Below are 56704 nucleotides of genomic sequence, written 5' to 3' on the forward strand. Positions count from 1 at the left end.
GTTACCTCAGTTTTCCCCACGCCGGTCGGGCCGGCAAACAGGAAGGAACCGACAGGCTTGTGCTCATGCCCCAGTCCTGCGCGGGCCATCTTGATCGCTTCGGTTAAGGCCTCAATGGCTTTATCCTGACCAAAGACCAGCATTTTCAGGCGATTGCCAAGGGTGCGCAGCGTGTCGCGGTCGCTCTGAGAAACGCTCTTCTCAGGGATACGCGCGATGCGGGCCACCACGGACTCAATATCCGCCACGTTAACGGTTTTCTTACGCTTGCTGGCCGGCATCAGGCGCGCACGGGCCCCTGCCTCATCAATCACGTCAATCGCCTTATCCGGCAGATGACGGTCGTTGATGTATTTCACCGCCAGCTCCACCGCCGCACGCACCGCTTTCGCGGTGTAACGCACGTCGTGGTGCGCTTCGTACTTCGGCTTCAGGCCGTTGATGATCTGCACCGTTTCCTCGACGGACGGTTCGGTCACGTCGATTTTCTGGAAGCGGCGCGCCAGCGCGCGATCTTTCTCAAAGATGTTGCTGAACTCCTGGTAGGTGGTGGAGCCAATCACGCGGATCTTGCCGCTGGAGAGCAGCGGTTTGATCAGGTTAGCCGCATCCACCTGGCCGCCGGAGGCCGCACCCGCGCCGATGATGGTGTGGATCTCATCGATAAACAGGATGCTGTTGGTATCCTGCTCCAGCTGTTTTAACAGTGCCTTGAAGCGTTTTTCAAAATCACCGCGGTATTTGGTGCCCGCCAGCAGCGAGCCGATATCCAGCGAGTAGATGGTGCAGTCGGCAATCACTTCCGGCACGTCGCCCTGCACAATGCGCCAGGCAAGGCCTTCGGCAATCGCGGTTTTACCCACGCCAGATTCCCCGACCAGCAGCGGGTTGTTCTTGCGGCGACGGCACAGCACCTGGATCGCGCGCTCCAGCTCTTTATCGCGACCAATCAGCGGGTCGATACCGCCAACGCGAGCAAGCTGGTTAAGGTTGGTGGTGAAGTTTTCCATACGATCCTCCCCGCCTGCTTGCTCTTCATTGTTATTGACCTGATTGCTGGAATCCGATGCCTGGTTAGGCTCGTCTTTGCGCGTTCCGTGAGAGATAAAGTTAACCACGTCGAGGCGGCTGACTTCGTGTTTGCGCAGCAGATAGGCAGCCTGTGACTCCTGCTCGCTGAAGATGGCGACTAAGACGTTTGCGCCAGTCACTTCACTACGTCCGGAAGACTGGACGTGGAATACCGCGCGCTGCAACACGCGCTGGAAGCTGAGCGTCGGCTGCGTGTCGCGCTCTTCTTCACTGGCCGGCAGCACCGGTGTGGTTTGTTCGATGAAGGCTTCGAGTTCCTGACGTAGCGCCACCAGATCCACGGAGCAGGCTTCCAGCGCTTCGCGGGCAGATGGGTTGCTAAGCAGTGCGAGCAGTAAATGCTCGACGGTCATAAACTCATGTCGGTGCTCACGCGCTCTGGCGAAAGCCATGTTTAAACTGAGTTCCAGTTCTTGATTGAGCATAGGCACCTCCCCCAATTTTATGCCTTATCAGGCCTTTTCCAGCGTACACAGCAACGGATGCTCGTTCTCCCTCGCATAGTCGTTCACCATCGCCACTTTGGTTTCCGCCACTTCGGCTGTGAAGATGCCGCAGATAGCTTTGCCACGATAATGAACGGTAAGCATCAGTTGCGTTGCACGTTCTACATCATAAGAAAAGAACTTTTGTAGCACGTCAATAACAAATTCCATCGGCGTGTAATCATCGTTCATTAACATAACTTTATACATAGATGGCGGTTTTAGCGCGTCACGCACTTTGTCTTCCGCCAGCTGGTCAAAATCCAGCCAGTCGTTGGTCTTACCCATTTTGCATAACCACTTTGAATCTACCTCAGATGTTAGATAACAATCATCTATTACTGTCATCCGCGATGTCTGTCACAAACTGTTGCAATAGCGTTAACTGCTTCAAACTTTGGTTGATTATTGTCCCATCTCCAGCGCCAAACGCTTGACGACGTCTTTCGTTTCTCTAAATTGTACAAGCGTGAGATGGCGAGGTTTTGAACAGCCCCCACTCCACCACCGGTTCATTCCATCTTAACTTATAAGATTTACGAAGGATGTCGAAGCATGGAAATGGGTACTGTTAAGTGGTTCAACAACGCCAAAGGGTTTGGCTTCATCTGCCCCGAAGGCGGCGGCGAGGATATCTTCGCTCACTATTCCACCATTCAGATGGATGGTTACAGAACGCTCAAAGCCGGGCAGTCCGTCCGGTTCGATGTCCACCAGGGACCAAAAGGCAATCATGCAAGCCTTATCGTCCCCATTGAAGCAGAGACGGTTGCATAGCTCTCTGTTTTATTGTGTACATCCCGCAGTCAAAATGCCAGCCCGATCGGCTGGCATTTTTATTTTCGGGTTATTCCCGAGCCAGCGCATCCACCGGATCCAGCCGCGCCGCGTTGCGGGCGGGCAACCAGCCAAACAAAATGCCGGTAAAGGTTGAACACAAGAATGCGGTAATAATGGCCACCGGCGAGAAGCCAATCTCCCAGCCGGGTAAAAAGAGCTGGAGCGCGAAGGCGATCATCATCGAGAGCGCAATCCCCATCGCACCGCCGACCAGACACACCAGCACGGCTTCAATCAAAAACTGCTGCAGCACGTCGCTGGCTCTGGCCCCGACCGCCATGCGGATGCCAATCTCCCGGGTACGCTCGGTTACCGACACCAGCATGATGTTCATCACCCCGATACCGCCGACGACCAGCGAAATCACCGCCACCAGCGTGAGGAACAGCTGAAGAGTACGTGTGGTCTTTTCCGCCGTTTTCAAGAGGCCGTCCATATTCCAGGTGAAGAAATCTTTCTTCCCGTGGCGCAGGGTGAGCAGCCGCTCAAGCTGCTGTTCGGCCATGGCGCTGTCGTAGCCCTCCTTCACGCGCACGGTGATGGAGTTGAGCCAGGATTGCCCCATAATCCGCCCGGAGATGGTGGTATAGGGAAGCCAGACGCGCAGGATCTTGCTGCTGCCAAACATCGACTGCTTCTCTTCCGCCACGCCGATGACCGTGGCAGGCATGTTGCCGACCAGGATCACTTCGCCCACCACGTTAGCTTTATTGGGGAAAAGCTGCCTGCGCGAGTTTGCGTCCAGCACCACCACCTGCGCCCTGCCCGCCAGCTGTTCGGCGTTGAAGGTGGCACCTTCGCTGAAGGTCATACCGTAGACGTTGAAATAATCCCCGCTGACGCCGTTCGCGCTGGCCGCCACGTCAACATTGCCCACGCGCAGGCGCAGGTTTTGCGACACCGCAGGCGTGGCGGAGTTGACCCACGGCTGCTTCTGAATGGCCGCCAGATCGTCGTATTTCAGCGCCTGCTGATACTGCGGCTCGTCGTCACCAAAGTCTTTGCCGGGATAGACGTCAATGGTGTTGGTCCCGATTGCGCGGATATCGGCCAGCACCAGCTGCTTGGCCGCATCGCCCACCACCACAATCGACACCACCGAGGCGATACCGATGATAATGCCGAGCATGGTCAGCAGCGTACGCATTTTATTGGCCGCCATCGCCAGCCAGGCCATGGTCAATGCTTCACGAAAGCCGCTGGAAAATTGCCCCCATCCGGTTGATGCCGGAAGCACTTCTTTCGGCGCCGCAGCCCTGGACTCACGCGGCGGCGGGTTGCCGACCAGCTCGCCGTCGTGGATCTCAATGATTCGCTCCGCCTGCGCCGCCACCTGCGGATCGTGGGTCACGATAATGACCGTATGCCCCTGATCGCGAAGCTGGTGCAGGATCGCCATCACCTCTTCGCCGGAATGGCTGTCGAGCGCGCCGGTTGGCTCATCCGCGAGGATCACCTGCCCACCGTTCATCAGGGCTCGGGCAATACTCACGCGCTGCTGCTGGCCGCCGGACAACTGCGAGGGCTGATACTCCACCCGCTCCGCCAGCCCCAGGCGCGTCAGCAGCATCTGCGCGCGCTCGAGGCGTTTTTTCCGCTCGACGCCCGCATAGACCGCCGGTACTTCTACGTTCTGCGCGGCATTGAGGTGAGAAAGCAGATGGTAACGCTGGAAGATAAAGCCGAAGTGCTCCCGACGCAGCTTCGCCAGCGCGTCGCCGTCCAGCGTTGAGACGTCCGTCCCGGCCACGCGGTACGTGCCGCTGGTCGGTTTATCCAGGCAGCCGAGAATGTTCATCAGCGTCGATTTACCGGAGCCCGATGCCCCGACAATCGCCACCATCTCGCCCGCCTCCACGCGCAGGGAGATGCCTTTTAGCACCTCCACCGGGCCATCGCCCGACGGATAGCTGCGGCGAATGTCTTTCAGCTCAAGCAATGCCGTCATTTCGCGGCTCCGGGCAGGCTTTCGCTGATGACAACCTCCTCACCCTCTTCCAGCCCTTTCACCACCACCACGTCGGTGTCGTTGCGCGCGCCAATCACCACTTCGCGCTCGCGCGTTTCGCCGTTGCGCAGCACTTTCACTTTATAGCGGCTATCACCGGCGGACTCACCCAGCGCGGAGAGGGGAATGGTCAGCACGTTCTTCACGCCGGTCAGCTGGATATGCACCTGCGCGGTCATGTCGAGACGCAGCACGCCCTGCGGGTTCGGCACTTCAAAACGGGCATAGTAGAAGATGGCGTCGTTAACCTTTTCCGGCGTCGGGAGAATGTCTTTCAGCACGCCTTCGTAGCGCGTCTGCGGATCGCCCAGCACCGTAAACCAGGCATTCTGCCCCGGTCTGAGATGGATAACGTCCGCCTCCGAGACCTGAGCTTTGACCAGCATGGTGCTCATGTCCGCCAGCGTCAGAATGTTGGGCGCCTGCTGCGCGGCAATCACCGTCTGCCCCTGCAGCGTGGTAATTTGCGTCACTTCCCCGGCCATCGGCGCAACGATTTTGGTGTAGTCGAGGTTGGTTTTCGCCGTATCCAGCGAGGCCTGGTTGCGTTTGATTTGCGCGTCAATCGTGCCAATCTGCGCCTGCTTCACCGCCAGTTCCGTGGTGGCCGTATCTAAATCCTGCTTCGAGATCGCCTGGGTTTTGGCCAGCGCCTGCTGACGGGTCAGCGTCACCTGGGCCAGGTTACGCTCTGCCTGCGCCTGCGCACGCTGCGCGCGCAGCTCCATCAGCGTGGCTTCCACCTCGCGGATCTGGTTCTCGGCCTGTTCAGGATCGATCACGCCGAGCAGCTGGCCTTTTTTTACCTTATCGCCAATCTCAACCGACAGCGTTTTCAGCTGACCGCTGACCTGCGCGCCGACGTCAACCTTGCGCAGGGCATCAAGCTTGCCCGTCGCGAGGACGTTTTGATGCAGTTCGCCAGGACGAACAATCAGCGTCTGATACTGCGGCACCGGCGCGTTCAGCACCTGCCATAGCCAGTACCCACCGGCTAACACCACGACCGCCAGCAGCAGAAACAGCGTTCTGCGTTTTCCCTTGAGGTTCATAAATATTCCAAATAAATGTTCTGGCAATGATAAATGCTGATTCTATCTAAACGACTCCTCAACGAAACCCCTGTTCTCCGAAATCGTCACAATTTGTTTACGAGACGTTGAAAGTCCGCCTGCTGAAATGGAGATCTTCATCAAGAAGCAGGATCTAACATGTCTTCCATCGTCGATACACCTTTTTCAAACCTGCCACAGCCTGCATCGGGTTGGCAGCTCTTCAGTCATCTGGCTTCCGGTAAGCTCACGCCAGGGCTGGCGTGGCAAAACCCCGCCTATCGACGTAAATTCATGCTACGTTCGCTGGCGACGCCTGTAAGTACCGCTCGCCTGTTGACGAGCCTTGCAAAACAGCCGAGCCTGATGCAAATGCTGCAGGTGCAGCCAGGACTGCCGTGCCGTCTGCATCGCCCCTGGCTGACGGTGAATATGGATCGCCAGCAGGCCCTTGAGTCCCTTAACTGGCACTATCAAACGATGAGCCGCCATATGCCGGCATCGCTGCTCTCGGGCTATCTGTCGAAAAAGGGCTTCACGCTGCTCACCTTAACCGGTAAAGATGAAGAGCAATTTACCGTCCGCCTGTGCGCCGATGCGTTTCTGGATAAAGAAGGGGAAGCCACCCTCGCCTTCTGCGACCACCAGAATACGGTGCTGGCCGAGATGACCTTCACCCTGTGCCAGCTTGAGGGAAAATCGACGCTGTTTATCGGCGGCCTGCAGGGCGCAAAAGCCCACGTTCCCCATGAGCTGATCCAGGGTGCGACGAAGGCCTGCCATGGTCTGTTCCCAAAACGTCTGCTGGTCGAAGCCGCCATGACCCTCGGCACCGCCTTCCCGGTAGAACAGATTGTCGCCGTCAGTAATGACACCCATATTTATCGCAGCTGGCGCTACCGCAAGAAAAAAGAGGGGAAACTGTTGGCCGATTACGACAGTTTCTGGATCTCCATCGGCGGCGAAAAGCAGGATAGCGGCAACTTCATGCTGCCACTCGTCATGCCGCGTAAACCGATGGAAGAGATTGCGAGCAAAAAACGCTCCGAATATCGCCGCCGCTACGCGCTGCTGGACAGCCTGATTCAGCAGGTGAACCAGGCGACTCAACGTTAATCCGCTCTCCCGCGTGCCAGCCACAGCACGCGGGAAAACATCTTCCGCAGCAGGGTCGGCACCGCCTCCACGCCCCGTCTCCCCGCTTCCGTCGCCACTTCAATGGCTAAATCCGGTTTTGAAGAACGATGAATAGCTTTGGCGATCACGCGCCGCATGTTCATCGGGACATCGACCGGCACCATGGCAATTCGGTGGAATACGTCGTCGAACCCCTGACGATACATAAAGTGCTCCATGTCCATCGCGGGCAGCATGGTTAAATGGTCGCGCTCTTCCTCGCGCTCGTTATTCAGCAGGCTACGCACGGTCGAGGCATATTTTTTGCCCGCCTCATCACCGTCGACCAGAACGTGCCACTCGATCCCCATCCGGCGGGCAAATTTTATCAGCGGCTTGAGTCCCGACTGGGCGAATTCAATCACCTTAATGCCTTCCGCATCAAAATGGTGGCCGCACTGGCGCGCCAGTTCGTTGATGACCCAGGTTTCCGTCTCTCCTTCCACCAGCAGCCAGCAGCGGGCAAAGAGCGACGACGCGCGGTTAAAGCGAATATGAAACGCGATGCGCCGCCCGTCTTCCGCGTTCAATCCACCCGGACCTAACCGGTAGGCGGAGACGCGGGAAGATTCACGCACCAGACGACAGACGTGCTCGACCGGCGTCAGCGATAATAATTCGCCGGAATTGGTGGTCGTAACGCGCTGGAGCGGCAGCAGATTCAGCAGATGCCATGCCACGGAGAGCATGATGGGATGCAGGCGCGTTTCCGGGTCTTCCACCAGCAGCAGCGGCCGGGCGTCCCGGTCAAGACGCACGGTGCCTTTGGCCTGCAGAAGCGTTGAAAACAGACCCAGCAAAATCACCCGATGGGTACGACCGCCGGGCCGGTCGATCATCCGGTTAATGATATCGAGGTAGCGCCAGCTGCGCTGTTCGTCATGAGAGCGGCGGCGCATCAGGCGATGGCGCGACTCCGACGTTCCCTGCTCGGAAAAATAGTGCTCCAGCAGCTGTACCATTGCGGACAACCCCTGACGAATTTGACCGTCGGTCAGATTCTGCGGACGCGACACCAGCTCTCTCGCCAGAAAATCCAGCTCGCGGGCGGTGACTTCCACTTCCGGCATATTCGGTACGGTACCGTTACGGATGCGCCGCATAAAACGCGCGTCGCGCAGGCGCAGCACCGGCGTCAGGCGGATCAGGTGGCGGGCCAGATCGTCGATATTGTCCAGCGGGATCGGGCCGGCCTTCTCATCAAGAAAATCACGCAGGGTCAGCACGCCCTCGTTTTCCGCCATCTCCCCTTCCAGCCGGTAGAATATCCGGTGGAAACCATCATCGCACGGCACCCAGCAGGGTGACAGCGGGCGGAAGCGACGCACGCGATGACGTCCGGGCTCGGATTCGCGGAACGTCAGGATGATATGCAGGTGCTTCTCGCGCCCCGTCACGTCGCCGGGGGGGAACCAGAAATCGTCGCGAACGAAGTGATACAGATCGTCTTCGGGCGAAAGCAGTAACGTCAGCGCATCCAGCAGGCTGGACTTACCCCAGGCGTTCTCGCCGATCAGGACGTTGTTCTGTTCCAGCTGCAGCGACAGGCGGTTAATACCGCGAAACCCGACAATTTCCACACGTTCGAGAAGCATAAATCCCCCGCGCAATGTTCACTTTTTCCTTTAAGTTATCAGCAGTATAGCGGGAGGCGCCCTGTCACGACAGCACAACATTCACCCTGACGAGAATTGGTCTATGCTCTATTTACCGCTGATTTGAACAAGGATTGACATCACATTGCCTTAAATCAAATTAATCGAATTTATTTAAGTGGCGAAGGGGTGTTATTGGTTTCTAAAATACGGACTCTTTGAGTCGTCATCCCTTTATGGCGATATATCCCGTGCGCGGGAAAGCGTGCGGAAAATTATTTGAGGTGGTTATGTTTAGAAAATTGGCAGCAGAATGCTTTGGTACATTCTGGCTGGTATTTGGTGGCTGCGGTAGCGCCGTTCTGGCAGCAGCATTCCCGGAATTAGGTATCGGTTTTGTCGGCGTCGCGCTGGCATTTGGTTTAACCGTATTAACCATGGCCTTTGCCGTGGGGCATATTTCCGGCGGTCATTTTAACCCGGCAGTGACATTAGGTTTATGGGCCGGCGGTCGTTTTCCGGCGAAAGAGGTAATTGGTTATATTGTCGCTCAGGTGGTGGGCGGTATTATCGCAGCGGGCGTTCTGTACGTCATTGCCAGCGGTAAAGCTGGCTTCGACGCGGCGGCCAGCGGCTTCGCCTCTAACGGCTTCGGCGAGCATTCTCCGGGCGGTTATTCCATGCTGTCTGCCATCGTGATTGAAATTGTGCTGACCGCAGGTTTCCTGCTGGTGATCCACGGCGCAACCGACAAACACGCGCCAGCCGGTTTCGCACCGATCGCCATTGGTCTGGCACTGACGCTTATCCACCTGATCTCCATTCCGGTCACCAACACCTCCGTTAACCCGGCACGCAGCACCGCCGTCGCCATCTTCCAGGGCGGCTGGGCGCTTGAGCAGCTCTGGCTGTTCTGGGTGATGCCGATTATCGGCGGTATCCTGGGTGGCGTGCTATACCGCACCCTGCTGGAAAAACGCGATTAATTGCGCGCGGTGTCGGGTGGCGCTAACGCTTACCCGACCCACGTGAGTGTGCACTTGTAGGCCGGGTAAGGCGCAGCCGCCACCCGGCTTTTTTATTGCCGCTTTACTGAACAGTCTTTATTGGGTAGTGTCTCTGGCGCTCAACAGATACTCAAAAGGACCGGCTGTTCATGTTTTCAGGACTCCTCATTATTCTGCTGCCCCTGATTGTGGGCTATCTCATCCCGCTGCACAGAGAATCCGCATTACGGCTTATCAACCGTTTTCTCAGCTGGATTGTTTACGTCATTCTTTTCTTTATGGGGATCAGCCTGGCCTTCCTGGATAATCTGGCGACGAATCTGCTTTCCATCCTGCATTATTCTGTGGTCACCGTGGTGGTTATTTTGCTGTGTAATATCGCCGCATTATTCTGGCTTGAGCGCACCGTTCCGTGGAAAAACCATCATCATCAGGAAAAACTGCCTTCCCGAATTGCGATGGCGCTGGAATCATTAAAACTGTGCGGCGTCGTGGTGCTCGGTTTTCTTCTTGGGCTGACCGGCTGGGCATTTTTACAGCACGCGACAGAGGCCAGTGAATATACGCTAATTTTCCTGCTGTTCCTGATCGGTATCCAGCTGCGAAATAATGGCATGACGCTGAAGCAAATTGTTTTAAACCGTCGGGGAATGATGGTTGCGGTCATTGTGGTCGCCAGTTCCATGGTAGCGGGCGTCATTAACGCCTTTATTCTCGACCTGCCGCTGAAAACCGGCCTCGCGATGGCGTCAGGCTTTGGCTGGTATTCCCTCTCCGGTATCCTGCTGACCGAATCCTTTGGCCCGGTCATCGGCAGTGCCGCCTTCTTTAACGATCTGGCGCGCGAGCTGCTCGCCATTATGCTGATCCCGGGGCTGGTTCGCCGCAGCCGCTCTACCGCGCTGGGCCTGTGCGGCGCGACGTCGATGGACTTTACCCTGCCAGTGTTACAACGCTCTGGCGGGCTGGAGATGGTGCCCGCCGCCATCGTTCACGGCTTTATTTTAAGCCTGCTGGTTCCGGTTCTGATGGCCGTCTTCTCGGCCTGATACCTCTTTGGCGGTAGGGCGCCTGCCGCCAAAATTGCGCTAAATCAATCTCCCTCTATTTTGTAGCAGAAAGCCCTTTTCTCCGTTCTGGCACAGGCATAACCTTAAACATGTATATCAAATATAACTTTAACAGGTGTGATTATGTTTTGTGTGCAATGTGAACAAACCATCCGTACCCCCGCAGGCAATGGCTGCTCTTACGCACAGGGTATGTGCGGCAAAACCGCAGAAACATCTGACCTGCAGGACCTGCTGATTGCCGCCCTGCAAGGCCTTTCCGCATGGGCGTTTAAAGCCCGCGAATATGGCATCATCGACCACTACGTCGACAGCTTCGCCCCGCGCGCCTTCTTCTCCACGCTGACCAACGTTAACTTCGACTCTCCGCGCATTGTTGGCTATGCCCGCGAAGCCATTGCCCTGCGTGAAGCGCTGAAGGCGCAGTGCCTGAAGGCGGATGCTAACGCCCGCGTGGAAAACCCGATGTCTGAACTCCAGCTGGTAAGCGACGATCTCGGCGATCTGCAGCGTCAGGCGGCCGAATTCACCCCAAACAAAGACAAAGCAGCGATTGGCGAGAACATTCTCGGCCTGCGCTTGCTGTGCCTGTACGGCCTGAAAGGCGCTGCGGCCTATATGGAACACGCGCACGTGCTCGGTCAGTACGATAACGACATCTACGCCCAGTACCATAAAATCATGGCGTGGCTGGGCACCTGGCCTGCCGATATGAACGCGCTGCTGGAATGCTCAATGGAAATCGGCCAGATGAACTTCCGCGTGATGAGCATTCTGGATGCGGGTGAAACCGGCACCTACGGCCACCCGACGCCGACGCAGGTCAACGTCAAAGCGACCGAGGGCAAATGCATCCTGATCTCCGGTCATGACCTGAAAGATCTCTACAACCTGCTGAAGCAAACCGAAGGCACCGGCGTTAACGTCTATACCCACGGTGAAATGCTGCCAGCGCACGGCTATCCGGAGCTGCGTAAATTCAAGCACCTGATCGGTAACTACGGCAGCGGCTGGCAGAACCAGCAGGTGGAATTTGCCCGCTTCCCTGGTCCTATCGTGATGACCTCTAACTGCATCATCGACCCGACCGTGGGCGCGTATGACGACCGCATCTGGACCCGCAGCATCGTCGGCTGGCCGGGCGTGAGCCATCTTGAAGGTGACGATTTCGGACCGGTGATAGCGCAAGCGCAGCAGATGGCAGGCTTCCCGTACAGCGAGATCCCGCATCTGATCACCGTCGGCTTCGGGCGTGAAACCCTGCTCGGCGCCGCCGATTCGCTGATTGACCTCGTCAGCCGCGAAAAGCTGCGCCACATCTTCCTCGTCGGCGGCTGCGACGGCGCGCGCGGCGAGCGTAACTACTTTACCGATTTCGCCACCCGCGTGCCGGAAGACTGCCTGATCCTGACCCTGGCGTGCGGTAAATACCGTTTCAACAAGCTGGACTTCGGCAACATCGAAGGCCTGCCGCGCCTGATCGATGCGGGCCAGTGTAACGATGCTTACTCGGCCATTATTCTGGCGGTCACGCTGGCGGAAAAACTGGGCTGCGGCGTCAACGATCTGCCGCTCTCGCTGGTGCTCTCCTGGTTTGAGCAGAAAGCGATTGTCATCCTGCTGACCCTGCTCTCTCTGGGCGTGACCAACATCGTGACCGGCCCGACAGCGCCTGGCTTCCTGACGCCGGACCTGCTGGCCGTGCTGAACGAGAAATTCGGCCTGCGTTCCGTGACCAACGTTGAAGACGATATGAAGCAGCTGTTGAGCGCGTAAGGAGTAATTTATGACCATGCCAACCTCACAATGCCCGTGGCGGATGCAGGTGCATCACATCCATCAGGAGACGCCGGATGTGTGGACGCTGTCGCTGCTGTGCCACGACTACTATCCGTACCGAGCAGGTCAGTATGCGCTGGTTAGCGTTCGCCATTCGGCGGACACCCTGCGCGCCTACACCCTCTCCTCCACGCCGGGCGTCAGCGAATACATCACGCTCACCGTCCGCCGCATTGATGACGGTGCCGGCTCTCAGTGGCTGACCCGTGACGTGAAGCGCGGGGATTATATCTGGCTCTCCGACGCGCAGGGTGAATTCACCTGTGACGACAAAGCGGACGATAAATTCCTGCTGCTGGCGGCGGGCTGTGGCGTAACGCCGATTATGTCGATGCGCCGCTGGCTGGCAAAAAACCGCCCGCAGGCCGACGTGCAGGCGATCTTCAGCGTGCGCTCCCCGGACGATGTCATTTTTGCCGAGGAGTGGCGTGATTATCCGGTGACGCTGGTGGCTGAGCACAACGCAACGCACGGTTTTGTGCCCGGTCGCCTGAGCCGCGAGCTGCTGCAAAGCGTGCCGGATATCGCGAACCGCACCGTGATGACCTGCGGCCCGGCGCCGTACATGGCTATCGTGGAAGAAGAAGTGAAAGCGCTAGGCGTGACCCGTTTCTTCAAAGAGCAGTTCTTCACGCCGGTGGCGGAAGCGGCAACCAGCGGGATTCAGTTCACCAAACTGCAGCCTGCGCAGACCTTCTTTGGCCGCGTGGGCACGACGCTGCTGGAGGCGCTGGAAAGCAACAACGTACCGGTGGCGGCGGCCTGCCGTGCCGGGGTGTGCGGCTGCTGTAAAACAAAGGTGGTTTCCGGGGAGTACACCGTCACCAGCACCATGACGCTGTCCGACGCGGAAATTGCCGAGGGTTACGTGCTGGCGTGCTCGTGCCATCCGCAGGGCGATCTGGTCCTCGCATAAACAATAAACGCTCGTTCGTAGGCCCGGTAAGCGTCAGCGCCACCGGGCTTTTTTGCCGGGTGGCACTGCGTTTACCCGGCCTACGTTGTGCCTACTGCCTGTTCGGCATTCGACCCTAACCACCGACGCTTACCCGGCTGAAGTGCTTTCTAAGCTGCCTGTACGGCAGTGAACTAGTCGGCCTTCTTTTGGCGGCAAGCTACAGATTTCTAAGCTGCCTGTACGGCAGTGAACGCTCGTCACCAGGGTTAACTGATTTGTCGGAATTTTCTAAGCTGCCTGTACGGCAGTGAACAGGATGCGCGCCAGCGCATCAGCCAGAGGCACTTTCTAAGCTGCCTGTACGGCAGTGAACATAAACCCTCCAGTGTGGTCATTAGTTTACGATTTCTAAGCTGCCTGTACGGCAGTGAACTTTATCAAGCCGATGTATAAACGCCTGTTCCTTTTCTAAGCTGCCTGTATGGCAGTGAACTCCTGGTTTAGCTGGTCGTTGAGAATCTCCATTTTCTAAGCTGCCTGTACGGCAGTGAACAACTTTCAGTCGCCGCCCCTTGTGCTCCTCCTTTTCTAAGCTGCCTGTACGGCAGTGAACTGATGACCATACTGCACAGGCAGCCTGATAACTTTCTAAGCTGCCTGTACGGCAGTGAACGAGGTCGCTGCGTGGATTTATGGACATATGGGATTTCTAAGCTGCCTGTACGGTAGTGAACAGGCTTATTCGTGAATTGCCATCAATGTTTAGTTTCTAAGCTGCCTGTACGGCAGTGAACTCTGGCCGCAGGTAGCCCGGCGCGCCTGCGCGCTTTCTAAGCTGCCTGTACGGCAGTGAACTCGCTGTGATCGGCGGCGGTGTGAATTCGTTCATTTCTAAGCTGCCTGTACGGCAGTGAACAAAAAGGACTATATTCAGTTCCATGCTGTTATTTTCTAAGCTGCCTGTACGGCAGTGAACTCTATTACACAGTAGACCGTGCTGGTCATCATTTTCTAAGCTGCCTGTACGGCAGTGAACTTCAAATCCCTCCGGTTGTTGTTCCAGGTATCTTTCTAAGCTGCCTGTACGGCAGTGAACGTGAGTCATTCCCTGCTCTTCGCCCTATTGGCTTTCTAAGCTGCCTGTACGGCAGTGAACACGTGGGCGGTTTCGTTTATGGGTACCAGAATTTTCTAAGCTGCCTGTACGGCAGTGAACACGAAAGCCACCGCGGGTTGCGCGACGTGGGCTTTCTAAGCTGCCTGTACGGCAGTGAACAGCAACCCGCGGTAGCGCCGCCGGAGGCATCTTTTCTAAGCTGCCTGTACGGCAGTGAACACTGAGCACTACCAAAACTGCTCTCCTTATTTTTTCTAAGCTGCCTGTACGGCAGTGAACATAAAATTCGCTATTTCGGCTGTGGTGAATATTTTCTAAGCTGCCTGTACGGCAGTGAACAACGAAGAACAATCATAAAACTCGCCGCGCTGTTTCTAAGCTGCCTGTACGGCAGTGAACTGTCGGCGACACTGGACGGCGAGAAGGGCCGGTTTCTAAGCTGCCTGTACGGCAGTGAACTTTATATGCTCCTGAAACGCCAAAGGCGGCGATTTCTAAGCTGCCTGTACGGCAGTGAACTTGATGCGTCGTTCTGGTTCTTCAGGTACTCCATTTCTAAGCTGCCTGTACGGCAGTGAACTTACAGTCCTGCTGGAAATTTGGATATTCCGTTTTCTAAGCTGCCTGTACGGCAGTGAACTGGAACAATCTACACCTATCTTCTTGTGATATAAAGAAATCCCCCTAAAATTCTCCGTAAACCCTTTTTTCCCCACCAACAATTCACCGTTGTGAAATCAACAACTTAAAACTCACCAATAAAAAAGGGTCCGTAGACCCCTTCCCTCGGAACAGATTCCAACCCCTACCGCCACGCAGGTGCTTTCCCCAGCGCAAACCGCCCTGCCCCTAAAAACGCCACTGCCAGCGAGCCGATAAAGAAGTACACCAGGCTTTCAATCGCCCATGCGCCGACCTTGTCGAGCGCGAATGTCTCATCCAATCCCACCATCAGCCACGCCACGATCATCGTAAACGCCAGCACCAGCGCGGCCGGGCGCGTAAAGAGCCCGACAATAATCAGGAGCGGCGCCACCACCTCGCCAATCAACACGCCGTAGGCAATAAACCCCGGCAGCCCTTTCTCCACCAGCATACCGCTGATAAAGCCCACCCCGCCAAACAGCTTATGCAACCCATGAAAGAGCATCAGCCCGCCGACGACAAGTCGTAACAAGAGTTTGCCGAGATCGTCGCACGATAGCTTTTCATTAACAGCAATTAACAATGATTTAACCATTTGAAATGATTCCTGTTTTCACTGAGGTATCATCAGATTATGCCGAAGCGTTGCGCGTGAAAAGCACCTTTTAATTGGGGGGATTTGACGGGCAATACGGAGACTTTCTTCTAAGCTTGTAAGCGTTATCACAAAAAGGAGACGGACAACCATGAAACAAACCGTGGCTGCATATATAGCGAAAACGCTCGAACAGGCTGGCGTAAAACGTATCTGGGGCGTCACCGGCGATTCCCTCAACGGACTCAGCGACAGCCTCAACAAGATGAAGACCATTGAATGGATGCCGACCCGCCATGAAGAGGTTGCCGCGTTTGCCGCAGGCGCTGAAGCACAGCTTACGGGTGAGCTGGCCGTCTGCGCCGGATCCTGCGGGCCGGGTAACCTGCACCTGATCAACGACCTTTTCGACTGCCACCGCAATCACGTGCCGGTGCTGGCGATTGCCGCCCACATCCCCTCTTCCGAAATCGGCAGCGGCTATTTTCAGGAGACGCATCCGCAGGAGCTGTTCCGTGAATGCAGCCACTATTGCGAACTGGTTTCATCCCCGGAGCAGATCCCGCAGGTTCTGGCGATCGCCATGCGCAAGGCCGTGCTGAATCGCGGCGTGTCCGTGGTCGTTATCCCGGGCGACGTGGCGCTCAAGGCCGCGCCGGAAGGAGCCAGCACCCACTGGTATCACGCGCCGCAGCCGGTGGTGACCCCAGCCGAGGAGGAGCTGAAAAAGCTGGCGCAGCTGCTGCGTTACGCCAGCAATATCGCCCTGATGTGCGGCAGCGGCTGTGCGGGCGCGCATAAAGAGCTGCTGGAATTTGCCGGAAAGCTGAAAGCCCCGATCGTCCACGCCCTGCGCGGCAAAGAGCACGTCGAATACGATAACCCCTACGATGTAGGCATGACCGGGCTGATCGGTTTTTCTTCCGGCTTCCACACCATGATGAACGCCGACACGCTGATCCTGCTCGGCACCCAGTTCCCGTACCGCGCGTTTTACCCGACGGATGCCAAAATCATTCAGATTGATATCAACCCGGCCAGCATCGGCGCGCACAGCAAGGTCGATATGGCGCTGGTGGGCGACATCAAATCCACCCTTGCCGCCCTGCTGCCGCTGCTGGAAGAGAAAACCGATCGCAAGTTCCTCGATAAAGCGCTAAGCGACTATCGCGATGCCCGCAAGGGTCTGGACGACCTCGCCAAACCGAGCGACAAAGCCATTCACCCGCAGTATCTGGCGCAGCAGATCAGCCATTACGCGGACGACGATGCCATTTTCACCTGCGACGTCGGCACGCCAACCGTCTGGGCGGCACGCTACCTGAAAATGAACGGCAAGCGCCGACTGCTCGGCTCGTTCAACCACGGCTCGATGGCTAACGCCATGCCGCAGGCGCTGGGCGCAAAAGCAACGGCGCCGGAGCGTCAGGTGGTGGCGATGTGCGGCGACGGCGGGTTCAGCATGCTGATGGGTGATTTCCTGTCGGTGGTGCAGATGAAGCTTCCGCTGAAAATCGTGGTCTTTAACAACAGCGTGCTGGGCTTCGTGGCGATGGAGATGAAGGCAGGCGGTTACCTGACGGACGGCACCGAGCTGCACGACACCAACTTTGCCCGCATCGCAGAGGCCTGCGGCATCACCGGCATCCGCGTGGAGAAAGCGTCCGAGGTGGATGAAGCCCTGCAGCGCGCCTTCTCCATCGACGGCCCGGTACTGGTCGATGTGGTGGTCGCCAAAGAGGAGCTGGCGATCCCGCCACAGATCAAGCTGGAGCAGGCCAAGGGCTTTAGCCTGTACATGCTGCGCGCGATCATCAGCGGTCGCGGTGACGAGGTGATCGAACTGGCAAAAACCAACTGGCTCAGGTAAAACATCTGGCATCGCCTTTTTAAATATAAGGACATGCCATGATTGATTTACGCAGTGATACCGTTACCCGCCCGAGTCGCGCCATGCTCGAAGAGATGATGGCCGCCCCGGTCGGGGACGACGTCTACGGCGATGACCCGACGGTCAACGAACTTCAGCGCTATGCCGCAGAGCTGAGCGGAAAAGAGGCCGCCCTGTTCCTGCCCACCGGCACGCAGGCCAACCTGGTGGCGCTGCTCAGCCACTGCGAGCGCGGTGAAGAGTATATTGTCGGCCAGGGCGCGCATAACTATCTCTACGAAGCGGGCGGTGCCGCGGTGCTCGGCAGCATTCAGCCGCAGCCGATCGACGCCGCGCCGGACGGCACCCTGCCCCTTGATAAAGTCGCGGCGAAAATCAAAGCCGATGATATTCATTTTGCCCGCACCCGTCTGCTCAGCCTCGAAAACACCCACAACGGCAAGGTCCTGCCGCGCGAATACCTGAAGGCGGCGTGGGAGTTTACCCGCGAGCGCGGGCTCGGTCTGCACGTGGATGGCGCGCGCATCTTCAACGCCGTGGTGGAATACGGCTGCGCGCTGAAAGAGATTACGCAATATTGCGACTCGTTCACCATCTGCCTCTCTAAAGGGCTGGGCACCCCAGTGGGTTCCCTGCTGGTGGGCAATGCGGACTACATCAAGCGCGCCAACCGCTGGCGTAAAATGACCGGCGGCGGCATGCGCCAGGCGGGTATTCTGGCGGCTGCCGGGCTGTATGCCCTGAAAAACAACGTGGCGCGCCTGAAGGACGATCACGACAACGCCGCGTGGATGGCGGCGCAGCTGCGTGAAATTGGCGCCGACGTGATGCGCCACGACACCAACATGCTGTTCGTCCGCGTGGGCGATGACCACGCCGCTGCGCTTGGCGAGTTCATGAAAGCACGTGGCGTGCTGATCAACGCCTCACCTGTGGTGCGTCTGGTCATGCATCTCGACGTCAACCGCGAGCAGCTGGCCGACGTGGTAAAACACTGGCAGGCGTTTTTACAGCGATAAGGAGCATCACGTGCCGCAACGCATTCTGGTGCTCGGCGCCAGCGGGTATATCGGTCAGCATCTCACCGCGGCGTTAAGCCAGCAGGGGCACCAGGTGCTGGCTGCGGCACGCAATACCGAACGCCTGCAAAAACTCGGTTTGCCGGGCGTTACCTGTCACAACGTTGACCTCAACTGGCCAAAGGCGCTTCCCGCGCTGCTGGAAGGGGTCGACACGCTTTACTACCTGGTGCACAGCATGGGCGAAGGCGGAGATTTTATCGCCCACGAGCGTCAGGTAGCGATGAACGTCCGCGATGCCCTGCTGCAAAGCCCGGTGAAGCAGGTTATTTTTCTCAGTTCACTTCAGGCACCTGAACGCGAGCAGTCCGATCACCTGCGCGCCCGCCAGCTGACGGCGGACATCCTGCGGGGGGCCAATATCCCCGTCACCGAACTGCGCGCCGGAATCATCGTCGGCGCGGGGTCTGCCGCCTTCGAAGTGATGCGCGATATGGTCTACAACCTGCCGGTGCTCACGCCGCCGCGCTGGGTCCGTTCGCGCACCACGCCGATTGCGCTGGAGAACCTCCTGCATTATCTGGTGGCCCTGCTGGATCACCCGGCGGAGAAACATCGCGTGCTGGAAGCGGCAGGCCCGGAAGTGTTGAGCTATCAGGCGCAGTTCGAACATTTCATGCGCGTCAGCGGCCGCCGCCGCTGGCTGATCCCCATTCCCTTCCCGACGCGCTGGATTTCGGTGTGGTTTTTGAATGTCATCACCTCGGTGCCGCCGACGACCGCCAAAGCGCTGATCCAGGGGCTGAAGCACGATCTGCTGGCCGACGATCGCGCGCTGCGCGCCTTAATTCCTCAGGATCTGATCCGCTTTGACGATGCCGTGCGCAATACGCTCAAGGAAGAAGAACAGCTGGTGAACTCCAGCGACTGGGGCTACGACGCCCAGGCCTTTGCCCGCTGGCGGCCAGAGTATGGTTATTACCCGAAACAGGCGGGCTGCACGGTGAAAACCTCCGCGAGCCTGGCCGCGCTCTGGGAGGTGGTGAACCAGATTGGCGGCAAAGAACGGTATTTCTTCGGTAATCTCCTCTGGCAAACGCGCGGGGCGATGGACCTGCTGGTGGGCCACCGGCTGGCGAAAGGCCGCCCGGCACGCCCGTATCTTGAGGTGGGCGACGCAGTCGACAGCTGGAAGGTGATCGTCGTCGAACCGGAAAAACAGCTGGCGCTGTTGTTCGGCATGAAAGCCCCGGGGCTGGGCCGACTCTGCTTTACCCTGAAAGACAAAGGCGATCATCGTGAACTGGACGTGCGCGCCTGGTGGCACCCGCACGGAATGCCGGGTCTGTTCTACTGGCTGTTGATGATCCCTGCCCACCTGTTTATCTTCCGGGGAATGGCGAAACGCATTGCGCAACGGGCAGAACAAAAGACGGAAAAGATCTAAATAAAACTCTCTTTCTTTCACCTTTCCCATTGCATAGCGCCGTAATTCACGAAAGAATGCGCACGAAATTCTTTTCAACACAGTGGATAGCTATGAAGGTACTGGTTACCGGGGCGACCAGCGGCTTAGGCCGAAATGCGGTCGAATTTCTGCGCAACAAGGGCATCAGCGTCAGGGCTACCGGTCGCAACGAAGCGATGGGTAAGCTGCTGCAAAAAATGGGCGCAGAGTTCGTCCATGCCGACCTGACGGAGCTGGTCTCCTCGCAGGCGAAGGTGATGCTCGCCGGTATCGACACGCTATGGCACTGCTCCAGTTTTACCTCCCCGTGGGGGACCCAGGAAGCCTTCGATCTCGCCAACGTGCGGGCCACCCGTCGTCTGGGGGAATGGGCCGTTGCCTGGGGCGTGCGTAACTTTATTCATATCTCGTCACCGTCACTCTATTTCGACTATCACCACCATCGTGACGTGCAGGAAGATTTCCGCCCTTCTCGCTTTGCCTGCGAGTTTGCCCGCAGCAAGGCGGCCAGCGAAGAGGTCATCGACCTGCTGGCGCAGTCAAACCCGCACACCCGCTTTACGGTCCTGCGTCCGCAGAGCCTGTTCGGGCCGCACGATAAGGTATTTATTCCGCGTCTGGCGCAGATGATGCACCATTACGGCAGCGTGCTGCTGCCGCGCGGTGGCGATGCCCTTGTGGATATGACCTACTACGAAAACGCCGTTCACGCCATGTGGCTGGCCAGCCAGCCGGACTGCGATAAGCTGATCTCCGGTCGCGCCTACAACATCACTAACGGCGAACCCTGCACGCTGCGCAGCATTGTGCAGCGGCTGATCGACGAGCTGCAGATCAACTGCCGTATCCGTTCCGTGCCCTACCCAATGCTGGATATGATCGCCCGCAGCATGGAGCGCTTTGGCAGTAAAACAGCCAAAGAGCCTGCGCTGACGCATTACGGCGTCTCTAAACTCAACTTTGACTTCACGCTGGATATTTCGCGGGCGGAGAATGAGCTGGGGTATAAACCGGTTGTGACGCTGGATGAAGGGATTATGCGCACGGCGGCGTGGCTGCGGGATCACGGGAAGCTGCATCGCTAGCCTTTTTGCCCGGTGGCGGCTTCGCCTTACCGGGCCTACAACGGCTCCGTACTGTCCCCTCGCCCCTTAGCCTCATGTACGAAAACGGCAACCCGAAGGTTGCCGTTTGCTTTTACAGAGCCGTCCAGGCATCAGCCCACGCCAGGCCAGCGCCGGGTTCGTAGTATGCCGGGGCATTGTTACACCAGCCGCTGTACGGGAACGGTTTGCACTGGAACAGTTTACCGTGGTTGTTCACGATATCACCTGCGTTGTACTTGCTGTTCGCGCTCCACGCGGCGTAAGAGCCGGAAGTGCCTTCGTCCTTAGACTCGGCTTTCGCTTTCACATTCAGCAGGTAGGACGTGGTGCTGGTCAGTTCACCATCGCTGACGGTCAGGCCGATTTCGTACTGCTGAGCCGTTGCAGACTCTGGCGCCTTGAAGGTCACCACCGCTTTGTCCTGACCGGTCACGGTCTGGCCATCCTGGGAACGCCAGGTGTAGGTCAACTTGTTACCGTCGGCGTCAGTGGAGCCTTCCGCGCTCAGGGAAACCTGCGCACCCGCTTCAACCGCCCCGATTGGGCCCGCAATCTGCGCCACAGGGGCGTGATTCACGGTAGCCGGTTCAACAGGGGTGGTATCTTCCGCTGGCGTCGTATCCGCTGGCGGCGTGGTGTCTGCCGGGGTTTTGTCTTCTCCTGGGGTCACGGCTGAGCCGTCGTCGTTAATGATGTTCACGTTATAGAACTTCTTAACGCAGTTGGTGTAGTCACCCTCTTTGAACGCGCTGAACGGCGTCTGGTACCCCACCAGCTGGCAGGAGTAGGTCTTACCGTCCGGCGTATCCGGGCTCCACCCCCAGTCCTGCTCCCAGTAGATCTTCAGCGCGCCGGCGCCGCCTTCATCGAACTGCTTCATGTTGGCGCAGCCCAGCACTTCATTCGCCGGAACAGGCACTTTCAGGTAGTTCGCGAACTCTTTGTAGTACTTGATGCGGTTTTCAGACTGGGCAATCTCGGTTGGGCCGCCGCACTCTACGCCACCGTTGATGATCTGGGTGGTCACGCCGAAGCCCGGAACCAGTCCGTTGGCTTTATCGTGATCGTTTGGCTGCCAGGTGCCGTCGATAACCTGCAGCATGCTTGGTTTTGGCGGCTGCGGATAGGCGAAGAAGAAGATCGCACTTGCCAGGTTCAGCCAGGTATCCGCCACCAGCTCAGGCTTGTCGAGCAGGGTGCGGACGGTGCCAAACATCGCTTCAGAGAACGGACCGTAGTTGTAGTTGTAAGACAGCTGCTTCGCGCCGCGGCCAAAGTAGCTTACGAAGTCGCCGTCTTTGTCCTTACCGCATGGCCAGGTCTGTCCCTGCCAGATGTCAGGGTTACATTCGCCGTTATAGCCGCCTTTCTGGCCTTCGGTCCACCCCATTTCACGGACGTGAACCAGGGCCTGACGCCACTCGGCTTCCGGACGCCAGCTCTCATGGCCGCCGGTTTCCTGCGCAAAGTGGGCGAACATGGTCGCCAGCTCTTTGCGGCAGATGGCGTCGCTGTCGCGACCATCGTTATAGGTCTTACACAGTGCCGGGAATTTACCAACAGCCTTCAGGAAGTTACTGTAGGTATAAGACTGAGCGCGCAGCGGGAAGAGATATTCCCAGTCGCTGGCCTTCACGATCCCTTCAACGCGCTTGACGTTGTCAGGGTTCGAGGCACGACCTGGCTCAATCTGCTCAACGAGGCTATTGTCCAGGGTCGCAATGGTATCCTTCACCGAAACCATCAGCGGGAAATTGGTCAGCTCTTTTTCCTTTTTCGCCAGATCGCTGGCTTTCATGGTGTACGGCTCACTGCTGGCCGCCTGCAGTGATGCAGCCTGGGCCATAAAGGGTGCAATACATGCCCCCGCCACGAGAACGCTCAGTAATGTCCTTTTCGTCATTTCAAATAATCCTGTATTTAAGCAACTAGGGTGAGTACATTCCCGGCTTATGTATTACTCCCTTAATAAATAAGCCAGAGAGTGTGGTTCTTTTTCATTTTCTGAAGAACACCGAAAGGAATTCTTCAAAAAATAAAAATAACGCTACGGTTATTTACCCGATTTTATTTGCTGATACTTCGCCCACACTTTATGGGCATAACGCATGCGCTGCGGATAATTTTCTTTTTTCAATCCGGCGTTATACGCGCCCACCGCTTCCCAGTTATAGCCATACACGTTTATCATCCCGGACAGGATGGAGGCGCCGACCATAATGGAGGTACAGGGCTCATTAATAAGCTGATTTTCATCAATACCCTGACGTTCTAACTCACTGAAGTGTGAGCTGTTAATCTGCATCAACCCGACGTCACGCGTGCCGTCGTGGTTCCAGCCTACCGCGTGGGGATTCATTCCGGATTCGACTTTGGCAATTGCATACAATAACCACGGATCGACATGATAATAATGTCCGGCGTTATCCCAACAGTTCGCGAATACGCTTTGACTAAACAGCAGTAAAAATATAATCACGCGTTTCATGAGCACCTGCTTTTTAAATACTGAACCTCTTTCCGCTCATCATTAGCGATAATGCTGAAGTGTTGGTCACACCCGAAGTGGGGTGTGACCAACTATTGCGGGTTGATATCATTCCCGCAATCCACGGTTCAGAAGGTTATTTGCAGTCTGTTGAAGGACCTTCTTTCACCCATACATCGCTGTTAGCCGGGTTGTCACCGCGGGTCCACCATTTGGCACGGTAAACGTTGCCCTGGTAGGTTGTGGTTTCGCCGCCGTTATAAACCAGGTCAGAACGCCAGTTCATCTTCACGTTGCTGACCAGCTCCCAGGCATCCACACCGAAGCCAGGCTGGTTGCCTTGCGTCCAGTACTTCGCTTTCCACACCAGATGGTCGAAGCTCACGGTATCGCCACTGTTGTAGATTTTGCTGGCATCCCACGCGGCATATTTGCTGGCGTTAGCATCGACAGGCGCATCGCAGCTACCGGTTGCAGACCCTTCGTCAGATGGCGGGGTCACGTCATCAGACGGAGGCGTAACTTCATCAGAGGGTGGCGTTACGTCATCAGACGGAGGTGTAACCTCATCAGACGGTGGTGTAACGTCAGCCGGTTTCGGATTCACGGTAACCTGCACGTTAGACTGCACGCTGGTTTTGCCGTCGCCTACAACTACGCTCAGCGTATAGGTAGACGTGGTGGCAACGTCTGGTGCAGTAATCGTCACGTTCGCGGTATCGGTACCGGTTGCATGCATATCCGCTGGCACGCTCCAGGAGAAGGTCATCGCATCACCGTCTGGATCCACAGCCTGCGCGTGCAGAGCATAGGTTTCTCCTGCCTGCAGCGTCACTGCCTCCATTGCGTTCACGACTGGCGCCTGGTTAGCTTTTGGCGCTTTATTCACAACCTGCACATCAATGGCGTTGCTCAGGCCTTTAGCATCCGTAACCGTCAGGCGGAACACCATGGTCTGATCGCTGGTCGCTGCCGCAACGTTGAAGGTGGCTTTCGCTTTGGTGCTGTTGGAGAGAGTTACAGATGGGCCAGAAACCTGGGTCCATTTGTAGGTAATCGCATCGCCGTCTGGATCGCTGGAAGCAGAACCATCAAGCGTGACGGTTGCCGGGCCAGAGACGTTCTGATCCGCAGAAGACGCGATTGGCGCATGGTTGGTGACCACCGGATCGACCGGGGTAGAACCGCCCAGCAGACTTTCGTTCATCGCGTTCAGGATGTCGCCGGTATCAGAGTCAATAGACCAGGCAAAGAGTCCGCCCAGGTTTTTCGACAGCACATACTTGCCTTTAGCGGCGGTAGAGCGTGCATCTTCATAGGTGATCAGGTCGCCGGTAGACTTATTGAAGACATATGGCGCTTCAGCATTCGCGTCGTAACCATATTCCCAGCCAGGCTTGCCTTTGTACTCGTTAACGATCTGACGGTAGTCGACCACGCCAGGTTCCCAGGTACCTTTCACCATACCGGTTGCGGTACCCGTGAATGGATTGTCACCGGTGTAGCCATGCACGCCAGTCCAGCCGCGGCCATACATGCCCGCACCCACCACGATCTTGCCTGGCTGTACGCCCTGAGCAAGCAGCGCGTCCACGCCGTTCTCGGTGGTGTAGTTTGTGTCCGGGCGCCATGACGGCGCGCGCAGTGCGGCCTGGTGGCCCAGCTCGGTGTTGCTCCAGCCGCCGTAGAAGTCATAGCTCATCAGGAAGATGTGGTCGAGGTACTGCTGAGCAGCGGTGTAATCCACGTCTTCAATCTTATCGCGGCCCGCACCGATGGCGCTGGTCAGTTCATAGGTACGGCCAGTCTGTGCAGACAGCTCGTTCAGCATGGTGCGCAGGTCATGCATCAGGGCGGTATACGTCGCTTTATCCTGCTGCGGGTTACCCAGGTGTTCGCTCACGCCGCCGCCGCCAGGGAATTCCCAGTCGATATCCACACCGTCAAAGAACTTCCAGGTCTGCAGGAAATCTTTCACAGAGGAGACGAAGCGGGCACGGATTGCCGGGTCGCCCATGTGGAAGAACGGATCGGACAGCGTCCAGCCACCGATGGATGGCAGCACTTTCAGGTCCGGATGCGCTTTTTTCAGCGCCATCAGCTGGCCAAAGTTACCTTTGTACGGGTCGTCCCAGTTGGAGACGCCAGACTGCGGTTTTTGCAGCGCAGCCCACGGATCGTGAATGGCGACGGTATAGTCCGGACGACCCGCGCAGTCGCGCTGCAGTACGGAGAAGCTGTTACCGCCTTCAACGGTTTTCAGGCCATCGTTGATGCCGTCGCCGCCACAGATTGGAATGAAGCCATAGAGGATGTGGTTAAGGTTCGCTGCCGGGATTTTATCAACCGGGAAGTTACGATCGTAAACGCCCCATTCAGGGAAATACGCCGCAACCACTTTATCAGTATGTTTGGCGAACGTTTTGTTGTTCTCCTGCAGCGGCGCGTTCAGCGGCAGCAGATGGCTGCCGTCGGTGTCCGCCACGATGATCAGCTTGCTGGCGCTTTTGGTACAGCCGCTGGCATTACAGACTTCCACCTGCTCCTGATAACGTCCGCCCTTTTTCACTTTAAAGGTGGCTGAGCCGCTTGCACCAGCTGCGCCGGTCCACACGGTTTTACCATCCAGCAGCACTTTTGCAGACGTTGGCGCGTCGCCGCTCCACACGTTCCACTCGACTTTCACATCCACGCCGTCGTTATGTACCTTGACGAGGCTGTTGTAATCCTGCGCGGCCTGATCCACCTCGACCAGCGCAAATTTGTCATTGCCGGAGCCGATGGTCGGTGCACCTGGCGCAGCAGCGAATGCAGAACCGGTTGCCGCTGCAATAAAGAGCGCCAGATATTTAGGCTTAATAAATTTCATTTTTCTTTCCTGATAAATTTATTCGTAAACGAAATTGATCCATGTCTTCCTTTAGAACATGGAATGATATTCACATAGTGCGTTTTTAAATACGCAGACAGCCGTTATCCAAACCTTAAAGACGCGTTGTATTCCTCCATTAAAAGATACAAGCTAAAAATCCGTGTAGCTTATGCCTTTTACGATACACTGAGGATAAAAGGTCGTCCTTCTCTTTCCTCGTCGAAAATATTGATAAAAAAACTTGACCCGGTTATTTAATAGGTATTCACAAATAGCTGGCAGGTATAGAGCGCTATTCCAGCAAAAGCCAGATAAGGTCCGAAAGCGATGGTTAGGTTATTTTTATTCGATTTATTTAATAGCAAATAGCCCACTATGCCACTTAATGCGGCAATTAATTCAATCGCAGGCAGTGACTGCCAGCCGCACCAGGCGCCCAGCGCCGCCAGCAGCTTGAAATCGCCGTAGCCCAGCCCTTCCCGACGGGTAAGCAGACGAAACGCCCAGTACACCAGCCAGAGCGAAAGATAGCCTGCCACCGCGCCCAGCAGCGCATCACGCAGGGGCAGCCCGTGGCTGAAGGCGTGGAACAGCAGCCCGGCCCAGAGCAGCGGCTGCGTCAGGCAGTCGGGCAGCAGCTGGTGCTGTCCGTCAATCATCGCCAGCGGCAGCAGAAAGGCCACCAGCACCCACAGCGAGAAAAGGGATGCTAAGTCCGGTATCCACCGGGCGGTGAGGCCAAAGAACACCGCCGTCAACAGCTCGAGTAAAAATAACCGCAGCGGAATCGGCGACTTGCAGCAACGACAGCGTCCCCGCAGCGCCAGCCAGCTCAACAGCGGGATGTTCTCCCATGCGCGCAGTGCATGCTGGCAGACGGGACAGTGTGACGCCGGGAAAAGCAGGTTGCTGCGGCTCTCCTCCTCTAGCACCATCCCCGGCACGCGATCCACCACAACGCCGAGAAAACTCCCCAGGATCGCGCCGAATACGCCGCTCATCTCGGCAAACCCGACGGGATAACTCTCCCGGACGAGTATCAGCCCGTTCATGCCACTTTTTTCCAGGTCAGCTGGATTTCGGCCTTCACGTCGCTCAGGTGATCCACGGGCGTGAGGTTCATTTTCTCCAGCCTGACGCCTGACGCGAGGTTCATCTCTCGCAGCCAGTTTTTTAATTCATACACGTTGACCCGGTTCACGACAAAGGCCAGAGTCTGACCGTCCTGACGAATATCGGTCAGCGTCAGGTTAATTTCATGCGCGCTATTCTCCACCACGCTGCGTGGATTATCGGTTTTCACCTGTAGCACCGGCAGATGATTTTTATCAATTTCTGTTTTCATCCAGTTTACCGTTTCAATTTGTCGCGCCAGCGTCGCCTGGCTATTTTTTATCATGTTATCCAGGGGAATTATCCCTGCGTAATAGATGACGGCGCTGCATAAAGCTCCCGCCGCTATTTTTAAAATGAATTTTTCTCTGGTGCTGTATTGTTGATAACGAGATGTAAACTGTGCAATTCGCGCTTTCATTTATATTTCCCTGTAATCATGGCCGTATACGGCGCGTCCTTTGAAATAGGCTGTAACGTAAAATCAAAATTCGTGCTGGCCTGATGAATGAATTCCTGTAATGCCTGCTCGTTTTGCGCACTCACGCTTAATGTCAGGGTTCCCTGCGTGTCGTCATATTCAAACAGCGTAATTTCCATCGACGGAACGGACTGACGTATCTTTTCCAGTTCGTCCATCTGCAAAAAAATGCCTTTAGGCTGCTTCTTGATGTTCTGTCCAAAATGGTACTTAAGGTTGGTCTGGTGGCGCATACTCGGAAAATGGTGTTGATAAAGCTCGACCATCTCCTGCTGCACCTGATTTTCCCGATCTGCCAGCATCCACGCCAGGGTGATGCGGGGGCCGAGCAGCAGGCCCAGAGAGAGAAGCCCCATCACCGCGATGGCGGCCTTCATCCCTTTCGCCGCCCTCGCGCTGGTCGCTTTCGCGCTGAACGCACCGTGCAGCACGTTGACGCGGCACGCCCGCCACTGCGGCTGGATCAGCACCAGCGGATGTTCTGCCGCCAGCTGTTCGTCAACCTCAATGCCCGGCGGGATGTCCCCGTAGCAGCGGACCTCGCCCTCTCCGGCTTTTTGCATCAGCAGCGGCAACAGGCCAACCTCAACGTTACAGGCGATATGCGGCGACAAGCGCAACCAGTAGTTCTCTTCCCGCGCAACCAGCGTGCTTCCACCCGCCGTGACCGGCAGCAGCCAGGCGTCAGGCAGGACCTGAATGACCTTCAGGCCCGCCTCGTGAAAGCGGGTCAGCCACTGCTGCAGGCGGGCGGAATCTATCGCCACGGCGTCCACCTCGGCGCCTTTTTTGTTCAGCACCGTCCAGTGGAGATCGTCCACCTCACCAATCAGAGTCTCCTCCGCCATCCACGAGAAGGCGGTCGCCTGCGACGCCATTTTCTTCGGCAGCGTAAAGTGGCGGAAGATCATCTCACTGGCGGGCAGCAGCAGACACACGCGCGCAGCCAGAGGATGGTCGGCAAGGGTATGCAGCGCCTGCAGGGTGTCCAGGGTTGTAACCTGTTCGCTTCCCGACTCACACCACATGATTTTCCCGTCCTCACGGCTGTCGGGACGAACAAAAAGGACCTGTTTCATAGCGTTCTACTTTTCTTATTCAATCATTCGGTAACGACGTTGCCACGTCACAATTTCACCGGCTTCGTTATTCACCTGAAGCTGGCTCACCACGCGAAGCGTTAACTCATCGGTATTGCCGGTGTAGTTGACGCGAAAATACCGGCTGTTGATGGAGAGCAGCCCGGCCACCTGCGGCAACTCTTCCTTCAACTGCGGGAAGGCCTGTTCCAGCGCTTTGCTGAAGACGTCCATACTTTCCCAGCCGGTTTCCGGCCGCGACTCAATCAGGCGTACGGCATCGTCCGCGGTGAGTTTTCCCGGGAACAGGGCTGCCAGTAAGGGCGCCTGCTCCGGCGTCAGAGTATTGACATCCACCTTGCTGGCCGAGTCCGGCAGCGCGCATAAGAGCTTGCTCACTTTCGGGTACGCTGCCGCAGGAAACGCCGGCAGCAGCTTGATCTCGGCAAGGGTGCGCATCATCTGATTCGCAGGCTGACGCGCCGGCACTACGCCAGACCAGGCGTCCATCTCCGCGCCCTCTTTCACCGTCGTGGCGTCGCCGTCGAGATAATCCACCAGTTGCTGATAAATTTCTTCCGCCGCCGTCTGGCTGATGCCGCCGTCCGTCAGGATCTGCTCGACAATCTTCTCTTTTCGCGGTTTTTCCGGCACGGTTGACGCATTTTGCTCCTGAGCCACTTTGTCTGCGGCCAGCAGGTTATTGACGTTGAAGCAGTCCTGCGCGTCGTCGACCTGGCTGACCACCGTATAGTCTTCACCCTGCGTCTCCAGCGGCAGGTGCCAGTCGCCCTCCGGGTCGAGCGGTTTGCTCTCGCCGCTGGCGTCGTTCTGCAACCGGTCTTTCACCACTTTTTCCTGCGCCTGCATTGCCCAGCGCAGCTGCTGCTGGCTCACCTGATAGTGGGTTTTCTGCAAATTACGGCAGAACTGCTGGCTGATTTTGGCCGCCAGGGCCGACATCATGACCAGCAGGATCAGCACAACCAGCAGGGCAACACCGCGTTGCTGATGGACCCGGCTCATGGCTTCACGTCCGGCGCAGGCGCATTTTGCGGGGCAGGCACGTTTTCTGCCGCCGGTGCCACCGCTTCTGGTATCTCTCCCGGCGTGGTAAACACCCAGCGCCAGGTGTCGCCATTTTCCATGGTCAGCGTAAGCTCCACGCCGTCTGGCAGATGGGCAGAGTCACCCCAGCTTTTTTGCCAGCCCTGGTGATAAAACCGCCACTGCATCGCTTTCACCTCGCTGACGATAGGCACTTCATCGGGTTTGACGTCCGCCGGGCTGTCAATCACCGGCCAGACGTCGCGATACAGACGCCCTTCTTCCAGCCGCCAGCGCACGCGCTCCAGCTGGACCGTGCCACTCACGTCGTTCAGCGTGGTAAATTCCACGGCATCGCCATCCTGTAAAAACAGATCCGGCGCGTTGCGCGGCGCCCGCGCCTGCAGCTGGAAAAAATCGCGCTCCATCAGGCTCCAGGCACGCTGAAGCTGATTAAGCTTCGCCGCGCGGGTATCGGTTGCCGAACTGGTGCGCATCGCGCCGTCGAGAATTTGCCAGGCCAGGGTGCTGATGACCGCAAAAATGGTAAGCGCAATCATGATCTCCAGCAGGGTAAAACCGCGCTGGCGTCGGCTCGTCTTCACTTGCTCTCTTCTCCCGGCCCAATGATCTGAAGCGAAATGACCGGCTGGCTTTTATCGCCTTCGGCGTAAACGCGGATGGCATTGGCCCAACCGCTATTGGCGGTTTTCACCCGCTGCTTATGCCAGTACCAGCTGCGCCCCCCCATGATTTCCGTCCCCTGCTCCTCGGCATCGGGAAAATCGGTTTTGCTGAGCTGGGCTTCAGCCAGCTGATTTTCTACAACCCAGCTGGCCTGCAGCGTTTCGGCCAGCCCGTGGGTGAAGCGCACGTTCAGGGAGACGGAATTCATCAGCGCCAGCGCGGCGGTGGAGAAAATGACCAGCGCCACCATCACCTCCAGGAGCGTCATCCCGTTCTGCTTAACCTTGCCTTTAGTCATCGTTCTCTACCGAAACCGGGGCCGCGCCCTGCGACACCACGCGGAAGTGATGCTGTTTGTCGTAACTTTGCAGCGTCAGCGTAAAACGGCCAATCTCACCGTCCGGCAGAAAGAGGATCTGGGGGTCGGCCTCGACGTTAGCCGCCAGACGCTGAGGCGAGAGCGACACGTGCATCTCTTCCGGGAAATCGCCCTTCGTGGTAATACGGCCGGCGGATAACGGCACCCAGTGACGTTCGCCGTTTTTATCGTCGAGCGTGACCAGCTGATATTTATCGGTAGCGATCACCAGCCCGACAATATTTCCGTCCATGACCGCGCGGTCTGAACCATAATCAACGAGGGCTTTTAATTGCTGACCAAATATATCCGCACCGCTGCGTGAGGGTATTGTTGAGACAACCATCATGGCGCAACTGGCAAATATCACCAGCGCCAGAATAATTTCCAGCAACGTAAAGCCGCGTTGATTCTTCATTATTTCTCTTTCTTATCCAGAGACCAGTTCGTAATATCGTCTGCGGTGTTGGCTTCGCCATCAGGACCGGCAGAGAAGACGTCTACGGCGCCGTGTTCACCCGGGCTGACGAGCAGATAATCGTTGCCCCACGGATCCTGCGGCAGGCGGCGAATATAGCCGTCAGCGCGGTAGCCGTTGGGAATAGGCGCGATCTCAGGCTTGGTCACCAGCGCCTGCAGACCCTGCTCGGTCGTTGGGTAGCGGTGGTTATCGAGCTTATACATATCCAGCGAGCCTTCGAGCGCAACAATATCGCTGGTCGCCTTTTGCGCGTCCGCTTTTTCTTTGTTACCCATTAAATTGGGCACTACCATACTCGCTAAAACGCCGAGAATAACGATCACCACCATTAATTCGAGCAAGGTGAACCCCGCCTGGCGAGCCAGACGTTTTGTTTTTATAGCCATGATTTAACCTACCATATTATTAAGTTGCAGAAGCGGCTGTAATATTGACAGCACGATGAATAAAACAATCGTCGCCATGGAGACCACCAGCGCCGGTTCAAATACCGAGAGCGTTAACGTAATACGATGCTGTAGCGCCGACTCCTGGTTTTCCGCCGCGCGGTCCATTAAGTTGCCTAACTCGCCGCTCTCTTCGCCGGAGGCAATCATGTACAGCATGGTGGGCGGGAATAATTTCGCCTGCTCCAGCGCGGCATAGAGCGAGGCCCCCTGACGCACGGTATCCGCCGCCTGCTCCAGCACCTGCCGGGCGTAGAGGTTTTCGATACCGTCCATCGCGATATACATCCCTTCAAGCAGCGGCACGCTGCTCGCCTGCAGGATGCTGAGCGTGCGGATATAGCGGGCGCTGTTGATCGCGCACACCAGCTTTTTAATCGGCGAGCCGTTCACCAGCCAGCTGTGCCAGCGAAAACGGTTTTTGGCGTTTCTGAGCCAGGTCTTAAAACCAACAAACCCGCCGCCGAGGATCCCCACGATGTAGATCCCGTACGCCTGCAGGAAATCGCTCACCGCAATCAGCGTGCGGGTGGTGATCGACAGCTGCTGCTTCATGTGGGTGAACTGCTCGATCACCTGCGGCACCACCGCCACCAGCAGAATGCTGATGACCGCGATGGCGACCACGGTGAGGGTAATCGGGTAGACCATCGCCTGCGTCAGCTTGCTCTTCATCTTCTGGCGCTGCTCGTTGTACTCCGCCAGCTTCTCCAGCACGTCGCCCAGGTGGCCGGTTTTTTCACCGGCCATCACCAGCGTGCAGTAGAGCTTGTCAAAGGTGCGCGGGAACTGGCTGAAGGCGTCGAACAGGGTGTGACCTTCCACCACCTTCTCGCGGATCTCCACCACCATTGCCGCCAGCTTTTTGTCTTCCGTTTGCTTCGAGATCGCTTTCAGCGCGCTCTCGAGCGGCAGTGCGGCGTTGACCAGCGTGGAGAGCTGACGGGTAAACATCGACAGCACCGGCGTGGAGAGCCTGGCTCCGGTTTTTGCTTTTCCGGCAGACGCCGCTTCACGGGTTTCGCTGATGCTGACGGGCATCAGCTTTTGCTCGCGCAACATCTGGCGAACCTGCTTTTGCCCCTCGGCCTGCAGCGTGCCGCGCTGGGTTTTGCCTGCGACATCCGTCGCCGTCCAGGCGTAGAAGGCCATTACGCATCCCCCCCGCGCTCGGCGGTCACACGCATCACCTCTTCCAGCGAGGTGACGCCACTAATCACCTTCAGCAGCCCGTTTTCGCGCAGGCTGTAGGCCTGCTTAAAGAGCTGCGTTTCAATGGACATTTCGTCTTTATCTTCATGAATGGCGCGGCGCATGGCGCTGTCCACCACCAGGAACTCGTGAATACCGGCACGGCCCTGATAGCCGCTCTGGCGGCAGTGTTCACAGCCCACCGCGCGGTAAATGGCTTTTGGCGGCGCGTCCATAAAGCTGAACAGCGCTTTTTCATTGGCATCCAGCGGACTGGTGGTCCGGCAGTGCGTACACAGCCGACGCACCAGACGCTGGGCAATGACACCGAGCAACGATGAACCGATTAAAAAGGACTCCAGCCCCATGTCCCGCAGACGCGTAATCGCCCCGGCGGCGCTGTTGGTGTGCAGCGTAGACATGACCAGGTGACCGGTGAGCGACGCCTGTACCGCAATTTGCGCGGTTTCACCGTCACGAATTTCCCCGATCATCACCACGTCCGGGTCCTGACGCAGAATAGCGCGCAGCCCGCGGGCAAAGGTCATGTCCACGCGCGGGTTAACCTGCGTCTGCCCCACCCCTTCCAGCTCATATTCGATCGGGTCTTCCACGGTCAGGATGTTGCGTTCGTGACCGTTCAGCGCCGAAAGAATGGCGTACAGGGTGGTACTTTTACCGGAGCCTGTCGGCCCGGTGACCAGGATAATGCCGTGCGGGCGCTCAATCAGCCCTTTTAACTTCTCCAGCTCTTCATCGATCAGGCCCAGCTTGTTGATGTCGGGCTTGAGATTGCTTTTATCGAGCAGGCGCATGACCACGCGCTCGCCGTACTGGGACGGAATGGTCGAGACGCGCACGTCGATCGCCTTGCGGCCAATGCGCAGTGAGATACGGCCATCCTGCGGCAGACGTTTTTCGGCAATGTCGAGTTTCGACATCACCTTGATACGCGACACCAGCAGCGGGGCGAGCTTACGCGCCGGTTGCAGCACCGGGCGCAGCACGCCGTCAACGCGGAAGCGAATGCTCAGCGTGCGCTCGAAGGTTTCGATATGGATATCCGACGCGCCGTCCTTAACCGCCTCGCCGAGAATGGCGTTGATCAGGCGGATCACCGGCGAGTTTTCGTCGTTATCAAGCAGATCTTCGTTATCCGGGATCTCCTCGGTTAACGCCATCAGGTCGATATCCGCATCCATGTCGTCCACCAGCTGCTGTGAAACGCCGCTGCTCTGCTGCCAGATTTTGGCCAGCATCTCGTCAAACGCTTCCGGCGTCACAGTAACCGGGACGAACGCGCGGCCCAACACCCGGCGCACTTCCAGCAGTGCTAACGCCGGGGTGTCCTCACGGATATAGACGTCATTGTTGTAAAGCAGAACGCCGTTATCTTTTGCGTAGCTGCTGCTACACAGTGTTTTACTCAGTTCGTCCACGTTGCCCCTCCGCCTTACTCTTTAAACGGATTGCGTGTCGCGCGGGTTTTCACCGGTGCGGCGTGAGGGCTTGCTGAAGGAAACGCGGGAAGGACGGCATTGTCGCTCGGCTCAACAATACCGAGCTTTTTCTCTTCCACGCGCTGCATCTGGCGCACCCGGATCTGGTCATATTTCTCTTTCGAGGCCGCGCTGTAGTTGTCGTCGTCACGCAGGACGGTGGTATGAATGAACACCATCAGGTTGCGCTTGGAGGTATCCTGGGAGGTGTAGCGGAACAGCTGACCGACCAGCGGGATATCGCCGAGCAGCGGCACTTTGGACACGGACTGTTTGGTCACATTTTCCATCAGACCGCCAAGCACCACCGTCTGGCCACTGTGGACCATCACTTCGTTATTGATCGTGCGCGTATTGAAGGTTGGGCCGAGGCTGGAGTCTTCCGTCGCGCTGTTGTCGACGCTGGAGACTTCCTGCTCAATCTTCAGATGGATCATGTCGCCATCGTTAATCTGCGGCACAATTTTCAGCTTGGTACCGACCGTCTTACGCTCAACGGAGTTAAAGACGTTATCGCCGCTGGTGGTTTGCGAACCGGAAAGTACCGGCACATCCTGGCCCACGTTGAACGACGCTTCTTTGTTATCCAGCGTGACCACGCTTGGCGTGGAGAGGATGTCATTTTTGCCGTCGGTGGAAAGCGCAGTCACCAGCGCACCAAAATCACCGTTAAAGAAGCCGGTCGCCAGGCCAGTGAAGCTCGCCCCTTTCATGGTGCCATTTTTAATCTGGCTGATTGGCAGGCCGGTGGAGCCGAACTGCACGCCGCCGTGCTTGCTGGTCCACTGCACGCCGAGATCCAGGCCGTTCCCGTCCTGCACTTCCGCGATGATGGCTTCCACCAGCACCTGCGGACGACGGATGTCCAGCTTGTCGATCACCTTCTCAAGGGAGTTCATCACGTTAGGCTGGGCGGTAATCACCAGCGAGTTGGTTGCTTCGTCGGCGGTAATGTTCAGATCGCTGGACGCTGGCGCGGTTTTCGACTTCGGCGCGCCGGCCTTGTCCTTCAGCTGCTCGCCGATGCCGGTGAGTACCGGCACCACCTTGGTGGCGCTGGCATACTTGAGATAGAAGACGCGGGTATTCCCCTCGTTGTTCTGCTCGCGATCCAGCTGATGGATCAGGGAGCGGGTCCGCGCGCGCGCATCTTCCGAACCGCTGATCACCAGGCTGTTGGTTTCGTCATCGGCCACCACTTTGGTCGCCAGCTGCGGCGCGTTCTGCCCTTTCTGCTCTTCGTTGTTGAGGTTATTCAACATCTCCGAGAGCTCTTTGGCGGACGCAAAGCGCAGCGGCACGATTTCACGACGCTGAATACCGTCTTTGTCCACGCGCTGAACCAGATCCACCAGGCGGTTCACCACCGAGGCTTTACCGGTTAGCAGCAGGACGTTGGACGGCTCAAAGTGGACCACGTTACCGATGCCGGTGGCATCGTTGAGCTGACGCAGCAGCGGCGCCAGCTCGCGAACAGGCACGTTTTCCATGCGCACGACGCGGGTGATGATCTCGTCGCCTTTGCCCGGATTTTTACCGTCGGCCAGCGGCGCACCGGCGGTGCGGGCAATGCTCGAGCGCACCACTTTAACCATGCCGTTATCCATCGGGATCACCGACAGGCCGTACAGGTCCAGCACGCTCAGGAAAAACTGGTAATATTCGTCTTCCGTCAACACGTTATAGGTTCTGACCGACACCGTGCCCTGAACGGACGGGTCGACCAGAATGGTTTTGTTCAGATTGCGGCCTACCGTATCAATAAATTCGCGGATATCGGTGTTTTTAAAGCTGGCGCTAAAGTTAGCTGCGAGCAGCGAACTGGAATATAACGACAATGCGGTCAGCGCCACGCACGCCCAAGGAAATTTCTTCATGTCTGTACACTTGTTAATTGTTTAGAACATTGACCCGAATATTTTCAAGGTGAGCGTGACGTCTGACGACGACCTCCGCTTCTTTCATTTTCGACCAGTTGGCAATAATATCTTTTGCCTTTTTTGCATCGGTCATATCGACAGAATTGACTTTTACCGCCACATCACCTTTTTCCAGACCGGCATGACTGTAGAAGTCAGAGGCATTCCTTGGATTAATGTTGTAGCCTTCCAGCTGGCCCTTTTCGATAAGTGGCTTTAACACCAGATAATCATCCAGATGCACGCTTTCAGCACCAGCATCTTTCGTCGATTGGGTTACCGGGCCGCTGTCAACGCCGCCCTTAAAATAGTCAGGTTTATTTAACGCCAGTACCTGCGTAGCACCTTCGTAATTAACCACCACATTGTCTTTGTTTATTTCCTGAATAAAGGCATCGTTAAAACCGGTCAGCGCTTCGCCTTCGCGATAGCTCTTTTGACCACCCGGCGTTTTGATCACGGCGAAGGACAACCAGGCATCGTCGCTGCGGACGATCCCCTCAATTTCGGCAGCGAGCGGGGCTTTTCCGGCCGCTGGCAGGTTGTCCTGACGCACGGCGGCGGTGAAAAGTGAAAATGTCTTTTCTTCCTGACGTTTTTTTTGCGGTTTCGCCGCTGCGTTCGCGAGTTTATTCGTCACTTTTTTATAATCTTTAAAAATGACGTAGCCTTGCTGACCGCAAAAAATCAGCAATACAAACATAATACAGGGCGTTATCCACCGTGAAAAAAGTGAGAGCCTCATTATTCATCTGGCCTTTAGCAAAGCGGAAATAAGCAGCGTCATGCTGCGCCAATATGTGACATAAATAGTAATTAGCGGCCTGACAATCGACCACCTGCTTCGCCGTTAACTTTGATAAAGAAAAAGATTGACCGTCAAAAAAACCAGTGTTAGAGGAAGCCGACAGGTTATTTTTACCCTGCCCGTAAATTGACCATGACGCACCCTTGCCGTACTTTTCTGGACCATTGCTATTCATGCCCAGAGACGGTAAGTCGTTATGTATCAGAGTCATTTTAAATTTAATCACCCGCCTTTTCGAAAAATTACCCGCGCCTCGGGCGATTTCTTCGTGCCGTATCACCAGGATATTTTCAACCTGCTGAAAGAGAAAACCCAACAGGCGGGGATTATTGGGCTCTTTGCAGACGATGCCCCGCTGCTGGGCCAGTTCAGCGACGCCCTGAAATCCGCAACCCCTGACGTTATTGCCATCAACGCGTTTCCAAAACTGAGTGCCAGTAGCCTGCTGTATAAACTCAACCCGGGAACGAAAGAGAGCAAAAACCGGCTTCAGGCGGTGGATGCCATCCTGCACCAGTGGCAGGGGGGGAAAAGCAGGACGAAAGTGCTGGTGATTAGCCATACCGATGCCATGAAAGAGACCTGTCGGGAGGTGCTGGCTCTGCTGCTGACGCGCGCGCAGGAGCTGGAGTTTCGTCTGTCCGTCGTACTGATGGGTGCAGCGGATCGGGAAGCCGTTCTGATGCAGCAGTCTGAACTGCGTGAATATGCGCATACCTGCCACACCCTGCGCCCCCTTACCTGCCGGGAGTTTCTCAGCTACGTTCAGGCGCAGTGTGAAACGCACGGGTGTGAGCACTCGCCGTTGACCCCGGCGCGCGTGCGTAAAATGCATGCGCTGACCAAAGGGAATATCAGCAAGCTGAACGAGCTGGCGCACCTGTCGATGCTCGCCGCCTGGACCGAACGCGCAGAACAGGTTAGCCCGCGTCATCTGCGCCTGGCGGCCGGTGAGATCCTGCCTGCGAAAAAACACGGTATGCGCCTGGCTACCGTGGGGCTGTTCGCCTCCGTGCTGTTCGCTGCCTGCGGCTGGTATTTGACCTCCTCGATCGGAGCAAGACTTCCGATTCAACTGCCGGTGCCCGCGAGCTGGAAACAGCAGACGCCCATCGAGCAGGCGCCGGTGGTGCCGGCTATCGACAACGAGGTGGTTAATCAGCCGGATGCAATGCATCAGCTCTATCTGATGTGGGGGTATGACGCCTCGGCGGACGATGCCCTGTGCCAGAACGCCGCGAAGGTGAACCTGATGTGTAAGCAGGGAAATGCCTCACCGGACGCGCTGGCACAGGAAGGGTATCCGTGGGTGAGTGAACTGAAAACCGGCAACCACCTTAACTATGCCGTGGTCGCCCGCGTCGGGGATAACTCACTCGACCTGCTGATGAATAACCGCACCTGGCAGGTAAGCCGTCACTGGTTTAACCAGCATGCCACCGGCAATTATACCCAGCTGCACCGCCTGACGCCGGAAGGCAAAGACGTCATCAGCGCCGCCAGCGATGCGAAGGACATGGGGTGGCTGGATCAGCAGCTGAGCCAGGCCCTTGCCGAGCCGGAAACCCACGCTCAAACCTGGACGACGGAGATGATGAAACGTACCCGCGAGTTCCAGCAAAAAATGCATCTGCGCGTCGACGGTATCCCGGGTGAGGAGACGCTGATGCAGTTGATGCGCGACACTAACACCACGCCGAGCGTGCTGCTTCAGACCCCCCATGCCGCACCGGACGCGAAAACGCAGGAGAAGCATTCCTAATGTCTACCATCTGTCTTGCGGCTCAGCGCAGCTACGTTTCCGGGGAGGCGGTCTGGTTTTCGTACCGCATTCCCCGCCTGAGAAAAATCGCTTCTAACGCCTTTTTAGGAATAGTAAGCCTCTGCGTCATGCTGATGGCGGGGCTGTACGCCCACGTATACTGGCAACTGCGCCACCCTGCGCCGGAGCCGGTAAAAAAAGTGAACGTGGCGAAGCCCGAGACGCAGCTTTCCGATATGCACTACGTGTACGTGAGCAAGCCGTTCCCGCATCCGCACCCGAAACCCGTCCCGGTGCAGGCCGACGTCCCTGCCATGCAGGATCTGCCGATTAACAGCGACGACGCCGACTGGCAGCAGATGCCTGACGGCACGGTGCCGCACGATACCTCGCGGGATACCCTCCCCGGAACGGAAGCGCACGACGATGCCGTCTCCCCCCGCACGGAGGGTGACGACGCATCATTAACCGAACTGTTTAAGCAGGCGTTAAAAGAACAAGAGCAGGATTATTCGCAAGGGAAAATACCCGCACCGCCGGTTGACGAAACGCAGGATAATACTCAGGCGGGCGCATTACATAAAGAAAGTTCCCGGTCTCCATTAAGTAAAAAGGGAGACCGGCTGGAATAGTTAATATTTTTCAGGCAGGTTGGTGATATTAAGGAGTCGACCCTTTTCCACCACAATGTATTGACCTTTTTTCAGATCGGAGAGGATTTTTATAATCGTACTGCGTGCCAGGCTGGTGTATTCCTGAATATAATCATAAACATTAATATCGCGTTGATGATGTACAATCAGTTCATTAATTTCCAGCAAAAATTCGCGCACGACAGAATAGGCGCTGCGGGCAACCAGCACGTCATCGCGCTTGCTCAGGAGACAGATATACCAGGCCAGCACCTTGGTGAGTTCAGGCCACAAGCCTTTCTCGGTCATCAGTTGAGAGAAAACGCTTTTCGGAATCGAACGCACCACGGTATTCGAGCGGACCAGGCCATACATATGGGACGAATGATAAAAAATGGAAGAGAGTCCAAAAATGCACTGCCCCTGCAGGGCGAACAAGCAGAGCTCGTCGGATTCGCGGCGGAATTCCACTTCACCGCTGACGATAATATGAATAAATTCATTATCGACGGTGGAAATTTTTTGCCATTTCTTTAACGATTTTTCTTCAAATCCTTCCGTTGCGGAAATGATTTTTTCTATTTCATGATGAGGACGTAATTTTCTGCCGTAAATGCTTAACATTGTTATACCCGAATTAAGATGTAAATTTTAGATAAAAAATGGCCACGGTGGAACCACCGAAACTATTCGTATAAACCTGATAAAAAACTTCAAGGAGAAGTGATAATAAAAATCACTGTGCAGGTGTTATTTTTTATAAATACTTAGCAAGCTATACGTCTATCTTAAATGAGGGTACTTTTAAGTCAATTAACTAAAAATGAATTGAGAATGTACTTAAGATTAATCTCAAAAAAACTAAGGTAATACGGCCTGGTCAGGGGCAGCCCTGAGGACTACCCTTGCCCGTACTTCTCTAAAAGCGCCTCGGCGATGGCCAGGGTTTCTACGTCAGCCACGCCGTTCCACAGCGCGGGGCGGAAGTGCATTTGAAACGCGCTGATCACCCTCTTCTGCTGCTGTTCCGTGGCGTTGTCCGGCACCTCGTAGCCATAGCGTTTCAGCACATCAAGCAGCGCACCGCGCTCGACCTCCTGATAGCGCGGTCGCCCGTTAAGATAGAACGCCACGCGCGCGGGATCGGGCCAGGCTCCTATCCCCTGCTGCGCCAGCTGCTGCCACGGAAACAGCGGGCCGGGATCGTCTTTACGCTGAGGGGCTATGTCGGCATGGGCAACCACGTTCTGCGGCTGAATGTCATAGCGGGCAATAATGTCCCTGGCAAGCGGGATCAGCGCTGCAATCTGCGCAGGCGCAAACGGGGTAAAGGTTTTCACGCCGTCACGCGTTTGCCAGCCGCGGTTCTCGAGCTCAATCCCCACGGACGTATCATTAATCCGGTTGGTGCCGCGCCAGAAGCTAATGCCCGCATGCCAGGCCAGCTCGCTCTCGGGAACCAGCTGCCAGATGCGCGGCTTGCCGTCCGGCGCCGGGGGGGTGGCAGGGATCAAATAGTGAGAGCTAACGTTTTTATCCGTCAGCGTGGCCAGCGAGCTGTCAAAATCATCCGCGGTGTAGTGGATCACCAGCACCTTGATGCGCGGGTAAGCCGCCTGCGCCTGATGACGCGTATCCAGCTCGTAGGCACCTTTATCGATAATCCCCTTTTCCGTAACGCATCCTGCCAGCAGCAGCGCCAGCAGGAGCGTGGCAAACGCACGCCTCATCGCAGGGTTTTCACCGCCGTACCGCTTACGCTCACCATCAGCATGCTGCCGTCTTTCCCGACCGTTTCGTAGTCAATATCGATTCCCACGACCGCATCCGCGCCGAGGGCTTCCGCCTGCTCGCCGAGCTCTTTAAAGGCGATTTCGCGTGCTTTGCGCAGCTCTTTTTCGTATGCGCCAGAGCGGCCACCCACGATATCGCGGATACCGGCAAAAAAGTCACGGAAGATATTGGCGCCGAGAATCGCTTCGCCGGTGACCACGCCGCAGTACTCGGTTATTGTCTGTCCTTCCAGGGTTGGCGTTGTTGAAAACTGCATGGTTTCTCTCCTTCTTTAGCGTTCAATGCCTTAGGCACAGCATTATCGGTTCGTTACGCTATGATTGAAAGGATAGTTAATAAATAAGGAAATCAACATGCGCTATTCAGCTTTAACACTTTTAGTGCCCTGCGCGCTGGTGCTCAGCGCCTGTACCACCACGGTCACGCCAGCCTTTAAGGATATCGGTACCCGCAGCGGCCCCTGCATTGAGGGCGGCCCGGACGCCGTGGCGCAGCAGTTCTATGATTACCGCATTCAGCACCGCAGCAACGACCTCACCGGCCTGCGCCCGTATCTGAGCGATGGTCTGGCAAAACTGCTTAACGATGCCACCCGCGATCCGCAGCACAACGCGCTGCTGAAATCCGACCCGTTCTCCAGCCGCACCACGCTGCCGGACAGCGCAGAAGTGGCCAGCGCGTCCACCATTCCGAACACGGATGCCCGTAATATTCCGCTGCGCGTGAAGCTGACGCAGGGCAGCCAAACCTGGCAGGACGAAGTGCTGATGATCCGTGAAGGCCAGTGCTGGGCGGTGGACGACGTACGCTACGTGGGCGGCAGCGTGCATGCCCCGGCCGGCACGCTGCGCCAGTCGATTGAGAACCGCTGATTCATCAGTGATAAAAATGTTACCCCCGTAAAATGTCCGGCATTTCTTGCGGAATGCCGACATTTATACTCGCCGACCTTGCCGTTCGCTATTTTGTGCTATGTTTAAGAGGAAATACGGGTTATATTTAACTTTTAACGCAGAAATATTGCATAACTATTCTGTCAACGGTACTATCTGCGGCCTCAATTGCTATAGATTGCCTGGATGAGTAAAGACTGCCCCGATGAGTATTAAACTAAACGGCATTAACTGCTTCTACGGCGCACACCAGGCGCTGTTTGACATCACGCTGAACTGCCCGGAAGGCGAAACGCTGGTTTTGCTTGGCCCAAGCGGTGCAGGCAAAAGTTCCCTTCTGCGCGTCCTTAATCTGCTTGAAATGCCTCGTTCAGGTACGCTGGCAATTGCCGGTAACCATTTTGATTTCGCAAAGACGCCGTCTGATAAAGCGATTCGCGAGCTGCGTCAAAACGTCGGCATGGTCTTCCAGCAATACAATCTCTGGCCGCACCTGACGGTGCTGCAAAACCTGATTGAAGCCCCGTGCCGCGTGCTGGGGTTAAGCAAGGATCAGGCCATCACGCGTGCCGAAAAGCTGCTGGAGCGTCTGCGCCTCAAGCCCTACAGCGACCGCTACCCGCTGCACCTGTCCGGTGGTCAGCAGCAGCGCGTGGCCATTGCCCGTGCGCTGATGATGGAGCCTGCGGTACTGCTGTTTGATGAACCAACGGCCGCGCTGGACCCGGAAATCACCGCTCAGATCGTCAGCATTATTCGCGAGCTGGCGGAAACCAACATTACGCAGGTTATCGTTACCCACGAAGTGGAAGTGGCGCGTAAAACCGCCAGCCGTGTGGTGTACATGGAAAACGGGTATATCGTTGAGCAAGGTGATGCGAGCTGCTTCGCTAACCCGCAAACCGATGCCTTCAAAAACTATTTATCTCATTGATTGTGTCAGGGGAAATATAATGAAAAAAGTATTACTTGCCGTGCTGCTTGCTGGCGTTACCCTTTCCGCTACCGCAGCTCAGACCATTCGTTTCGCCACGGAAGCCTCTTACCCTCCGTTTGAATCCATTGATGCAAACAACAAAATTGTTGGCTTTGACGTGGACCTGGCTAACGCCCTGTGTAAAGAGATCGATGCGACCTGCACCTTCAGCAACCAGGCGTTCGACAGCCTGATCCCAAGCCTGAAGTTCCGCCGTATCGACGCCGTAATGGCCGGTATGGACATCACCCCGGAGCGTGAAAAGCAGGTGCTGTTCACCACCCCTTACTATGACAACTCTGCCCTGTTCATTGGTCAGAAAGGCAAATTCACCTCTGTCGATCAGCTGAAAGGCAAAAAAGTGGGCGTGCAGAACGGTACCACGCACCAGAAATTCATCATGGATAAGCATCCGGAAATCACCACCGTTCCGTATGACAGCTACCAGAACGCGAAGCTGGATCTGCAGAATGGCCGTATCGACGGCGTATTTGGTGATACCGCTGTCGTGACCGAGTGGCTGAAAGTCAACGACAAGCTGGCACCAGTGGGCGACAAAGTGACCGATAAGGACTACTTCGGTACCGGTCTGGGGATTGCCGTTCGTCAGGGCAACACTGAGCTGCAGCAGAAATTCAACGCTGCGCTGGAAAAAGTGAAGAAAGACGGCACCTACGAAACCATCTACAAAAAATGGTTCCAGAAGTAATTCCTGATGAATGAAATTTTTCCTTTAGCAAGCGCCGCCGGGATGACCGTCGGCCTTGCCGTTTGCGCACTGATTATCGGCCTGGTGCTGGCGATGTTCTTTGCGGTGTGGGAATCCGCGAAATGGTTCCCCGTCGCCTGGACAGGCTCCGCGCTGGTCACCGTGCTGCGTGGGCTACCGGAAATTCTGGTGGTCCTGTTCATCTATTTCGGTTCCTCGCAGCTGCTGCTCACGCTGTCGGACGGCTTCACGATCAATCTCGGCTTTGCGCAGATCCCGGTGCAGATGCAGATTGACAACTTCGACGTCAGCCCGTTCCTGTGCGGCGTCATTGCGCTCTCCCTGCTCTACTCCGCGTACGCGTCGCAAACCCTGCGCGGTGCGCTGAAAGCCGTGCCGCAGGGACAGTGGGAGTCGGGTCAGGCGTTAGGGTTGTCGAAATCCGCCATCTTCTTCCGTCTGGTGATGCCGCAGATGTGGCGTCATGCCCTGCCGGGCCTCGGCAACCAGTGGCTGGTGCTGCTGAAAGATACCGCGCTGGTGAGCCTGATCAGCGTTAACGATCTGATGCTGCAAACCAAAAGCATCGCCACCCGTACCCAGGAGCCGTTTACCTGGTACATTGTGGCGGCGGCAATCTACCTGGTGATCACGTTGCTCAGTCAGTACATCCTCAAGCGTATTGACCTGCGAGCGACGCGCTTTGAACGGAGACCAGGCTGATGCTTGAATACTTTCCCGAGTTGATGAAAGGGCTGCACACCAGCCTGACGCTGACCGTGGCGTCCATTATCGTGGCGCTGATCCTGGCCCTTATTTTCACCATCATCCTGACGCTGAAAACGCCGGTGCTGGTGTGGATTGTGCGTGGCTACATCACCCTGTTTACCGGTACGCCGCTGCTGGTACAGATCTTCCTGATTTACTACGGCCCGGGCCAGTTCCCGTCGCTGCAGGAATATCCGGTTATCTGGCATCTGCTCTCTGAGCCATGGCTGTGTGCCCTGATTGCCCTTTCGCTGAACAGCGCGGCCTATACCACCCAGCTGTTCTTTGGTGCGATCCGCGCCATTCCGGAAGGCCAGTGGCAGTCCTGCGGGGCGCTGGGCATGAGCAAGAAGGACACGCTGGCGATCCTGCTGCCGTACGCCTTTAAGCGCGCGCTCTCCTCCTACTCCAACGAAGTGGTGCTGGTGTTCAAGAGTACCTCTCTAGCCTATACCATCACCCTGATGGAGGTGATGGGACACGGACAGCTGCTGTACGGGCGCACCTATGACGTGATGGTGTTCGGTGCGGCGGGCGTGGTCTATCTGGTGGTGAACGGTCTGCTGACGCTGATGATGCGCCTTATTGAGCGTAAAGCGCTGGCGTTTGAGCGCAGAAATTAACCACGGAAGTGCATAAAACGGTATTCATGGAGCGGGTAACCTGATGGGTTATCCGCTTTTTTTTGTGATTAACATAATACTTAATCATTTTTATTGCATATAAATTCATTAACTGGCATTGTACATCCAGGCCGCAGACACGGCGCATCAATAAGACAGACGGGAGCATTACAATGAAAAAGTTAGTTCTGGCCGCATTACTTGCCACCTTCGCCGCTGGCGCATCCGCTGCGGATAAAATCAATTTCGGCGTCTCCGCCACCTATCCGCCGTTTGAGTCGCTGGATGCCAGCAACCAGATCGTCGGTTTTGATATCGATCTGGCGAAAGCGCTGTGCAAACAGATGCAGGCCGACTGCACCTTTACTAACCATGCTTTTGACAGCCTGATCCCGTCGCTGAAATTCAAAAAATACGACGCGGTGATCTCCGGGATGGACATCACGCCTGAGCGCAGCAAGCAGGTTGCGTTCACCGACCCGTACTACGCCAACTCGGCGGTGGTGATTGCGAAGAAAGGCGCTTATACCTCTTTCGATCAGCTGAAAGGCAAACGCATCGGGATGGAAAACGGCACCACCCATCAGAAGTACCTGCAGGACAAACATCCGGAAGTGAAGACCGTGGCCTATGACAGCTACCAGAACGCGATTATCGACCTGAAAAATGGCCGTATCGACGGCGTCTTCGGCGATACCGCCGTGGTGAACGAATGGCTGAAAACCAACCCGCAGCTGGGCACCGCAACGGAAAAAGTGACCGATCCGCAGTACTTCGGCACGGGCCTCGGCATTGCGGTACGTCCGGATAACAAAGCCCTGCTGGAAAAACTGAACGGCGCGCTGAAAGCGATTAAAGCGGACGGGACGTACCAGAAAATTAGCGAACAGTGGTTCCCGCAGTAATGTCTTTTGCCGGGTGGCGGCTTCGCCTTACCCGGCCTACGGGGGGAGTTGTAGGCCGGGTAAGCGCAGCGCCACCCGGCACTCTCTCACAGCGGCACAAAGAACCTGAACCGTGCCCCTCTCGCCGACTCCATCAGCCTGATCCCGCCGCCGTGCAGCTCCAGCATCCGTTTCACGATTAACAGCCCTAACCCGCCGCGATTCTCCCGCGATGCCTGGGTATTCAACGCCGACGGCCGCTGGAACAGATCGTCGCGCAGCGAGGCATCCACGCCCGCGCCGCTGTCGGACACTTCGACCTGCAGCTGTTCATTTTCCTGCCACACCGCCAGGCGAATTTCTCCGCCGCCAGGCGTATGGCGCATCGCGTTATCCAGCAGGTTGGTCACCACGCGTTCAATCATCGACACATCGGCGTTTACCATCGGCAGCGGCCCCGGCACGTCAATATGCAGATTGACCTCTCGCGTGCGGGCCGTGAGCTCAAACTTCTGCGCCACGTCGGAAATCAGCTCCGCCATTGCGAACCGCTCGCGCTGGGGTTTGATACCGCCGTGTTCAAGGCGCGCCAGCTCAAACAGCTGCTGCGAAAGATGCCGGACTTTTTGCCCCTGACGCAGCGCGGTGGCGAGATACTGCTGATGCTCCTGCGGCGTCAGGGTGGCGGATTTGAGCGACAGGGTTTCGAGATAGCCCAGCAGCGAGGTGAGCGGCGTGCGGAGATCGTGCGAAATATTGGCGATAAACTCACGACGCTGACGATCGCTGTCGGCCAGCCGATCCCACTGTTGGGTGATTTTGCGCGCCAGCTCGATAAAGCTGTTGCGCAGGATCGCCACTTCATCTTTTGCCGCCGCGTCCGGCGTCTGTCCCGCCAGCAGCCTGATGGCGCTTATGCTGTCCTGCTCCAGCCCGGCGACCTCCACCGTCAGCTGTTTGACCGGGCGCGTGACCCAGTACCAGACCAGCAGCCCTGCCAGCAGCCCAAACAGCGCGACCCACAGCAGCGACCACAGGACGGTACTCCACAGCGCCTTGTGCCAGGCCATTTCCGCCAGGGCGTTTGACTCCTCGCCCTGCAAAATAATGTACAGATAGCCTTTTAGCTCGCCGTCCTGCCGCAGCGGCGTGGCGCTAAAGACTTTTTGATTTTGACTGCGCGGATCGTCGCCCAGTACCGGCATGGCGGTGCCGCTCAGGAAGCTCTGCACCGGCGCCAGGTCGATTTTTTGCCGCTGAATATGGCCCGGCGGGGCAGCGTCGGCGAGGATATCGCCGTCCGGGGAGACAACGTACAGCTCAACGCTCGGATTAAAGGTCATCAGCCGGCCAAACAGCGGTTTCAGCGCGCTGCGGTCAACCCTGCCCTGCGCGTCCAGAATCGGTTCGCGCTGGACGATCTGCTGCGCCAGCCCGCCCGATAACCGCTGCACCATCGCATTACCGTACTGCATGCTGCTGTAGAGCTGGACCGCGCAGGCGACGGCGGCGCAGAGCATCATCAGCAGGATGAAGAGCAGCGTCAGACGCTGGCTCAGGCTAAAGCGACGCATCATGCTGCGGCTCCGCAAATTTGTAGCCCTTGCCCCAGACGGTGCGAATGATCTCCGGCTCGGCGGCGTCCTTCTCTATCTTGATGCGCAGGCGGTTGATATGGGTGTTGACGGTGTGCTCGTAGCCTTCGTGCTGGTAGCCCCAGACCTGCTCCAGCAGCGCCAGACGGGAGAACACCTCGCCGGGATGACGGGCAAAGAAGTAGAGCAGCTCGAACTCGCGCGGGGTGAGATCCACCACCTGGCCGTGAAGCAGCACGCTGCGCGCCAGCGGATCGATGGTCAGCCCGTGCGCCTGAATGTGTCCGTCGGTTTGCGCCTGCCCCATCGCCTGCTGGCGACGAAACAGCGCTTTGATCCGCGCAATCAGCTCCTGCACGGAGAACGGTTTTGCCAGATAGTCATCGGCGCCGGTTTCCAGCCCGGTAATGCGGTCGGTTTCGCTGCTGCGGGCGCTGATGATGATCACCGGCAGGTAGCGCGTCATCTGACGAATGCGGCGGCAAATCTCCAGACCGTCAACGTTGGGCAGCATCAGGTCGAGGATCACCGCATCCCACGTCTGGGCGTCAAGACGCTGTAAGGCGTTGCCCCCGTCGGGCTCGTGGGTGATGGCGTAGCCTTCGTCTTCTAAATTGAGTCGCAGAAGCGCCGCGATATCGTGGTCGTCTTCTACCAGCAGGATCTGCTTCATGGGAAAGCCTATATTCATGTCTTATGACGTAAGCTTACCTGATTTCGCCGGGATGAAGAGTTCACATTTTGTTGAACATTGTGCGGGGGTCATGCCGGGTGGCGGCTACGCCATGCCCGGCCTACGGGTTAACAACGTCAACACTTCATAATGCGCGGTGTGCGGGAACATATCGAAAAGCTGAACGCGTTCAACGCGATAGCCCGGCAGTTGAGCGATGTCTTTCGCCATGGTCTGCGCGTTGCAGCTGGAATAGATGATGTATTCCGGCGCCATCTGGCTCAGGTAGTCGCACAGCGCATTCCCGATGCCGCGGCGCGGCGGGTTAACCAGCACCAGTTCCGGCACGTTGCCCTGGCCGGTGGCGAACTGCGTGGAGTCGAGCGCCTGGAAGCGCAGATTCGTTAACCCCAGCTCAGAGGCAGACTGCTTCGCGCAGGCAATCGCTTCGGCAGAGATCTCAATCCCGGTGAGCTGCATCTCCGGCGTGGCGCAGTGCAGGCCAAACCCGCCCACGCCGCAGAACAGATCCCACATATGGTGAACGTTCAACGCACGCACCCAGTCGCGGGCGGTGGCGTACAGGCTGCTTGCCACGGTCGGGTTGGTCTGGAAGAAGCTTTGCGGGCGGATCCACAGCGGCACGCCGTTGAAGCGCTCCGCCAGCGCGTGCTGGTCGGTGAAGAAAATTTCTTTCTCCCCTTCCATAATCGCCATATGCACCGGCTGAATGTTCGCCGTAATGACCTTCAGCTGCGGAAGCTGCGCCTGCAGCCAAGGCAGGGCCGCGCGCAGCTGCTCAAGCTTGGTTTCAGAGCGCAGCACGAAGCGCAGCATCATGCCGCCGTCGATCTGGCTTTCGGTCAGCAGAAGGTATTTCAGCTCGCCGCGCTTGCGGGCCACGTTATAGGGCGTTAACCCCGCCCGGGCAATAAACGGCTTAAGCGCGGCAAAGACCGGTGCAAAGGAGTCGGGATACAGCGGGCAGTCGGTTAAGTCTTCCGGCGTGCCGTCGCGGTGCAGCATTCCCAGCAGCGGTTTTTCTACGCTGCCGCTGACCACCATTTTGGCTTTGTTGCGAAAACCCTGTTCCGGGCCGCTGACGGGTGCGCACCACTCGCCCACCGCGTGTGCTGCCAGCAGCTGTTGCAGGTCGGCCATTTTGGCGGTGAGTTGTTGAGAGACCGGCTGTTCTATCCACTGACAGGAGCGGCAGCGTCCGGCGTCATAGAGTGCGCACTGCATATCAAAACCTTAAGAATCACGAGGGCTGCGATTATACACATTATTGCAGGCGGAAGAACCGCCGACTGGAGGCCGGAACGAAGAGGAGACAGAGCACCAGCATATCCGGCAGCTTTTGCATAAACAGCGCGCGCAGGATCTCACGTTTGGATTCACCGGCAATGCTGAACAGCTCCGGGTAGCCGTAGCCCAGCGAGGCGGCCCACAGATAGCTCGCCGCGGTAATCTGCGTCAGCAGATAGACCCAGCGCGCCCAGTTGCGCCCTTTGACCAGCGAAAACGCGCAGTAAATCTCGATAAACACCAGCACCAGGCTGCTCAAAAAGACCAGCGTCAGATTCCACGTCTGCACGCTGCGGTGAATGAATTCACCGATGCCGCGCACGCCCAGGGTGTTTAAAATCATCAGCACGTCCAGGCAGCGGATCATAATAATGGCGAGCGCCGCCACCTGAACCAGTGCAGGTACGTTAGGACGCGCGTGCGTAATACGTGATTTTTTTAATAATCCCAATGTTTTACTTCCCTGAAAAACAGTGCCGCGTCATGCGCGGCACATCACTGGAAATTTTAAATCCTTCAGCCGCGTCTTGCACGCTGGATATCGCGCACGCGCTGTTTTTCCGCGCGCGCCATCAAATACCAGGCGATAAATCCGACAATTCCGACCACGCCGAGGATGATAGAGGCCAGGGCGTTGATCTCCGGGTTGACCCCCATGCGCACGCTGGAGAAGACCAGCATCGGCAGCGTCGTCGCCCCCGGGCCGGAAACAAAGCTGGCGATCACCAGATCGTCGAGCGACAGGGTAAACGCCAGCAGCCAGCCGGAGATCACCGCCGGCATAATCATCGGCAGCGTGATGATGAAAAAGACCTTCAGCGGCGTCGCGCCGAGATCCATCGCCGCCTCTTCAATGGAGCGATCCAGCTCGCGCAGGCGCGAGGCGATCACCACCGCGACATAGGCGGTACAGAAGGTGACGTGCGCCAGCCAGATGGTGAGCATCCCGCGATCCGCCGGCCAGCCGATGGCGTGCGCCAGGGCCACGAACAGCAGCAGCAGCGCGAGACCGGTGATCACGTCCGGCATAACCAGCGGGGCGGTGATCATAAAGGCGAAGCCGTTCGAACCGCGAAAACGCCCGAAGCGCACCATCACCAGCGCGGCGATCGTGCCCAGCACGGACGCCATGGTCGCCGCCAGCGCCGCAATGGTCAGGCTCAGCCCCACCGCGCTCATCATCGCATCATCGTGGAACAGCTCGCTGTACCAGCGCGTCGACCAGCCGGCCCAGACCGTCACCAGTTTGGAGCTGTTAAACGAGTAGATCACCAGCATCAGCATCGGCGCATACAGGAAGGTAAAGCCGATGACCAGGATCGCAATTCGCCACGGGGAGCGCACTACCGGTAAGTTGTTCATCCGCGATCTCCCATCTGTTTCTGCTGATGCTTGTGGAACCACATGATCGGCACGATCAGCAGCAGCAGCATGACAATCGCCACCGCCGACGCCACCGGCCAGTCGCGGTTATTGAAGAACTCCTGCCACAGCACGCGGCCAATCATGATGCTGTCTGGCCCGCCGAGCAGTTCCGGGATCACAAACTCCCCCACCGCCGGGATAAAGACCAGCATCGACCCGGCGATAATGCCGCCTTTGGTCAGCGGGACAATGACGCTGAAGAACGTTTTTAACGGACGGGCGCCGAGATCGAGCGACGCTTCCACCAGCGAGTAGTCAATACGCGTCAGCGCCGTGTAGATCGGCAGCACCATAAACGGCAGATAGGCGTACACAATGCCAATATAGACCGCGAGGTTGGTGTGCAGGATCGTCAGTGGCTGATCGATAACGCCTAACCACATCAGGAAATTGTTCAGCACGCCGTTGTTTTTCAGGATGCCCATCCAGGCGTAAACGCGGATCAGGAACGAGGTCCACGACGGCAGGATCACCAGCAGCAGCAGGATGTTACGCGTCGACGGCTTGCTGTGCGCCACCGCCCACGCCAGCGGATAGCCCATCACCAGACAGCAGAGCGTCGAGATCGCCGCCACCTGCAGCGACTGCAGATAGGCTTCGAAATAGAGCGGATCGTCGGTGAGCTGCAGGAAGTTACCCAGGTTTAAGGTCAGCGTCAGCTGCCCGTCGGCCCAGTCCAGCAGGTTGGTGTAAGGCGGGATCGCCCGCGCCATTTCCGCCAGGCTTATCTTGAAAACGATCAGGAACGGCAGCAGGAACAGCAGGATCAGCCACACGTATGGCATGGCGATCACCAGCTTGCGGCCGTGCTTCATCTGCATGCGCGTCAGCCAGTGGGCAAAGCCGCCCGGCTTTTCGACGCGGGCTGGAGGTTCAAGTGTACTCATTGGCCGCTCCTTATACCGTCAGCACAACGCAACTGTCTGCATCCCAACACAGGCGCACTTCGTCGCCCCAGGTCGGCTGCCCCTTGCGGTAGCGATGTTCGTTCTGTAACTGCGCGCTGAGCATCTGCCCGCTTTTCAGGCGCACGTGGTAGATGGAGAGATCGCCCAGATAGGCAATGTGCACCACTTCACCCACGGCAAAGTTATAGCCATCGGCAGGCGGATCCTCACAGAGCATGATCTTCTCCGGACGCAGCGCGACGTAAACCGGCACGTTATCCACCACGGAGTTATCCGGATCGACCTTAAGCGGATGCTGCAGCCCCGGCGATTCGATGACCAGGCCATCTTCCTGACGATCTTTCAGCAGCCCCTCGAAGACGTTAACCGAGCCGATGAACTCCGCGCTGTAGCGGGTGGTTGGGTGCTCATAAATCTCTTCCGGCTCGCCAATCTGCACGAACTTCCCGCGGTTCATGATGGCGATACGTCCGGCCATGGTCATGGCCTCTTCCTGGTCGTGGGTGACCATCACGCAGGTCACGCCCACGCGCTCGAGGATATCGACCACTTCAAGCTGCATACGGTCGCGCAGCTTTTTATCCAGCGCGCCCATCGGTTCATCAAGCAGCAGCAGTTTCGGGCGTTTTGCCAGGCTGCGGGCCAGGGCCACGCGCTGGCGCTGGCCGCCGGAGAGCTGGTGCGGCTTACGCTTGGCGAACTCCTGCATGTGCACCAGGCTCAGCATCTCGGCCACGCGCGCGGTAATTTCAGCCTTCGGCAGCTTATCCTGCTTCAGGCCAAAGGCGATGTTCTGCTCCACCGTCATATGCGGGAACAGCGCGTAGGACTGGAACATCATGTTGATCGGGCGCTGATACGGCGGCACGCTGGAGAGGTCCACGCCGTCGAGCACGATCTGCCCGGCGGTGGGCTGTTCAAAACCGGCCAGCATACGCAGCAGGGTCGATTTACCACAGCCAGAGGCCCCCAGAAGGGCAAAAATTTCGCCTTTATAGATCGTCAGGCTGACGTCGTCCACGGCATGCTGGCCATCAAAAGATTTGGTGAGGTTACGAATTTCAAGCAGCGGGGTCAGCGCTTTACGGACTTTCGCCTGCGGGCGGGGGATCGCGTCATTCACGGGGTGTTCTCCGGTAGAGATCAAATCATGGTGCAGGCGCACCAGAACGGTGCGCCTGTTGCCGGGGGCGCTTCGCTTGCCCGGCCTGTGACAAAGGGTTATTTACCGCTTTTCACCTTGGTCCACGCGCGGGTACGCACGCGGTCAATTTTTGGATCCTGGACTTTCAGGGTGAAGAGCTTGGCGAACACATCCGCTGGCGGATAGATAGCCGGGTTATTACGGATTTCTTCGCTCACCAGCGGCACGGAGGCCTTGTTACCGTTCGCGTAGTAAACGTGGTCGCTGATGTGGGCGATAACCTCAGGACGCATCAGGTAGTTGAGGAACTGATACGCTTCGTCTTTGTTTTTGGCGTCAGCCGGCATCGCAAAGACGTCGAAGAAGGCCAGCGCCCCCTCTTTCGGAATGAAGTAGGAGACGTTCACGCCGTTTTTCGCCTCTTTCGCGCGGTTCGCCGCCTGCCATACGTCCCCTGCCCAGCCGATCGCGACGCAGATGTCGCCGTTCGCCAGGTCGTTAATGTACTGGGACGAGTGGAAGTAACGAATGTTTGGACGCAGCTTCAGCAGCAGATCGGTCGCCGGGCCGGTGTAATCATCGGCCTTATTGCTGTTCGGATCTTTGCCCAGATAGTTCAGCACGGTCGCGAAAATCTCTTCCGGCGCATCGAGGAAGGAGACGCCGCAGCTTTTCAGCTTCTCAAGGTTTTCCGGCTTCAGCACCACGTCCCAGCTGTCCAGCTTCACGTCCGGGCCCAGCGCGGCTTTGACTTTATCCACGTTGTAGCCGATACCGGTGGTCGCCCACAGGTAAGGCATCGCGTATTTGTTGTCCGGGTCGTGCTTAGCCACCAGCTTCAGCACTTCCGGATCGAGATTTTTCCAGTTCGGTAACTTGCTCTTATCCAGCGGCTGGAAGACGCCTGCCGTCAGCTGGCGCTCCAGGAAGCTTGCGGAAGGCACCACGAGGTCAAACCCGGTGCTGCCCGCCATCAGCTTTCCTTCCAGCACTTCGTTGGAATCGAACACGTCGTAGACGACTTTAATGCCGGTCTCTTTTTCAAAATTTGCCACCGTGTCCGGCGCAATATAGTCAGACCAGTTATAAACGTGCAGCGTTTTTTGTTCCGCAGCGAGCGTGCCGGCAGAGACGGCCATCAGAGCACCCGCAACCAGACCCGATAACCATTTTTTATTCAAGGCGATCATAGTGTTATTCCTTCTGAAAGCTCGTTAACAAACGAACTAAAACTGTGCAATCAGGATATATGCAAAAATCATGCATAGTTTGTCGCTCTGCTCAAAATAAAAAGAAACCTCTTTACCCGGCAGCTTCCGCTCGCTTTTTTAAGCATCGCAAGAATAACTGTAGCCCGTGTCCCCGGCTATAGCCCAGACGAAAAAACGCCTTTTATCAATTTTTTATGCAGGTTAAGTCTACGTGATAAGCCGAAACGGCCTTCAGGGAGGTGAATAATTCTTTAAAGAAAGGTTAAAAGCAGCAGAAAAAATGGCCTTCTGCAGCCGCTATGGCAGCGACTGCGCAAAAGTCAGACAGGCTTAGTGAAGAAAATTGGGAGATGCATCATTATTCTCTGCATCATCTTCCGCGCTATACAGCAGATGGTGTGCATTGGCTTCCATCATAACCATGGAAATTTGCTCTTCGCTCAAGCGCATAAACCAGGCGAACTGCTTGAACGACAGCCCTGCCCCGGAGAATAAAGACTGGCAAACGACCAGTTTTGGCAGATTATCATCCTGTATGTCGAGAAATGCCTTCACCGTCAAAGAACTGGCATTGATTGCCGACAGGTCGGAAGCCAGCGCCAGCAGCGCGGAGGGCTTCACTTCGGCCAGCGCGGAGAAAAGGATCACGTCGTTAATCAGATCGATTTTGGCATCGAAAATGCCGTCGAAATTCTGCATATGAGGCAGATGCAGCGCCTGGCAGGAATCACATTCGAAGAACGTAATTCCGGCATCATCAAGCCATTGACGTAACGTATCCAGTGTAGGTACGACCTGTAAATCCATCGCGATGCAGCCTCTTTAATAAAAACTTCGCATAGGGTACTTAAAAAGCGCGCGGTAATCCATTTAACCACCCGTTTTCAGACAGTAGCCCGGCGTCGCATGACGCTCGATCCATAAGATCATTTTACCCGCAATATCGACCCCTGTGGTTTTTTCCACACCTTCCAGCCCCGGCGAGGCGTTCACCTCCATGACCAGCGGCCCGCGCGTCGCGCGCAGCAGATCTACACCCGCCACGTCCAGCCCCAGGGTTTGCGCCGCTTTCACGGCAATTTCCCGTTCGCGATCGCTGATATCGGCGATTCTGGCAATGCCGCCGCGGTGAAGGTTAGAGCGGAAATCGCCCTCTTTGGCCTGCCGCTCGATAGCCGCCACCACTTCGTTACCCACCACAAAACAGCGAATATCGCGCCCTTTCGCCTCTTCGATATACTCCTGCACCAGAATGTGGGCATTGAGGCCCCGGAAGGCATCAATCACGCTCTCCGCCGCCTGACGGGTCTCCGCCAGCACCACGCCAATGCCCTGCGTGCCTTCCACCAGCTTGATCACCAAAGGCGCGCCGCCCACCATGTCGATCAGATCGCTGGTGTCGTCCGGGGAATGGGCAATCCCGGTGACGGGAAGATCGATCCCCTGACGGGCAAGAAGCTGCAGCGAGCGCAGCTTGTCGCGGGCGCGGGAAATGGCGACGGATTCGTTGAGCGGGTAGCTGCCCAGCATCTCGAACTGGCGCAGCGCGGCGGTGCCGTAGTAGGTAATCTGGGAGCCGATGCGGGGGATCACCGCATCAAAGTGCGGCAGCTTGCGGCCTTTGTAGTGAATCGACGAGGCGGCCGGATCGATGTTCATATAGCAGGACATCGGGTCGAGGATTTCAACCTGATGCCCGCGTTTCGCCGCCGCTTCTCGCAGGCGCTTACATGAATAGAGCGTTCCATCCCGGGACAATATGGCAATTTTCACCCTGCACCTCTCTGAAGACATGGAAAAAGCCTGCGTATCATATACGCAGGCAGGCGCAGGATAAATGGACTATCGCGTCGCCCAGCCCTGTTTGTGCAGGTAATCAAGAATAAACGGGCGATTTTCTTTAATGATGGTGCGGCGAATATGGTCCGTCCAGGTGTCGCGACGGTTATTGCTGCCGCGCGTCATGTAGTAGTTCGCCAGCTCTTCGTCGTAGTGATTCAGGACATCCTGATCGACCGGCTGGTAGT

The 56704-nt window shown here is 57.0% G+C and carries 54 protein-coding genes and 1 CRISPR repeat array (2 of these 55 cut by a window edge); of the genes, 18 read left to right on the top strand and 36 right to left on the bottom strand.

Annotated elements, in window-relative coordinates:
• Both clpA and clpS read right to left on the bottom strand, forming a co-directional pair.
• Positions 1-1517, bottom strand: partial view of an ATP-dependent Clp protease ATP-binding subunit ClpA gene (gene clpA, locus C6A40_RS08985; RefSeq protein ID WP_014831269.1) — the 5' portion only. It extends 763 nt beyond the left edge of the window; 1517 of the gene's 2280 nt are visible here — the first part of the coding sequence; its start codon is at positions 1515-1517; its stop codon lies off the left edge, out of view.
• A gap of 27 nt (positions 1518-1544) precedes the next feature.
• Positions 1545-1865 (bottom strand): ATP-dependent Clp protease adapter ClpS, encoded by a 321-nt coding sequence (gene clpS, locus C6A40_RS08990; RefSeq protein ID WP_006174393.1) that lies wholly within the window; start codon positions 1863-1865, stop codon positions 1545-1547.
• 267 nt (positions 1866-2132) lie between these two features.
• On the opposite strand from clpS, the gene cspD reads away from it, so the two are divergent.
• Positions 2133-2354, top strand: coding sequence for a cold shock-like protein CspD (cspD, locus tag C6A40_RS08995; protein ID WP_008499993.1), 222 nt, complete (start codon positions 2133-2135; stop codon positions 2352-2354).
• Positions 2355-2424: 70 nt separating this feature from the next.
• Here the strand turns inward: cspD and macB are convergent, their stop codons facing one another.
• Together macB and macA are read right to left on the bottom strand one after the other, a co-directional pair.
• A complete protein-coding gene (gene macB / locus C6A40_RS09000; RefSeq protein WP_023343675.1) occupies positions 2425-4365 on the bottom strand; it encodes a macrolide ABC transporter ATP-binding protein/permease MacB in 1941 nt (646 codons plus the stop codon).
• Positions 4362-5477 carry a macrolide transporter subunit MacA gene (macA, locus tag C6A40_RS09005; protein WP_045334114.1) on the bottom strand — a complete coding sequence of 372 codons (1116 nt, stop codon included), beginning with the start codon at positions 5475-5477 and terminating at the stop codon, positions 4362-4364. The genes macB and macA overlap by 4 nt, the downstream gene beginning before the upstream one ends.
• 159 nt (positions 5478-5636) lie before the next feature.
• On the opposite strand from macA, the gene C6A40_RS09010 reads away from it, so the two are divergent.
• Positions 5637-6593, top strand: coding sequence for a VirK/YbjX family protein (locus C6A40_RS09010; protein WP_023292896.1), 957 nt, complete (start codon positions 5637-5639; stop codon positions 6591-6593).
• Here the strand turns inward: C6A40_RS09010 and C6A40_RS09015 are convergent.
• Entirely contained in the window at positions 6590-8248 is a 1659-nt protein-coding gene (locus C6A40_RS09015; RefSeq protein WP_058657749.1) for an ATP-dependent endonuclease, read from the bottom strand. The two genes, C6A40_RS09010 and C6A40_RS09015, sit on opposite strands and share 4 nt — an antisense overlap.
• Before the next feature lie 290 nt (positions 8249-8538).
• Between C6A40_RS09015 and aqpZ the strand changes: the two genes are divergently transcribed.
• The 4 genes from aqpZ (at position 8539) to hcr (ending at position 13080) form a co-directional block, all read left to right on the top strand.
• Positions 8539-9234, top strand: coding sequence for an aquaporin Z (gene aqpZ, locus C6A40_RS09020; protein ID WP_008499998.1), 696 nt, complete (start codon positions 8539-8541; stop codon positions 9232-9234).
• 170 nt (positions 9235-9404) lie between these two features.
• Complete coding sequence (locus C6A40_RS09025; protein ID WP_021240895.1) at positions 9405-10304, top strand: lysine exporter LysO family protein; 900 nt, start codon at positions 9405-9407, stop codon at positions 10302-10304.
• A 144-nt stretch (positions 10305-10448) separates the two neighbouring features.
• Positions 10449-12101: a hydroxylamine reductase gene (hcp, locus tag C6A40_RS09030; RefSeq protein ID WP_045334111.1), complete on the top strand. Its 1653-nt coding sequence runs from the start codon at positions 10449-10451 to the stop codon at positions 12099-12101.
• 10 nt (positions 12102-12111) lie between these two features.
• On the top strand, positions 12112-13080 hold the full coding sequence (hcr, locus tag C6A40_RS09035; protein WP_045334109.1) for an NADH oxidoreductase: 969 nt from the start codon (positions 12112-12114) through the stop codon (positions 13078-13080).
• Positions 13081-13226: 146 nt separating this feature from the next.
• Positions 13227-14819: a CRISPR direct-repeat array (repeat unit 28 nt; unit sequence TTTCTAAGCTGCCTGTACGGCAGTGAAC).
• 165 nt (positions 14820-14984) lie between these two features.
• Here hcr and C6A40_RS09040 read toward each other — a convergent pair.
• Positions 14985-15419, bottom strand: coding sequence for a DoxX family protein (locus tag C6A40_RS09040; RefSeq protein ID WP_045334108.1), 435 nt, complete (start codon positions 15417-15419; stop codon positions 14985-14987).
• A gap of 151 nt (positions 15420-15570) precedes the next feature.
• Here C6A40_RS09040 and poxB point away from each other — a divergent pair, with 151 nt between their 5' ends.
• The 4 genes from poxB to C6A40_RS09060 all read left to right on the top strand — a co-directional run bounded on the left by poxB (position 15571) and on the right by C6A40_RS09060 (position 20882).
• On the top strand, positions 15571-17289 hold the full coding sequence (gene poxB / locus C6A40_RS09045) for a ubiquinone-dependent pyruvate dehydrogenase (protein WP_114191263.1): 1719 nt from the start codon (positions 15571-15573) through the stop codon (positions 17287-17289).
• Positions 17290-17327: 38 nt separating this feature from the next.
• Entirely contained in the window at positions 17328-18329 is a 1002-nt protein-coding gene (gene ltaE, locus C6A40_RS09050) for a low-specificity L-threonine aldolase (RefSeq protein ID WP_021240900.1), read from the top strand.
• Positions 18330-18339: 10 nt separating this feature from the next.
• Positions 18340-19776, top strand: a complete 1437-nt coding sequence (locus C6A40_RS09055; RefSeq protein ID WP_045334105.1) for an SDR family oxidoreductase — start codon at positions 18340-18342, stop codon at positions 19774-19776.
• Positions 19777-19868: 92 nt separating this feature from the next.
• Positions 19869-20882, top strand: a complete 1014-nt coding sequence (locus C6A40_RS09060; protein WP_045334103.1) for an NAD-dependent epimerase/dehydratase family protein — start codon at positions 19869-19871, stop codon at positions 20880-20882.
• 112 nt (positions 20883-20994) lie between these two features.
• On the opposite strand, the gene C6A40_RS09065 is transcribed toward C6A40_RS09060, so the two are convergent.
• From C6A40_RS09065 to C6A40_RS24900, 16 genes are all read right to left on the bottom strand, one after another.
• Positions 20995-22806, bottom strand: a complete 1812-nt coding sequence (locus C6A40_RS09065; RefSeq protein ID WP_008500007.1) for a chitinase — start codon at positions 22804-22806, stop codon at positions 20995-20997.
• Between the two features lie 150 nt (positions 22807-22956).
• Positions 22957-23391 (bottom strand): type III secretion system invasion protein IagB, encoded by a 435-nt coding sequence (gene iagB, locus C6A40_RS09070; RefSeq protein WP_008500008.1) that lies wholly within the window; start codon positions 23389-23391, stop codon positions 22957-22959.
• A 136-nt stretch (positions 23392-23527) separates the two neighbouring features.
• Positions 23528-26260 carry a glycosyl hydrolase family 18 protein gene (locus C6A40_RS09075; protein ID WP_008500009.1) on the bottom strand — a complete coding sequence of 911 codons (2733 nt, stop codon included), beginning with the start codon at positions 26258-26260 and terminating at the stop codon, positions 23528-23530.
• 257 nt (positions 26261-26517) lie between these two features.
• Complete coding sequence (locus tag C6A40_RS09080; RefSeq protein WP_045334101.1) at positions 26518-27315, bottom strand: prepilin peptidase; 798 nt, start codon at positions 27313-27315, stop codon at positions 26518-26520.
• The gene (gene gspM, locus C6A40_RS09085; RefSeq protein ID WP_021240906.1) at positions 27312-27797 is read right to left on the bottom strand and encodes a type II secretion system protein GspM; all 486 of its coding nucleotides are present in this window, start codon (positions 27795-27797) and stop codon (positions 27312-27314) included. Before gspM ends, C6A40_RS09080 begins: the two co-directional genes overlap by 4 nt.
• A complete protein-coding gene (gene gspL / locus C6A40_RS09090; RefSeq protein WP_045334098.1) occupies positions 27794-28936 on the bottom strand; it encodes a type II secretion system protein GspL in 1143 nt (380 codons plus the stop codon). Before gspL ends, gspM begins: the two co-directional genes overlap by 4 nt.
• A gap of 15 nt (positions 28937-28951) precedes the next feature.
• The gene (gene gspK, locus C6A40_RS09095; RefSeq protein ID WP_045334095.1) at positions 28952-29962 is read right to left on the bottom strand and encodes a type II secretion system minor pseudopilin GspK; all 1011 of its coding nucleotides are present in this window, start codon (positions 29960-29962) and stop codon (positions 28952-28954) included.
• On the bottom strand, positions 29959-30588 hold the full coding sequence (gene gspJ, locus C6A40_RS09100; protein ID WP_045334093.1) for a type II secretion system minor pseudopilin GspJ: 630 nt from the start codon (positions 30586-30588) through the stop codon (positions 29959-29961). Before gspJ ends, gspK begins: the two co-directional genes overlap by 4 nt.
• The gene (gene gspI, locus C6A40_RS09105) at positions 30585-30968 is read right to left on the bottom strand and encodes a type II secretion system minor pseudopilin GspI (protein WP_045334090.1); all 384 of its coding nucleotides are present in this window, start codon (positions 30966-30968) and stop codon (positions 30585-30587) included. Before gspI ends, gspJ begins: the two co-directional genes overlap by 4 nt.
• Positions 30961-31446 (bottom strand): type II secretion system minor pseudopilin GspH, encoded by a 486-nt coding sequence (gene gspH, locus C6A40_RS09110; protein WP_008500017.1) that lies wholly within the window; start codon positions 31444-31446, stop codon positions 30961-30963. The genes gspI and gspH overlap by 8 nt, the downstream gene beginning before the upstream one ends.
• The gene (gene gspG / locus C6A40_RS09115) at positions 31446-31895 is read right to left on the bottom strand and encodes a type II secretion system major pseudopilin GspG (protein WP_008500018.1); all 450 of its coding nucleotides are present in this window, start codon (positions 31893-31895) and stop codon (positions 31446-31448) included. The genes gspH and gspG overlap by 1 nt, the downstream gene beginning before the upstream one ends.
• Positions 31896-31898: 3 nt before the next feature.
• On the bottom strand, positions 31899-33107 hold the full coding sequence (gspF, locus tag C6A40_RS09120) for a type II secretion system inner membrane protein GspF (RefSeq protein ID WP_114191264.1): 1209 nt from the start codon (positions 33105-33107) through the stop codon (positions 31899-31901).
• Positions 33107-34585: a type II secretion system ATPase GspE gene (gene gspE / locus C6A40_RS09125; RefSeq protein ID WP_008500020.1), complete on the bottom strand. Its 1479-nt coding sequence runs from the start codon at positions 34583-34585 to the stop codon at positions 33107-33109. Before gspE ends, gspF begins: the two co-directional genes overlap by 1 nt.
• Positions 34586-34599: 14 nt before the next feature.
• The gene (gene gspD, locus C6A40_RS09130) at positions 34600-36522 is read right to left on the bottom strand and encodes a type II secretion system secretin GspD (RefSeq protein ID WP_023343662.1); all 1923 of its coding nucleotides are present in this window, start codon (positions 36520-36522) and stop codon (positions 34600-34602) included.
• A 13-nt stretch (positions 36523-36535) separates the two neighbouring features.
• Positions 36536-37267: a type II secretion system protein GspC gene (gene gspC, locus C6A40_RS09135; protein ID WP_025912911.1), complete on the bottom strand. Its 732-nt coding sequence runs from the start codon at positions 37265-37267 to the stop codon at positions 36536-36538.
• Positions 37218-37583, bottom strand: coding sequence for a hypothetical protein (locus tag C6A40_RS24900; protein WP_126287664.1), 366 nt, complete (start codon positions 37581-37583; stop codon positions 37218-37220). The genes gspC and C6A40_RS24900 overlap by 50 nt, the downstream gene beginning before the upstream one ends.
• Here C6A40_RS24900 and C6A40_RS09140 point away from each other — a divergent pair.
• Together C6A40_RS09140 and C6A40_RS09145 are read left to right on the top strand one after the other, a co-directional pair.
• Positions 37569-39134, top strand: coding sequence for an ExeA family protein (locus C6A40_RS09140; RefSeq protein ID WP_045334086.1), 1566 nt, complete (start codon positions 37569-37571; stop codon positions 39132-39134). The genes C6A40_RS24900 and C6A40_RS09140 overlap by 15 nt on opposite strands.
• Positions 39134-39766, top strand: coding sequence for a hypothetical protein (locus tag C6A40_RS09145; protein ID WP_021240917.1), 633 nt, complete (start codon positions 39134-39136; stop codon positions 39764-39766). Before C6A40_RS09140 ends, C6A40_RS09145 begins: the two co-directional genes overlap by 1 nt.
• On the opposite strand, the gene C6A40_RS09150 is transcribed toward C6A40_RS09145, so the two are convergent.
• The 3 genes from C6A40_RS09150 to C6A40_RS09160 form a co-directional block, all read right to left on the bottom strand.
• The gene (locus tag C6A40_RS09150) at positions 39767-40390 is read right to left on the bottom strand and encodes a helix-turn-helix domain-containing protein (protein WP_021240918.1); all 624 of its coding nucleotides are present in this window, start codon (positions 40388-40390) and stop codon (positions 39767-39769) included. It lies immediately after the preceding gene.
• 275 nt (positions 40391-40665) lie between these two features.
• The gene (locus C6A40_RS09155) at positions 40666-41496 is read right to left on the bottom strand and encodes an N-acetylmuramoyl-L-alanine amidase (RefSeq protein WP_021240919.1); all 831 of its coding nucleotides are present in this window, start codon (positions 41494-41496) and stop codon (positions 40666-40668) included.
• Positions 41493-41816, bottom strand: a complete 324-nt coding sequence (locus tag C6A40_RS09160) for a heavy metal-binding domain-containing protein (RefSeq protein ID WP_008500028.1) — start codon at positions 41814-41816, stop codon at positions 41493-41495. Before C6A40_RS09160 ends, C6A40_RS09155 begins: the two co-directional genes overlap by 4 nt.
• Before the next feature lie 97 nt (positions 41817-41913).
• Here C6A40_RS09160 and C6A40_RS09165 point away from each other — a divergent pair, with 97 nt between their 5' ends.
• From C6A40_RS09165 to artJ, 6 genes are all read left to right on the top strand, one after another.
• Entirely contained in the window at positions 41914-42432 is a 519-nt protein-coding gene (locus tag C6A40_RS09165) for a lipoprotein (protein ID WP_021240920.1), read from the top strand.
• Between the two features lie 226 nt (positions 42433-42658).
• Positions 42659-43387 (top strand): arginine ABC transporter ATP-binding protein ArtP, encoded by a 729-nt coding sequence (gene artP, locus C6A40_RS09170; RefSeq protein WP_021240921.1) that lies wholly within the window; start codon positions 42659-42661, stop codon positions 43385-43387.
• Positions 43388-43406: 19 nt separating this feature from the next.
• On the top strand, positions 43407-44138 hold the full coding sequence (gene artI / locus C6A40_RS09175) for an arginine ABC transporter substrate-binding protein ArtI (protein ID WP_021240922.1): 732 nt from the start codon (positions 43407-43409) through the stop codon (positions 44136-44138).
• A 6-nt stretch (positions 44139-44144) separates the two neighbouring features.
• The gene (artQ, locus tag C6A40_RS09180) at positions 44145-44861 is read left to right on the top strand and encodes an arginine ABC transporter permease ArtQ (protein ID WP_008500033.1); all 717 of its coding nucleotides are present in this window, start codon (positions 44145-44147) and stop codon (positions 44859-44861) included.
• The gene (gene artM / locus C6A40_RS09185; RefSeq protein ID WP_008500034.1) at positions 44861-45529 is read left to right on the top strand and encodes an arginine ABC transporter permease ArtM; all 669 of its coding nucleotides are present in this window, start codon (positions 44861-44863) and stop codon (positions 45527-45529) included. Before artQ ends, artM begins: the two co-directional genes overlap by 1 nt.
• A 173-nt stretch (positions 45530-45702) precedes the next feature.
• Positions 45703-46434 carry an arginine ABC transporter substrate-binding protein ArtJ gene (gene artJ, locus C6A40_RS09195; protein ID WP_021240923.1) on the top strand — a complete coding sequence of 244 codons (732 nt, stop codon included), beginning with the start codon at positions 45703-45705 and terminating at the stop codon, positions 46432-46434.
• A gap of 86 nt (positions 46435-46520) precedes the next feature.
• Here artJ and C6A40_RS09200 read toward each other — a convergent pair whose 3' ends face one another.
• The 11 genes from C6A40_RS09200 to nfsA form a co-directional block, all read right to left on the bottom strand.
• Entirely contained in the window at positions 46521-47990 is a 1470-nt protein-coding gene (locus C6A40_RS09200) for a sensor histidine kinase (RefSeq protein ID WP_021240924.1), read from the bottom strand.
• Complete coding sequence (locus C6A40_RS09205) at positions 47974-48681, bottom strand: response regulator transcription factor (RefSeq protein ID WP_021240925.1); 708 nt, start codon at positions 48679-48681, stop codon at positions 47974-47976. Before C6A40_RS09205 ends, C6A40_RS09200 begins: the two co-directional genes overlap by 17 nt.
• Before the next feature lie 105 nt (positions 48682-48786).
• Complete coding sequence (rlmC, locus tag C6A40_RS09210) at positions 48787-49926, bottom strand: 23S rRNA (uracil(747)-C(5))-methyltransferase RlmC (protein WP_021240926.1); 1140 nt, start codon at positions 49924-49926, stop codon at positions 48787-48789.
• A 40-nt stretch (positions 49927-49966) separates the two neighbouring features.
• Positions 49967-50440: a YbjO family protein gene (locus C6A40_RS09215; RefSeq protein WP_021240927.1), complete on the bottom strand. Its 474-nt coding sequence runs from the start codon at positions 50438-50440 to the stop codon at positions 49967-49969.
• Positions 50441-50505: 65 nt separating this feature from the next.
• Positions 50506-51351 (bottom strand): putrescine ABC transporter permease PotI, encoded by an 846-nt coding sequence (gene potI, locus C6A40_RS09220; protein WP_008503447.1) that lies wholly within the window; start codon positions 51349-51351, stop codon positions 50506-50508.
• Positions 51348-52301, bottom strand: a complete 954-nt coding sequence (gene potH, locus C6A40_RS09225) for a putrescine ABC transporter permease PotH (protein ID WP_021240928.1) — start codon at positions 52299-52301, stop codon at positions 51348-51350. Before potH ends, potI begins: the two co-directional genes overlap by 4 nt.
• A 10-nt stretch (positions 52302-52311) precedes the next feature.
• On the bottom strand, positions 52312-53445 hold the full coding sequence (potG, locus tag C6A40_RS09230) for a putrescine ABC transporter ATP-binding subunit PotG (protein WP_021240929.1): 1134 nt from the start codon (positions 53443-53445) through the stop codon (positions 52312-52314).
• Between the two features lie 98 nt (positions 53446-53543).
• A complete protein-coding gene (gene potF / locus C6A40_RS09235; protein WP_008503444.1) occupies positions 53544-54656 on the bottom strand; it encodes a spermidine/putrescine ABC transporter substrate-binding protein PotF in 1113 nt (370 codons plus the stop codon).
• Between the two features lie 351 nt (positions 54657-55007).
• Positions 55008-55484, bottom strand: a complete 477-nt coding sequence (locus C6A40_RS09240) for a YbjN domain-containing protein (protein ID WP_003858385.1) — start codon at positions 55482-55484, stop codon at positions 55008-55010.
• Positions 55485-55547: 63 nt separating this feature from the next.
• Positions 55548-56450, bottom strand: a complete 903-nt coding sequence (gene rimK, locus C6A40_RS09245) for a 30S ribosomal protein S6--L-glutamate ligase (RefSeq protein WP_021240931.1) — start codon at positions 56448-56450, stop codon at positions 55548-55550.
• A 69-nt stretch (positions 56451-56519) separates the two neighbouring features.
• A protein-coding gene (gene nfsA, locus C6A40_RS09250; protein WP_008503442.1) for a nitroreductase NfsA crosses the window boundary here: on the bottom strand, positions 56520-56704 show its 3' end. 538 nt of this gene lie beyond the right edge of the window; 185 of the gene's 723 nt are visible here — the last part of the coding sequence; the start codon falls outside the window, past its right edge; its stop codon occupies positions 56520-56522.

It is taken from the genome of Enterobacter sp. GER_MD16_1505_Eko_090 (assembly GCF_003331015.1).
Taxonomy (GTDB): Bacteria; Pseudomonadota; Gammaproteobacteria; order Enterobacterales; family Enterobacteriaceae; genus Enterobacter; species Enterobacter roggenkampii.

Bases quoted from the DNA above. Each gene is read 5' to 3' on its own strand.
- C6A40_RS09205 (WP_021240925.1), bottom strand. From the start codon at position 48,681: ATGAAGCAGATCCTGCTGGTAGAAGACGACCACGATATCGCGGCGCTT.
- gspF (WP_114191264.1), bottom strand. From the start codon at position 33,107: ATGGCCTTCTACGCCTGGACGGCGACGGATGTCGCAGGCAAAACCCAG.
- artQ (WP_008500033.1), top strand. From the start codon at position 44,145: ATGAATGAAATTTTTCCTTTAGCAAGCGCCGCCGGGATGACCGTCGGC.
- gspH (WP_008500017.1), bottom strand. From the start codon at position 31,446: ATGAAGAATCAACGCGGCTTTACGTTGCTGGAAATTATTCTGGCGCTG.
- gspG (WP_008500018.1), bottom strand. From the start codon at position 31,895: ATGGCTATAAAAACAAAACGTCTGGCTCGCCAGGCGGGGTTCACCTTG.
- iagB (WP_008500008.1), bottom strand. From the start codon at position 23,391: ATGAAACGCGTGATTATATTTTTACTGCTGTTTAGTCAAAGCGTATTC.
- aqpZ (WP_008499998.1), top strand. From the start codon at position 8,539: ATGTTTAGAAAATTGGCAGCAGAATGCTTTGGTACATTCTGGCTGGTA.
- C6A40_RS09040 (WP_045334108.1), bottom strand. From the start codon at position 15,419: ATGGTTAAATCATTGTTAATTGCTGTTAATGAAAAGCTATCGTGCGAC.
- hcr (WP_045334109.1), top strand. From the start codon at position 12,112: ATGACCATGCCAACCTCACAATGCCCGTGGCGGATGCAGGTGCATCAC.
- C6A40_RS09080 (WP_045334101.1), bottom strand. From the start codon at position 27,315: ATGAACGGGCTGATACTCGTCCGGGAGAGTTATCCCGTCGGGTTTGCC.
- potH (WP_021240928.1), bottom strand. From the start codon at position 52,301: ATGAGTACACTTGAACCTCCAGCCCGCGTCGAAAAGCCGGGCGGCTTT.
- artM (WP_008500034.1), top strand. From the start codon at position 44,861: ATGCTTGAATACTTTCCCGAGTTGATGAAAGGGCTGCACACCAGCCTG.
- C6A40_RS09155 (WP_021240919.1), bottom strand. From the start codon at position 41,496: ATGAGGCGTGCGTTTGCCACGCTCCTGCTGGCGCTGCTGCTGGCAGGA.
- ltaE (WP_021240900.1), top strand. From the start codon at position 17,328: ATGATTGATTTACGCAGTGATACCGTTACCCGCCCGAGTCGCGCCATG.
- gspK (WP_045334095.1), bottom strand. From the start codon at position 29,962: ATGAGCCGGGTCCATCAGCAACGCGGTGTTGCCCTGCTGGTTGTGCTG.
- C6A40_RS09025 (WP_021240895.1), top strand. From the start codon at position 9,405: ATGTTTTCAGGACTCCTCATTATTCTGCTGCCCCTGATTGTGGGCTAT.
- C6A40_RS09140 (WP_045334086.1), top strand. From the start codon at position 37,569: ATGTATCAGAGTCATTTTAAATTTAATCACCCGCCTTTTCGAAAAATT.
- artP (WP_021240921.1), top strand. From the start codon at position 42,659: ATGAGTATTAAACTAAACGGCATTAACTGCTTCTACGGCGCACACCAG.
- C6A40_RS09075 (WP_008500009.1), bottom strand. From the start codon at position 26,260: ATGAAATTTATTAAGCCTAAATATCTGGCGCTCTTTATTGCAGCGGCA.
- C6A40_RS09145 (WP_021240917.1), top strand. From the start codon at position 39,134: ATGTCTACCATCTGTCTTGCGGCTCAGCGCAGCTACGTTTCCGGGGAG.
- clpS (WP_006174393.1), bottom strand. From the start codon at position 1,865: ATGGGTAAGACCAACGACTGGCTGGATTTTGACCAGCTGGCGGAAGAC.
- C6A40_RS09165 (WP_021240920.1), top strand. From the start codon at position 41,914: ATGCGCTATTCAGCTTTAACACTTTTAGTGCCCTGCGCGCTGGTGCTC.
- C6A40_RS09150 (WP_021240918.1), bottom strand. From the start codon at position 40,390: ATGTTAAGCATTTACGGCAGAAAATTACGTCCTCATCATGAAATAGAA.
- rlmC (WP_021240926.1), bottom strand. From the start codon at position 49,926: ATGCAGTGCGCACTCTATGACGCCGGACGCTGCCGCTCCTGTCAGTGG.
- C6A40_RS09060 (WP_045334103.1), top strand. From the start codon at position 19,869: ATGAAGGTACTGGTTACCGGGGCGACCAGCGGCTTAGGCCGAAATGCG.
- gspI (WP_045334090.1), bottom strand. From the start codon at position 30,968: ATGACTAAAGGCAAGGTTAAGCAGAACGGGATGACGCTCCTGGAGGTG.
- artI (WP_021240922.1), top strand. From the start codon at position 43,407: ATGAAAAAAGTATTACTTGCCGTGCTGCTTGCTGGCGTTACCCTTTCC.
- C6A40_RS09010 (WP_023292896.1), top strand. From the start codon at position 5,637: ATGTCTTCCATCGTCGATACACCTTTTTCAAACCTGCCACAGCCTGCA.
- C6A40_RS24900 (WP_126287664.1), bottom strand. From the start codon at position 37,583: ATGACTCTGATACATAACGACTTACCGTCTCTGGGCATGAATAGCAAT.
- C6A40_RS09240 (WP_003858385.1), bottom strand. From the start codon at position 55,484: ATGGATTTACAGGTCGTACCTACACTGGATACGTTACGTCAATGGCTT.
- hcp (WP_045334111.1), top strand. From the start codon at position 10,449: ATGTTTTGTGTGCAATGTGAACAAACCATCCGTACCCCCGCAGGCAAT.
- poxB (WP_114191263.1), top strand. From the start codon at position 15,571: ATGAAACAAACCGTGGCTGCATATATAGCGAAAACGCTCGAACAGGCT.
- C6A40_RS09160 (WP_008500028.1), bottom strand. From the start codon at position 41,816: ATGCAGTTTTCAACAACGCCAACCCTGGAAGGACAGACAATAACCGAG.
- artJ (WP_021240923.1), top strand. From the start codon at position 45,703: ATGAAAAAGTTAGTTCTGGCCGCATTACTTGCCACCTTCGCCGCTGGC.
- C6A40_RS09015 (WP_058657749.1), bottom strand. From the start codon at position 8,248: ATGCTTCTCGAACGTGTGGAAATTGTCGGGTTTCGCGGTATTAACCGC.
- macA (WP_045334114.1), bottom strand. From the start codon at position 5,477: ATGAACCTCAAGGGAAAACGCAGAACGCTGTTTCTGCTGCTGGCGGTC.
- cspD (WP_008499993.1), top strand. From the start codon at position 2,133: ATGGAAATGGGTACTGTTAAGTGGTTCAACAACGCCAAAGGGTTTGGC.
- gspC (WP_025912911.1), bottom strand. From the start codon at position 37,267: ATGTTTGTATTGCTGATTTTTTGCGGTCAGCAAGGCTACGTCATTTTT.
- C6A40_RS09200 (WP_021240924.1), bottom strand. From the start codon at position 47,990: ATGATGCGTCGCTTTAGCCTGAGCCAGCGTCTGACGCTGCTCTTCATC.
- potI (WP_008503447.1), bottom strand. From the start codon at position 51,351: ATGAACAACTTACCGGTAGTGCGCTCCCCGTGGCGAATTGCGATCCTG.
- gspD (WP_023343662.1), bottom strand. From the start codon at position 36,522: ATGAAGAAATTTCCTTGGGCGTGCGTGGCGCTGACCGCATTGTCGTTA.
- potF (WP_008503444.1), bottom strand. From the start codon at position 54,656: ATGATCGCCTTGAATAAAAAATGGTTATCGGGTCTGGTTGCGGGTGCT.
- gspM (WP_021240906.1), bottom strand. From the start codon at position 27,797: ATGAAAGCGCGAATTGCACAGTTTACATCTCGTTATCAACAATACAGC.
- macB (WP_023343675.1), bottom strand. From the start codon at position 4,365: ATGACGGCATTGCTTGAGCTGAAAGACATTCGCCGCAGCTATCCGTCG.
- C6A40_RS09065 (WP_008500007.1), bottom strand. From the start codon at position 22,806: ATGACGAAAAGGACATTACTGAGCGTTCTCGTGGCGGGGGCATGTATT.
- gspL (WP_045334098.1), bottom strand. From the start codon at position 28,936: ATGAAACAGGTCCTTTTTGTTCGTCCCGACAGCCGTGAGGACGGGAAA.